Origin of the sequence: Pseudobutyrivibrio ruminis CF1b (assembly GCF_000424005.1) — a bacterium.
GTDB lineage: Bacteria > Bacillota > Clostridia > Lachnospirales > Lachnospiraceae > Pseudobutyrivibrio > Pseudobutyrivibrio ruminis_C.
Genome location: NZ_AUJB01000011.1, coordinates 1 through 57,671, shown reverse-complemented (window position 1 = coordinate 57,671; position 57,671 = coordinate 1). Strand labels below are relative to the sequence as shown.

Below are 57,671 nucleotides of genomic sequence, written 5' to 3'. Positions count from 1 at the left end.
ACGTAAAATGGTCCACTAACCCCGTCCCCCAGGTCCACTTTCGCGCACCAAAAAAGACCCGGTACATTGTACCGAGTCTTCTGAAATCTGCCATAGCAGATGATTATCTCTTTGAGAACTATTAATGAAGTGAAAGTGCCGTATTTTAGGCATTTCTCCTTCAAGTTGCTGTTTACCTGCTGCGTACGGTAGAAAGCTCAGGGCTACTGTATGCTGCTGGTGGCAACTTTATATCTGTTTTTTCCAATACCTTTCGTCTTTACAAACCGAAATTGTCGTACTCATTTATATTGCGAGTTAACTTCCGATCAGTCATTTCGACAAATATGAATTCATCTTTCTGCGTATAATCCAAAGTTGCTTTACCTATGATCTTATACAGGTTGCTTCGCCAGATACATCACACCTGTTTATTTTGGTCATTCTTGACTAGCGCTACTACCGTTGTGGCAGCCACTACCAGATTAGCAATGCCACTTACGTAGTTCAGGATTATGAAGCTGAACACGCTGTACATTACCATATTTATGGCAAAAGAGATCTTTAATGCCCGGTCATTATCTTTAAACCTGAAGATTGAAACAGAATACTCGAAATTCGCAACAATAGGGAGCCAGCCAAGGATTCCTCTGTTATTGAACACTGCTCCCAATACCACGCCAAGCAGGATCAGCCCCCATTCCACCCCCCTGCTCTTAACGTTTTTTATTCCAGCGATGTTTCTGAGAACAGCCACAACATTTTGAGCCACACTGCTGTAGCCCTTAAGAATAAATGATCCTGCCGCATAAAAGAACTGGCTTATAATCTGTATCCCCAGCATTTGTGATCTCTTTTGCCTAGTTCCGCTTATTGAATCAGAGATCATTGCAAAAACGCTGCAGACATTTCCGATAATTATCTCATTGATAGTTCCCATTCCATTCTCCCTAAATTTCAATTCGCTGCTCTAAGTTATTCTGCAAGAGTCACTGCATCTCAGCTTCTATCTTTTTTAGGGTATCATCCAAAATTTCTTTTCTCAGTACAGTAAGCCAATCTGAGAATGCAACAGTATCAAATGCATATGTTTTATTAAGCTCATACTCGTTTTCTGACCATGTATCTATAGGAGATTCATTGTGCTGTATAAGAGCTTCAAGCTTATCAAGAGACTTGTATAGCTTTGCTTCCTTAGTTTCCTGCGCATCCATCTCTTTGTATAACTCGGCGATATCTCTGGATAATTCCTCCGGCAGTGATTGCACCCATTTGTTGAGAAACGAATCCTCAACTTCTCTGTCATCATCTGTTTTGATAAAAGTTGGAATATCTCCGGTAAAGCATTCCCCCAAATCATGGATGAGACACATGTCTACAACTTTATCTATATCCAGTTCCGGAAACTCATGCCTCAAAAGAAATGCCATCAGAGAAATACGCCAACTATGTTCAGCAACACTCTCTGTTCTGCGCTTCGTTGTCGTACAATGACGAGGTGTATCTTTTAATCTCTCAGCAACGTGTAAAATATCCAGATATTCTCTAGCGTTCATACATATCCTCCCTTAGCTCCCAACAATAATTAGTACACTATTCTGCAAGATAATTGTTTTATCAAATTGCGATTTGCCTGTATAAGCCATACGCAATACCCAACATTTTAGATTATACGTGTTTTTTCTATCCTCTTCAATATTCTTACACATAGAACAAGGACGTTTTCACGCCCCTGCTCTATCTTTTGAAGATTTTATCTCTCCATTCCCAAGTCCGTTTTGTGTGGCTTTGAAATCTGCTGTTCGTTGTGCTGATCAGCTCTAACCCTAGCTTCCCTTAGCTGTTCCAGGATACTCGTTCTAGCCTTTTCGGTTACCTCAGGCTTTCTAGTTCTATCCCACCATTCCTTGAATTTCTTGAATGCTCCGGATACGAGTTTTCCAAGTGTAGTCTTAGGATTCTCAAGTGATGCATATCTCATAAATTCTTTTTTCATCTCTGAATTGACCACTGCATCAACGTATTGCTGTTCCGTTGCTTTAATATCCTGCTTAATGACTTCTGCTGTATCATCAAGAGCTTCTATTTGTTCCTCTTTGGCTTGACACTTGGTTTCAAGCTCCTCATACTCCTTTTGCTTGACCTTCAGGTAAAACTCCTTTGAGAAATCACTATTTCTTCCCTTCTCTTTAGGTTTTAGAGTCTCACCTTCAAAGATCTCAGGATGTTCACTCATCTGTTTTGATACAAATTCGTGCATCTTATCCTGAATAGCCTCAAGGCGTTCCTGATCAAAGACTTTGGTCTTGGCAACCTGTTTACTCAGACCTCTCTTGTATCCTGTAGCCACCGGAACTCCTATAACATGCATATGAGGTGAATTTTCGTCCATGTGAATTACCGCTGAAGCTATCTTGAACTCCGGAACAATCTCTTTAACAAATTCTAGCTGTTCCTTTAACAGAGGTTTCATTGCTTCCCACTGTTCTGGAGACTTATCTGACCAGAATTCCATATCTCCGGTTTGTATTATAACCTCTACTGCCACATCATTCTTTTTGCTTTCGGATACATATTCCAGGTAATTGGATATCTGCCTGTCGTTCCTTTTACCTTTATTGTATTCCTCCAGAGCCTCCGTAAATTCCTTGTCGTAAATCTCTTTTACATCATCAAGGATATTTACCTCGCTGCCCTCAACCACTTCAATCATTTCTTCGCTATATTCTGTACTCTGATATTGCCTTAGATTGTGTTTGCTGACAGAAACTACATCACGCACTTTTGCTATAGAATGCTTTTTGCATGATATGTGAAAAGTTTGTGTTATCAAAGTAAACCCTCCTTTCGCGATAAAATCAAATTAGCAAAGCCGCCGGCAGGCCCCTCGGAGAGCCCCCGGATAATGATGTGTAATGTCATTATCCATAGGGGGTTACCCATAACGACACGTTATGGGGAAGCTCGCTCCGCTCGCCGCCAAACTTTACCTTCCCTTGTCTGATATTAACTGGAGCGTGGCACGCTCCTGTCCATATCCACCAAGGAAGAAATCACCATCTGAAATCCTGATGCATGCCGACCATATCCAGGTATTCCTGACGAGCTTTTTCTTTCTCTTCTTCAGAAGAAGCTGTCTTGGATTTCGAATAGATTTCATGCCTTGCTAATCGTTCCATCTTATCCTCCAATCCTTTCTTGATAAGATCCGCATCCTCATCCATATCGAATAAATGAAATCTTATCAGTCTAATAAATAACTCTTGTGGTATTTGAATGTTCTTCATAATCGTCCTTTCTGTAAGGTTGCAACAATGCAATGTGTTTATCTTTTTACAACCTTGCAACCTTAAGGCTGTAAGTCTATAAACCTTGCATTGTTGCGTTCTTAACCTTTATTCCAAATCCGTTAATGGCCAATACCAGATATTGTTGATTCTCTTGGCTTTGATACCAAGTTCTCTCTTGGCAATTTCCATGGTTCTTTTGGAAATGTCCTCTTCCTTGGCCATCTCGAAGACTTCAGTGCTTGGAATCATGTTATGATCTTCAGCCAGCTCTTTCAGAAGAGATATTGCTTTCTCCTGCTTATTGGCTCTCGGTGCTATTCCTCCCAGAACCTCGTCCGCTGTAATCTCATAATCACCTATCCACTCAAATCCATCTTCCGTTAGGCTGAATGCCTTAGAGTGTCCAAAAGCCGCCAGGTTGTTCTTTATTTGGACAACCGCCCTTAGGTCTGGCTCTCCTTCAATTCTTCCGACTAAGAGAACACTCCTTGCTACCGCATAGAAGTCTATCGATCCCATACCTCGATATGCCGCCTTATTTCCGGCTGCTTTATTCATGTGACCGATTAGGAGAATAGCACATTTGTATTTCTCTGCCAGAGCTGCTAGTCGCTTTGTCATATCCCTTGCTTCATTCGCTCTGTTCATATCCATTCCGCCTCCAAGATATGCCTGTATGGGATCAAGGATAAGAAGCTTAGCTTTTGTCCTTATCAATGCCTGCTCTATCCTCTTATCAACCATGGATAAAGACTTATCACTCTCATCTATCACGTGGATTTTAGTGCAATCCGCTCCGGCGCTTTCAAGTCTTGGCTTTACTGTATCTGCCAATCCATCCTCAGCCGTTTGATAGATGATGTCTATTGGTTCTTCACACTGCATCCCTTCATCCATCGGAACTCCTTTTGATAACTTTGCTGCAATGTTTAGTACCAAGGTTGTCTTGCCATCGCCGGGATCTCCCTGCACAATGGTCAGCTTCCCGTATGGTATGAATGGATACCACAACCAGGAAACTTGTTCAGATTCAATGTCTGACATCTGAATAATGTTTAATTCTGCATTACATGCATCCACTGAAATCACCTCCAATTCTTAATAGTGGATTGAATTCAGCCGGAACCACTGCTATACTTAAATCAACCGAATTAACAATAGCTCCGGCTATTTGCTTACTCTCTTGTTACCAGCAAGAGAGTTTTTTTCTTACCTACACTGCTTCCGGACTGAAGTAACCAATTTCTTCCCATACCTTTCTGTCCGGACAATAGTAGTTGTACTCACTGGAATTCTCTTTCTTCATGGCATATCCAAACTTGAATATCCCCTGTTGAATCCCTATTCGTACGAACTGTGCATCCTTGTGCATAGCTTCTGCAACCTCCGATATGGGTACATTTCTACCGGTAAACCTTGGTAGTTCAACATAGAGCTTCTTGTCTTCCATACTTCTCACCTCCCTTCTGTAAAATACGAATTGCCAGTTCGTATTTTGATAATACGACATAATAATTCGTTTGTCAAACTTTATTATGTATATTTAATTCGCATTACGCTCTTGTAATTCGTATTGCCACGTGTTACAATTCAGGAAAAGGAGGTTGTCATAATGGAAGACATCGGAAATAGAATCAAGTCAGCACGAAAAGCTTTACATATGAGCCAAACCGATCTCGCCAATAAGCTTGGCAAAACCATGAGAACCGTACAAAAATACGAAAGTGGAGAGATAGAGCCTTCTATTGCCATTATCAATGAAATAGCAAGGATACTTCAGATATCACCGGCTGAGCTTATAGGCTATCAGAAGCAAAACATCAGGTTAGAAACACTATCTGATGTTCTGTACGTTTTAAACGAGATAAACAAGAAGGCAGGATTACATTTCGAAGTAGATGTGAAACGTCCGCCTAAGACAGAAGAATGGAGCTGTAGTCTCAAATTCAGTGGAAACGACAAACAGGCAGAAAATAACGCAGATATATGTCTATTCCTTGAAAGATATGCAGATGAATGGGAAAGCCTGGAACAGGGTTTTTCTAATAAAGATCGTTTTGACCACTGGTTCGAAACAGAATTGGCATACTACGCTAATGTAGCACTGCCAGATAAGACAGATGATTAAGGTCTTACCTTTAATCATAAATTTTCCTGAGCACAAAGGAGGTTTATAAAACTTGAAATTACCAAACGGATATGGAAGTGTTATGAAAATGTCCGGGAAACGCAGAAAGCCCTATATGGTAAGAGTAACCACCGGATGGACCATTGATCCGGAAAAAGGTACCAAAAAGCAGACGTACAATGTCATAGGATATGCTGAAACCAAGCAGGAAGGCTTGCAAATGCTATCAGATTATCATCAGAATCCATTTGATACAAAAGCAGCCAAAATGACATTCACAGACGTATATAATGCCTGGTCTGAAGCAAAGTATCCTACCATTTCTAAATCCAATGTGCATGGGTATACAGCCTCATATAACGTATGTGGCACCCTTTACAACAAAACTTTTAGAGATATAAGGCTGGCAGAGCTTCAGAATGTCATTGATACCTGCGGAAAAAATTATCCTACGCTCCGTAAGATCAAAGTCCTTTTCAATCAGCTCTATGATTACGCCCTTAAGAACGATATCTGTAACAAGGACTATTCCGAATTTGTAGATATCCTCAAGTATAAGGACAAAAATCCAAATAAGGTTGAGAGAGATATCTTTTCAAAAGCTGAGATTGACAGGATATGGGAACTCAAGGATAATCCGTTCTACCAGACAGTACTGATGCTGATTTACAACGGCTGTAGAATATCTGAACTACTGGATTTGGAAAAGAAAAATGTTCATCTTGAAGAACAGTATTTCGATGTGATACTAAGTAAGACTGAAAATGGTATCAGAAAGGTTCCTATAGCAGATAAGGTTCTACCATTCTACAAAGCCTGGTATGAATCCTCTGACTGTGAATACCTTCTTCACACAGATGACAACAAAAAATTCACCTACAGGAACTATAAAGACAGCTACTGGACACCACTAATAGAAAACCTTGGTATGGAGCACAATCCTCATGATACTAGGCACACCTGCATATCAATGCTGGCGGAAGCTCATGTGGATCCTACAATGATAAAGAAAATCGTAGGACACTCCGGAGCAATGTCTCTGACAGAGAAAGTGTACACACACCTTGATATCCAGTCTCTGGTAGAAGCAATTAACAAGATCTAAGGCTTGAGAATTTTGCTGTCTACCTGCTGTTTACTCGCTGTTTACGGTACAAAATTTTCTGCGTTTCACCACAACTGAATACAATTATAGATAAAAGAAAAACCCCAGAAACACTGAGTTTCTGAGGTTTGTAAGTTCTTTTGAAATCTCGAAAGATTATCTCTTTGAGAACTGAGGTGCGCGACGAGCAGCCTTTAAGCCGTACTTCTTACGCTCCTTCATACGTGGATCTCTTGTGAGGAATCCAGCAGCCTTAAGTGTAGGTCTGTACTCAGCATCTACCTCAAGGAGTGCACGTGAGATACCGTGTCTGATAGCACCAGCCTGGCCAGTGTATCCGCCACCCTTAACGTTAACGATAACGTCAAACTTCTCTACAGTACCTGTAGCTACAAGTGGCTGACGAACAACTACCTTTAATGTCTCAAGACCAAGGTACTCGTCGATATCTCTCTTATTTATAGTGATCTTACCTGTGCCAGGTACAAGATATACTCTAGCAACTGAAGACTTTCTTCTACCAGTTCCATAATACTTTGTATTAGCCATGATCTACCTCCTATTAAAATGTAAGCACTTCTGGCTTCTGTGCCTGCTGCTTGTGATCTGGTCCAGCGTAAACGAAAAGCTTTGTGTACATCTGACGACCAAGTGGTCCCTTTGGAAGCATGCCCTTAACAGCGTGCTCGATAACTCTGTCAGGGTGTGTGTTGAGCATCTCACGAAGAGTTGTCTCCTTCATACCACCAACATAGTCTGAGTGATGATAGTAGATCTTCTGATCAAGCTTCTTACCTGTAACCTTAATCTTCTCTGCATTAACTACGATAACATAGTCACCACAATCAGCGTGTGGAGTGAAGACTGGCTTATTCTTACCTCTTAAAACCTTTGCAACTTCTGCACAAAGACGACCAAGTGTCTGTCCTTCTGCATCAACTACATACCATTTTCTCTCAAGCTGAGATGGGTTTGGCATATAAGTATTCATTGAGAATTCCTCCTTAAATAAATCTGAAAAAGCTCCAAGAAAGTGATGTCCGGGCACTGTCTCGGAAAGTTATAGTAAAACCTGTCTCCGGGCTAATGGACACAAGTCTCCTTACTACATCAACTATGACATTCTACTATAGGAATCTAATGACGTCAATATAAAATTTACGTTTTGGAGTAGAAAAAATCATAAAAAACCTCTGGTTGTATTATAACAGCCAGAGGTCATATTATAAACCAAAATTATTCAATTTCAATAGTGATATTGTTAGAAACTGAGCCAGCTCCATTAAAGCCAAACTCTACACTTCCACCATTTCCAATAGATGCGTTCCATTCTACTGGTGTAATAACATAGTAATCGCCAGATTCCTTAAGATTTACATTCCAGATGGCATCAATCTTCACCTGACTCTTTTTAATCTTTGCAGTCCATCCGTTTACCTGCTGGCCTGTAGAATTAGAGATTTTAACAGATGCAGTGTAACCTGAGCCCCAGCTGTTTACTGTAGAAGTTGCCTCGAGCCCCTTTCCGCTAACAGTAGGTGAAGGTGTTGGTGTAAGCTGTGGTGCTGGTGTAGGCTGTGGTGTAGGTTGAGCTGCACCTGGCGCCTGACAAGGCTCAAATATCCACTCCTGATTTGGATTACCATAGTATAGCCACTGGCATACATTAGTACCATCAGTCTTTTTATGTTCATAAACATCTATATATTTAGTAGCTGAGGAAACCTTTGTGCCGATGGTATAAACACCAGATTTTTTTGTATTCTTAACTATAAATTTCTGGGCATCTCCTGAATATCCATGGTAAATACCGATATTTGCACCATCCACATTTTCTGCATTGGCCACATCGAGCATGAAGTTTCCAAGGCCTGACTTTAATGTGATATATCCGTCAGATGTGTTTTCAACATACCACTTCTGTCCATCCGCACCTGTTCCCCTAAAGATGCACACGTTTGTACCAGCTTCTGCCTTGTCTCCCTCAACAGCCAAATATCTCTGGGAATTTGTATTCTTCAAATAATACCAGCCATTATCAATATGAGCTGTACTGTTATTATTTACGTTCTGACCGCTTGGTTGAGGCTGAGGTGTTGGAGTTGGTGCTGGCTTATCTTCTACTGGGAAGAACTGCCAGTAATTAAAGTTCATCAGGGATCCACCATTACCCTTAAATGCGAAATACAAATCATGGCGTCCGCTCACTCCATTTACATCGCAATATTCTGTAACATATTTCTGCCAGTTGCCTGTGTTTGGAACCTTTATTGTGCCGATTGTTCTTCCAGTTAATGAATCCAGGTGAAGCTCAATAGTTCCTCCTCCAGAAGGTGATGCAACTCTTGCTGCGAAAGCCTTTGCGCCGCTACCAAAATCAACATTCTTAACCTTGATCCAATCATTATTCTCGATGAAGGCTACATTCTGTGTACCTTCGCCACAAGCCTCTGTCTTTACTCCGCTTGAGAAGCAGATTGTTTCTGCCTCCACTCTGCCGTAAGGATTTAGGTTTGCAATAGGATTTGGGCCTGAAGTAGACATCTTGATTGTAGGGAAGCTTCCATCAGGATTGTATTTAAATTCCTCAACTGCTACTGAACGAGCAAATCCGCTACCACCTGGAAGAGCTCCATTATGATAGAAGAAATATGAGTGACCCTTAAAATCAACTACACCGCAGTGATTTGTAAAGCTTCTGCCCTCTGTAGGCATGATGACACCTCGATAGGTCCAAGGGCCTGTAGGTGTTGGGCTTGTAGAATATGCGATGTGCTCTGGAATACCATTACCAGAGAAGAGCATGTAATACAGGTTGCCTCTCTTATAGAACCATGGACCCTCCTCGTATGCGCTGGCGCGTCCAGGATAAGGGCCAAAGCTTTGAGTAGTAGTGTTCACCTTGTTGATTCCACCTGAATATGAAATCATGTTTCGATTAAGTTTTACATAGCATAAATTTGGATTTCCAAAATAGAGATATGCCTGGCCGTCTGAATCCACATAAACAGTAGGGTCGATAAAACCGTAACCCTGACATAGAGGATGTCCTAGTGCATCCTTGAATGGACCTGTTGGGCTATCAGATACAGCCACACCAATAGAATTGCCGCCCTGTTTTGCAATCACAGGAACATAATAATAGAATTTGCCGCCTCGCTCTACCACCTGACCTGCCCAGGCATCAGATTTTGCCCAACTGAAGGTGTCGAGCGAGCATACTACACCATGGTCTGTCCAGTTAACCATGTCCTTTGTTGAGTAGCAGTGCCAGTCTCTCATATCGTAGTACTTGGCTCCGTCCTCATCGTGACCTGTGTACACATACACAGTATCCCCATAGACCATAGGCGCTGGATCAGTGGAATAGATTGTTTGTACGATTGGATTATCAGCCTTTGCTACAGTCGGATTCATGCCAACTAAAACAAGAGCTGCCGCAAGCAACCCAATCATCCCCCTTCTTTTTTTCATTATTACTCCCTTTCTCTCCCCTTATATTTTTATTCATAACTCCCTGTATGACGATTATACCATATCTATATAATTTTGTAGCGCAACATCGAAATTTCCACCAACATGTAAAAAAGCTTCCGAACATGGAAGCTTACATTACATTTATTATTCGTATTCAATTCCAATCATGGTAAGGCCGTGTGCTGGAGCTGTTGGGCCAGCCAGCTCGCGGTTGCGACCACGGAATATCTCAAGCATATACATTGGTTCCATCTCTCCTGCACCAACCTTAATAAGAGTACCTGCAATGATGCGAACCATGTTATAAAGGAAGCCATCTCCTGTGAGACGAATGTGTATAACATCATCTTCCTTATAAACCTTTGCGGTATAAATAGTACGTACACGGGACTTAACCTGTGCTTTTACAGATGAAAATGAAGTGAAATCATGCTGGCCAATAAGGTATGCAGCTGCCTCATTCATCTTTTCCACATCCAAGTCATAGTAGTAATGGAATGTATCCTTACGCTTTGTAGGATCTGGCATCTTGCGGTTTAAAATCTTGTATTCGTAGGTCTTGCGGCAGGCGGCATATCTAGGATGAAAATCATCCTCCACCTGGCAGGAATATTGAACCACGATGTCGTCTGGAAGACGCTGATTAAGTGCAAAGCTGATTTTGTCAGCTGGCATACGGCTAGTGGTATCAAATACCGCCACATTTCCAAGGGAATGCACACCAGCATCTGTTCTACTAGCTCCCATAATAGAGATAGGCTCTTGCAAAAGATCTGTAAGAGCCTCGTTTAATTTCTGTTCAATTGTTACTCCGTTTGGCTGAATCTGCCAACCAGAATAGTTTGACCCGTCATAGGCCACAACAATCATTACTCGCATATTATAAAATTACCTTTGCTGAATAAAAAACTATTAAATAAAGTGCTATACAAATGTAGGCACGCTGGTCTAAGGATGTGTACTTAAGAGGTCGCATCTTAGTCCTGCCCTCTCCTCCATTATAGCATCTTGCTTCCATTGCAAAAGACAAGTCATTTGCTCTTCTGAATGCAGAAACAAAAAGTGGTACAAGAAGTGGCACCATGTTCTTTGCCTTTTTGATAAGTCCGCCTGACTCGAAGTCTGCGCCTCTGGCCATCTGAGCCTTCATAATTTTATCTGTCTCCTCAATGAGGATTGGGATAAATCTGAGAGCTATAGACATCATCATGGAAATCTCATGAACAGGAACTCCTGCCTTTTTCATAAATCCAAGGGACTTCTCTAAACCATCTGTAAGCTGATTAGGAGTTGTTGTAAGTGTCATAACGGATGTACCGATAATAAGAAGTACCATGCGGCTTGTCATAAGTACTGCGTTCTTAAGACCTACATCTGAAATTGTAAAAATCCAAAATGATGCCAATGTCTTTCCAGGTGTAAGGAACAGATTGAAAAGACCTGCGATTATCAACAAAATAATAATTGAACGAAGACCCTTTACCATAAATGAAAATGGTACATGACTCATTTTGATAATACCGATAAGTGTAATAAGCACTGCACCAAAAAGTATCACATTATTAGCTGAAAACAGTGTAATTATAAAAATCAGCGTACCAAATAGCTTCACACGTGGATCTAGGGAGTGAAGCACTGATTCTGCTGGATAATATTGTCCTAAGGTTATTTCACGTAGCATAAAATTTCTTCCTTTGCCTCTTCAACAGTAGTTGCGTCAGTTCTAACGTCAAACCCTGCTGCCTTTAAATCGTTCATAACATATGTAACCTGAGGTGCTGCAAGACCCATAACCTCAAGCTCCTTGTAATGAGCGAAAACCTCCTTTGGAGTGCCATCAAATGCTGGCTTACCAGCATCCATAACGATGATACGGTCTACGTAATTGGCCACATCCTCCATTGAATGAGAAACCAAAATAACTGTATCGCCGCGTTTTTTGTGCATATCTGCAATCATTCCAAGAATGTCATCGCGGCCTTTAGGATCAAGACCTGCTGTAGGCTCATCAAGGATGATAACGTTTGGCTTCATAGCGATAACACCTGCGATAGCTGCACGGCGCTTCTGTCCACCTGAAAGCTCAAATGGAGAAGCAAGATAAAACTCCTCAGGAAGACCTACTAAGCCAAGAGCCTCATATGCTCTCTTAATCTGCTCCTTCTCATCAAGTCCCTGATTCTTAGGACCAAACTGAACATCCTTAAATACTGTAGTCTCGAAAAGCTGATGCTCAGGATACTGGAATACCATTCCTACCTGAGTGCGAAGCTCCTTGATATCATAATCCTTATCGTATATATCCTGGCCACGATAATAGATGTGACCATCTGTAGCTTTGATAAGACCATTCAGGTGCTGCACAAGTGTAGACTTGCCGCTGCCTGTGTGGCCAATGATTCCAATAAACTCACCTTCCTTTATAGAAAGGCTTACATCATCAAGAGCTGTAACCTCATAGGCTGTGCCTGGGCTGTATTTATATGAAACGTGATCTAAAATCAATTCGTTTGTAGCCGATTTAATAGCAGAAGCTCCACCCTTTGTAGCCTGAGATGCCGCAGCTGTAACTGCTGCCCCTGAATTCTTAATCTGAAGAAGGCTGTTTACAAGCTCCTCTCTTGTAAGAATACACTCAGGAAGTGGAAGTCCTGACTTTCTAAGCTCATGAGCTAAAAGTGTAACCTGAGGAACATCAAGGCTGTGCTCCTTTAAAAGGTCAACATCCTTAAAAATCTCACGAGGTGTCCCCTCCATGAAAACCTTACCCTTTTCCATTACGAAGACATAATCTGAATCAACTACCTCTTCCATGTAATGAGTGATAAGGATTACTGTGATTCCTTTTTCCTTGTTAAGTGTATGAACTGCCTGAAGCACATCCTTACGTCCATCAGGGTCAAGCATGGCTGTTGGCTCATCAAGAATAATACACTTTGGCTCCATAGCCATAACTCCAGCAATGGCAACACGCTGCTTCTGTCCACCTGAAAGCTTGTTAGGCGAATGACTCTTATATTTGTACATTCCTACCATCTTAAGAGATTTTTCAACTCTCTTTAAAATTTCATCAGTTGGAACTCCGATGTTCTCAGGACCAAAAGCCACGTCCTCATCAACTACAGATGCAATTATCTGATTGTCTGGATTTTGGAAAACCATTCCTGCAGTCTGACGAACTGCAAAAGTGAACTCATCATCTGAGACATTCATTCCATCTACGAAAAGAGTGCCCTCAGAAGGTGTAAGAAGTGCATTGATGTGCTTGGCGAAAGTGGATTTGCCAGAGCCATTATGTCCTAAAATAGAGATAAACTGGCCTGGTTCCACATTAAGATTAACGTGGTCGAGGGCAACCTGGATAGACTCCACGTTTCCCTCTTCATCACGTCTTATATATTCATGAACTAAATTCTTTGATTTGATAATTGACATTGGTACCCACTATTCCTTCCAGTTGAGTCTATGTAAATTACCCTCAGTCTCCAAACCGAGGAAGTCGTTCTGTCTCAGTGCCTCGTATAAAATGATGGCAACTGAATTTGATAAATTAAGAGAACGTATATCATGTCCCATTGGGATACGAACGCAATTCTCCTCATTGTCTACAAGGATTTCTTCAGGGATGCCTGCGCTTTCCTTGCCGAACATTATGTAGCAGTCTGGCTCGTAATTCACCTCGGTATGAGTACGTTTAGCCTTTGTGGTGGCCATGTAAATCTTTGCATCTGGGTTCTTGGCTTTGAAATCGTCCCAGTCATCATAACGGAACACCTCAAGGCGGTCCCAGTAATCCATGCCTGCACGCTTCACAGTCTTGTCTGTAAGGACAAAGCCTAAAGGCTCAATTAAGTGAAGGCGGGTGCCTGTGGCACAGCATGTACGTCCGATATTTCCAGTGTTAGCTGGAATTTCAGGCTCATGTAAAATTATATTTAACATATAGTCTTTGCTCAAAAACTTACATTAACAATGAATAGTCATTCCTCTCTCGACTAACATGTCTCGTTCAGAATGCCATTACATTGTTAATTAGTTTTTGCTCCTTAATTATTTCTCAACTCTCTAATAAATTCTTCTATACGATCCATGGCCTTCTTCAGGTTTTCAAGGGAGTAGGCGTAGGAAATACGCACATTGCCCTCTCCGCTTTCGCCGAAAGCTGTGCCCGGTACTACGGCAACTTCCTTTTCCTTAAGAAGACGTGTACAGAATTCTTCTGATGACATACCAAACTCTGCAATAGATGGAAAAATGTAGAATGCTCCGTAAGGCTCAAAGCATTTGATTCCCATTTTCTTGAAGCGGTTTACAAGGTAACGACGTCTGTCGTTGTACTCCTCGCGCATGTTGGCAACGTCCTCGTCGCAGTCTCGTATAGCAGTAACAGCTGCATACTGACTTGTTGTTGGTGCACACATAATAGCAAACTGATGGATTTTTGTCATCTGCTGAACTATTTCTGCCGGTGCACAAACATATCCTAATCGCCATCCAGTCATGGCATGGCTCTTAGAAAAACCATTGATATAGATAGTGCGCTCCTTCATTCCTGGGAAAGATGCAATAGAAACATGTCCCTCTCCAGTGTAAGTAAGCTCACCGTAAATCTCATCTGTAAGAACAAACAAATCGTATTTCTTAACAAGTTCTACGATTGGCTCTAAATCTGCCTTTTCCATAACAGCACCTGTTGGATTGTTAGGGAATGGCATGATAAGAATCTTTGTCTTGTCTGTAATGGCAGCCTCTAATTCCTCTGGCTTAAGACGGAATTCATTCTCCTCCTTAAGATTGATAGCTACTGGAACACCACCTGCAAGAATTGTACAAGGCTCGTATGAAACGTAGCTAGGCTGAGGAATAAGAACCTCATCGCCTGGATCAAGCATTGCACGAAGTGCCACGTCAATACCCTCAGAACCACCAACAGTCATAAGCATTTCTGTAAGCGGATCATAGTGAAGGTCGTAGTGACGTTTTAAGAAATCAGCAATCTCGATTCTTAGCTCCTTCAAACCTGAGTTTGAAGTATAGAAAGTACGGCCTCTCTCAAGAGAATAGATAGCCTCATCTCTAACCTTCCATGGTGTATCGAAATCAGGCTCGCCTACACCAAGTGAAATTGCATCTGGCATCTCTGCCACAATATCGAAAAACTTTCTAATGCCCGAAGGCTTGATTGAAGTAATAGTTTTATTCAGAGGGTTTCTCATAAGCTCACCTTCTCCCTCTCATCAACATGCTTTTCTGCCATGATAATACCATGATCCTTGTACTTCTTTAATACAAAGTTGGTCTGTGTAGAAAGCACTGAGTCAAGCGGAGAAAGCTTTGCAGAAACGAAGTCTGCCACCTCTCTAAGTGTATGTCCCTCGATAGAAACCATGAAATCATAGCTTCCCGAAATAAGATAAACAGCATCAACCTCTGGATAGTTGTAGATGCGCTCAGCAACCTTGTCAAAACCCATTCCTCTCTGTGGAGTAACACGAACTTCGATAAGAGCTGAAACCTTCTCTACACTAGCTTTTTCCCAGTTGATAAGTGTAGGATAACCGCAGATTACGTGCTCATTTTCCATAGCCTCAAGCTCATTCATGATAGTAGCTTCATCTGTGCCAAGCATCATAGCAAGATCTGCAAGGTCAATTCTGCTGTTATGTTCAATATAAGTTAAAATCTTCTCTCTCATAATAAAATCCCCTTTCTAATCCACCAGTTACACTAACAAGCATTAGTATTTCCCCGCTCGACTAACATGTCTCGCTTAGGAAATCTAATAGCTTGTTAGCTACTGGTTCATCCTGTTAATTTACACTGTATAATGCGTCTGATTTTGGTGGTTCTAAGAAACGGACTTCATCACCATTCAGAACACGTTTGTCGTTTGTAGAGTTGGACTTCCCGATAATGGCGGATGCTACCCCCGCGTCCGCTAATTTACGAACCAATCCATTTCCATCATTTGTAGCGATAAGCATTGCTCCAGATGATATAAGCTCGTAAGGGTTAATTCCAAAGAACTCGCATACTTCTATAGTCTCCTGTTTAACAGGGATTGCTTTCAAATCAATATCAAGACCTACTCCGGAAGCCTCTCCCATCTCCCAAAGTGCTCCAAAGATACCACCTTCTGTAACATCGTGCATAGCAGCTACACCGTGCTCCACAGCGATTCTGCTTTCTGGAAGAACACTGAGGTACTGGTCAAAGCCCTTAGCTGTATCAATAAGGGACTGTGGCAATCTTGTAAGAAGCTCCTCTTCGTGGTCCTTTGCGATGATAGATGTGCCTTCAAGGCCAATCCACTTTGTAAGTACGATATCCATGTCAGGCTTGGCTCCGCCTGTAGAAACCATCTGGCCTTTCTTTACCTTACCTACAGCTGTAACAGAAATAAGTGGCTGATTAACTGCCTCTGTAACTTCTGTGTGACCTCCGATAACCTGAACATTGTAACGCTTACATGCAGCGTCCACCTGTTCCATGATGTGCTTAAGCTTAGCTTCGCGCATACGAGGTGTAAGAAGAACTGTAAGAAGAATACCGATAGGCTCTGCTCCGGCGCTGGCCAAATCGTTGACAGAAATAGTCACTGCCAGCTCTCCAATATCAGAAGCTGTGCCAGTAATAGGATCTGTAGATAAAACCATCTCCTCATCTGGACCAATCTGAACTGTAGCGCAGTCTTCACCGATAGATGGGCCATTTCCCACCTCAGGTCTTTTTACATGCAATTGTTTAATAACAGAGCGTTTTAACACACTCTCTGGTAACTTTCCAATTTCCATAAGTAAGTCCTAAATTTGTGCTAGTTTGCAGGTGCTGCAGCTGGTGCTGTATTAGCGTCTGGGGCTGCAGTTGTATCAGTGGCTGGTGCTGCAGCATCAGCAGCTGGCTGTGCATTTGTCACCTGATACTTTGGTGTAATAATAAATGGTGTGGAATTTGCAACACCTGGTGCGTAAGTCGCAATGGCGTTTGCAATTATATTTACATCCTGTGTGGCAATTGCCTGAAGCATTGCATATGAAAGGTTTGGATCCTCTGATGCAAGACCTACAGTAACTGTTCTGTTTGAAGGATTGTATTTACTGTTATTGTATACGTCGCGGCTAACTTCCTGGCCGTTCTCATAAACAATCTTCCAAAGGCGTGCTGTGTAACCTGTGTGGCCGCCAACTGTAGTAGTCATCTTGCCAAGTGGTACATTAGGGTCGCCTACCCATGTAGTGTTCTGAACATTTACACCTGTAACTTCTGTCTCATAGGCAACTGAGTGACCTGGGTCATCCTCTTCCTTGCCGTAGATATTGAAGTAGGCATTGCTGCCATCACAGTAACCTTCTATATATATAGGATAGTTTTTGTTGTTTACAATCTGGAAATCCTTACCACCAGACTCTGAAATAGCTGCATCCTGAGAAGGCTTTACATAAGTAACAATCATTGAATGTGAGCTTCTTGTAACGATTCCAAGCTCAGCCTCACGAACTGCTCCGTAAAGAGTGGTAGATACCTGGCAGATACCACCGCCGTATGTCTCTACTGTAGTGCCGTTCTCATAAGAACCTGCAAGCATATATCCATTTTCAGCTGTGAATGGTGTGATGCAGTTAAGTACTGAGAACTCGTCTCCCGGGTAAAGAATGGTTCCATCTATAAAACCAACACCGTTGGCCACGTTATTTTTTCTGGCCTTGGATGATGAGCTGTAGTCTGTAGTGAATGAGCCAAGTAAATCCTTAATCTCAGCAAGCTCTTCCTTGCTTCCCCTAGGCTCCTTAACCTCAGTGACAAGTTCAACTGTGGCATCACTGCCATCCCAGTCGTTCTCGATATAATTCTCTAAAAGCGCCGCTGACTCAGGAATCTGAACAACAACACCAGCCTTACCTTCATGGAAAACAAACTGACCATTCTCACGTGTAAGATAATCGTCGCTGGCGACATCATTAACCTGAGCTGATGCTCCATTTAAATAGAACTCTATGCCCTTTTCATCTGCTCCTAAAGAGAGAGGGAAATCCTTTCCTCTGCCATCCTCTAAATCCTTGCTGGCTTTAAATCTCTCTGCGAAATTTCCTGTAGAACCGTAAGTAGCTGCCTTTTCAACAACCTCTGGATTCTTTGCTCCAATGCAAAGGTCCTTTCCTGTAGCTGTGAAAGTCTGGCCATTGGCTGAAAGTGTAAAGACTTTGCTGTCGTAATCTGCAAAATAATTATTAACTACATCCTCAGCTTCTGTAACAGTCTTACCTGATACGTCTGTACCGCCGATACTGATACCATTTGGGATGATTCTGTTGTCTGTGACTACCTCTTCTTCAATAGCTTCTGCCTCTTCGTTTGCAAGCTCTTCGTCGGACACCTCATCAGCGTAGGCTGTGACAGGGGATACCGCAATAATTGAAGATGCCAGTAGTAATGATATTAACTTTTTTTTCATAACAATAACGCCTCGTAATTGACTTTATATTTTACAAAAACTAGAATTAAATTATAAATGCAGCTGCGATTGTGGTGATAAGCATACTAAGCACTACTACCACTAATACGATGCTTGCTATAATCTGATGTTTTTTACTGCGTTTCATATTCGTACCTCGTTAACTTCTATAAGCAAAGGAGTGACCGCTATGGGCTTTCCTCTTTTACCGTTTATCCTTTTATTTTTAGTTCTTTTATCTATCCGCCTGCATCATTTGAATGCTAAACGTGAGCAGGAGGAAGCTGAATTCTGGGAAAAAGAACGTCAGGCAAATATAACCCCTGCAAAAGATATATCTAATCTAAGATATATTACCATTCCAATAGAGAAATTTCCATTAAATTTTAGTAATGACGAGGAAGTTATTGCCATAGAAAATGAATTAAAAGAATTGTCTACTCATAAGCTTCTTAACCTTACAAGAGTCACAAATACAGACCTGAAGCTTACCTATGGAGGGCCAAATTATGAAACTATGAGTAAAATCGGCGATGACTACGACAGAGCTACTGTTCTCCTTAACAAATATGCTGAGGCACTTTTTGAGGCAGACAGAATCGATGATGTTATCACAGTTTTAGAATTTGCTGTAGGAACTGGCACTGATATAAGCGAATCCTACACATTGCTTGCAAAGTGCTATAAGCAAAAAGAAATGGATGCAAAGCTTGATTTACTGAAGAATCAGGTGGAGCAAAGCTCTTTATACTTTAAGAATTCAATATTAGAAAAGATTTCATAGAAAATGACCAGCCCCTTAGATTATCAATCCTGGGAGCTGGTCATATTATTTTATCTACTTATATTAGTTTTCATTTCTCTTTACTTTTGTGATACCGATAAATCCAGCTATAGCGCCAAGTAATGGAAGTGTAGAGCCATTCCAGACAGCCATATGTCTTGTATTTTCTCCTGCCATTGCTACTTCCTGTTCCTGGATTGTAACAGTCTCTACTACATCATCCTCCATCTCAACATCCACTACTGCAAGTGGAACCTGAACTTCCTGTATAGACTGAATAGGCTGGATTGTCTGAACAGGTTGGATAGCCTGAACAGGCTGGATTGTCTGAACATATGCTGGAACTGCAGCCTCCTCAATAGTTCTTGTAGCTGCCACTGGTGTTGTCACATCGTTCTTTACCTGCTGAGCCTGCTGTCCTGCCATAATCTCCTGGATTCTGTCACCAAGAGCATCCACCTTGTCCTTTAAATACTTTATTTTATTATCATATTCCTGGATTTCGACCTGAATATCTTCAATATCTTCACAAAGGTAATTGATTTGATTTGTAATATTAGAAAGTGTAGCTGTAAGCTCTGCAATTTTCTCATCAAGAGTGGAAATTGTAGTTGTAGCTGTTTCCACAAAATCTTTATATTCATTACGATTAGCTGCATCCTGCTGATACTGCTTCTGAGTGTACCATTCAACTCCCTTTGCCTGCTGGCCTTCCTCAGCGTACCATCCTGCCTGCTCATCGCGCTGTGCTGCATGGAAAGTGTATCCAAATACTTTCTGGTTCTTAATCATTCCAGTCACATTTTTGTCGTAAGTAGAAACCTTATGTGAATCCTCTTTCCATACCTTATATGTAGGAGTCTTTTCAACTACGTTAATTCCTGCAACAATTGATGAATCATTTTCATTCTCAACAAGTCCCTGATATAAAGAATTTCCTTCCTCATCGCAGGTTACATAATCGAAATATCTCTCGATATATACTGGCTCGCCATCAATTATTTTTACATACTTAACACAGTAGTGCTTTCCTACGTAGTCGTGATTGAAGTTCTCACCGAAAACAACCTTGTCTGCATCCTCTGCGCTAACTTCCCCTGTGAGAATCAGCTTGTAAAGAATCATGTCTTTTGCTAACACACGGCCCTGATTCTTATAGTAATTATCCACTGTAAGATCCTTGTTTGCCTCATCAAGCTGAGTTCTTACAGCTGTTTCTTCTATTATTTTCTCATCTACAACTACCTGCTGCTCATCAAGTCCTGCAGTTGCATATCCTGCTTCCTCGTACGCCTCTTTTCTGTCAGCCATCTCCTGCTGAAGAGTAGCCTTTTCATTTACAGCTGTGTCAAGCTGGCTCTGAACTGATGCCTGCTCTTCAACTGATAAATCGATTTCCTGCTGTACAGATTCCATCTCAGCCACTGCTTCTGCTTTTTCAGCCTCTGTCTCTGTAATCTGAACCTCAGCCTCAGCGATTGCTTCCTCAGCACTCTCAACAGTTTCATAAGTGTATGTGTTGAACTGATTAAGTTCTGTCTGAACTTCCAAAGTTGTTTCAACAACTGTTTCTTCTAATGTCTGCTCTACAACATTTTCTTCCAGGCTCTGAGCATATGCCAAATTTGCATCTCCTAAAACTGATACCCCTGCGGCTGCTGAGCCTGTAATCGCAACACCTTTTAACACCTTAATAACTTTCTTACCCATGTACTAATCTCCTACCGAATAACCTCACTACAATTTCGTTATCATGATTATCGGTAGTTATAAATAAAACTTTAGTACAAATTTTCATCAATTAAATAACCGTGTAGAGTAAATCTCATTTCCTGGGCAGAACAGGTAGAAAGGGTAATAACTTTGTCTGCAGAAGTAACGTTTTCAGCAATTGAAAGCTTCCTATAAGAATGCTTATTTAAATTGTTAATATACTCCTGAAACTCTGGATTATCATAATACGGAACGGTGTAAACCCATGAAGCTGGTTCTGTATCAAAATAAGAAAAGATTTCATATCTCATCTTTCCAGTTGGAGTGATAATCTGGAAATATTTGTGCTCGTCATAGAAATTTTCCTCTGACTTGTAGTATCTCAATTTTCCAAACATGGAAAGATTTCTCATGTTGTGACCGTATATTATATTGTGACTGTCACTAAAATCTTTCAGATTATATCCCTCTAAAAAAATACTGCCAGCTGTAGCGTATTCTTTATCTATAGTGGTGCGAAGATATTTTTCGTCATCACCAGAAAACATTATTGGATAACTGATGTCTGTTCCTTCTATATAAATCCAGCCAGCCACATCAGGATTAATGTTCTGCAAAGCAGCAATGTCCACATCTATCATCTCCTGCCATGGCACCTGCTGCACCTGATTGTCAGCTTTTGTAACGTAGGTCTGCTCTAACGAATCATATAAATCGTTGGACTTCTGGTATCCCATGTAAATATAGATAAATCCACCTACAGAGCCAAACACAATTACAAGACCTGTGATAAGTATTATTGTAGGATTAATGCCCTTTTTGATTTCTTCATCATCAGTCTTTTTCTTCTTCTCACCAATATTTGAAAGAAGCACACCAACAATAAGGACGATAAAGGCCCCTATCTTACCTGTAGTCTCTGAAATAATTGCAGCCACATTTCCTATAAAAGGATAATGGGCAACAACTTTTCCTCTGACATTAGTATATGACACAGGCATGAAATCGTTAGCCGGATTTGCATCTCCCTTTGTAGTCAGTGTATTTTTTTCAGCGTCTACCTCAACTATTCTATGGGTAACCACACTTGCTCCCACATCAAAGGCAATAATATCCCCCACTGACAGCGAATTAAAATCAACAGGCTTAACGTACACTATAGACCCTATTGGTATTTCAGGAGTCATTGACCCTGTAATGACGTTATATTCCTGCATTCCCATTGCCCTTGGAATAGCCAGTGGCAGACATGCTGCAATAACCAAAATGATTATACAATTCCCCAATACTCTAAGTAATTTTCCCATAATTAAATTCTACCACACTTTAAAAGGGACGACTATTAAGTCGCCCCTAATTAGTGTTTTGTGTTAATTTCTGTGGTTCTTATCGTAATTAACCTTGATTGTTCCAATAATTGTTATAAATGCAATCAACAGGCCGATTACAGCAATGATAATAAGATAACGGATATACATTGTGAATAATGCCTGTTCATCCTTTCCCTTTGGATTTTCAGGTTCTGGGATATTTGTAGGAGCAGTATCTCCTCCTAATGGAACATCCGCCTCACCAATTGTAGTAGTGTCATCTGCTCCACCGGCTTCTCCTGCTGCCTCTCCACCTGCTGCATTACCTCCACCAGCTGGTGCTCTGTTATCTGTTATGCCAACTTCTTCTACAGGCATTCCAGGGATGGTCTGATATGTATATGTCGGATCACCTACAACAGTTGAATAGGTTACAGAATCTGCACCATATGAGGTTGAGTATGTATCACCTGGGCGATTCGTATATACGAATCTAATAACTTCCCCGGCTTCTGAAAGAGTAACTGCTTTATATCGCTCCCCGTTAATAGGATAATATCCTTCAATTTCCTTATATGGAACATAGAACTGGGTATGGTCAATACCGTAATATGTTTCATCAGTAGCAGGATTACCATTTGCATCGACTATGGCATTACCATTCTCATCCACAAACACTGCTGTATAAGGAATAGTTTTATAAACACCATAGGCGATAACATATGTCTCATCCTGTGTAACTGCTGCAATATCTATAGTGCTTTCACACTTGTTATCACCACTTTTTCTAGCACCAATAACCTTATATTTGGCATCTGTTGAAGAAATAATAACTCCTTCATGAGGGTCAAATTCGAATCGCTCACCAGCCTCTTTTTTGAAATCAATATAGCTGGCACTGCTATCTTTAAATGATGCTCCCTCATCCCCCATACCACCTAAATAAACTCTGATGGTATAAAGATATTCTGCATGTGCTACTGTCGATAGAGACATTACACCAGTAAGCACTATAAGCGTTGCTAAAAGCAGGCTTGTAAGTTTATTGATCCTTTTCATATCAGACTACCTCCTGCTTCTTTGCTTGAAAACTATAGAAAAATAAATGGCAATTATAAGAAATCCCAATATCAGTCCTGTTGTACATACTAAGATAGGAGCAATCATATCTCCTGTCTGTGGATTATTTCTAACCACTGCAAGTGGTGTGTCAGGATCTGTGATTGACACAATTTCCGTTCCACCAGGTACAGTATAAACAACTTTCCTTGAAGCTCCAGGCTTGTGATTAACAACGTTTTTAGGGGCTGCCTGTGCGCCAATCTTAATATCGAGAGTGGCCAGTTTGTACATATATGAATTGTCCTGAGAGTTTCCATCGAGAGTAATTGAAATAGTTACTTTTCCACTTCCACCTGCTGGAAGACGTCCAAGTTCGAAAAACTTATCCCCACCGTCCACCTGCTTAAGACCTTTAATAAGATCCGCTTCGTCAGAAACACCGATTAATTCACTGTCACAGATAACCTGATCACCATTTTTAATGATATAAGTATAAGCACCTTCTGTAGCCTCGTATGACTCGTTATCATTTGCATCTCTTTCCTCAAGAGAATTAATAATATCTGCATTGAGATAGAAATCCGCATCAACTGATGTGCTGTAATCAATCTCATAAATGACTGTATCACCAGGCATTACTGCAGACATGGTTGCATTAGTCACATTTTCAGAAAACTTTGATGTAACTTTATTTCCGTCGTATGTGACTGGCCAACTGGTTGTATGTGTCTTTGCCTCTGTTGTAATATTTTGTCCTGCCAGTCCTACTACTGTCAGAGCCAGAGCAAGGACTAAATTCATTATTCTCTTTTTCATCGCTTGCCCCTTTCTTATTCGTCTTCAATAACAAAGTTGACTGTTGATTTGTTTCCTGTTGATACGTCTATACCTGCAAATGAATCTTTAATACCCCAGGCAGCGCTTATAGCATCTCTTCCACTGTTTGTCTGAACTGCATCTGCCTGAATAGAAATATCCATACATGCGCCATTATAAGAATATTCATTGGTGATTGTTGTAGATGTTCCACCATGCTGAACTTCCCTTATAACTTTATCATTTACCCTAATTCCTGAAATAAAAGGAACCTCTTCATTCTGAGCTACTGGTGTAAGTCTGTAGTACACTGTCTGTTCGTCAGTTGATTCATCATCATTAATGTACCAGCCTGGTTCAACCTCAATTTCAATAAGTGCAGGAGTTAGTGAAAGATTCTTTCTGTATTCACCATCCTCTGACTCACTCTTCCAGCTCTTTCGTACAACCACTCTAATATATTCATCGTAGTTTCCGCCAGAAGTATTTTTCACCGAAATATTTTCTTTATAAAGCTTTCCAATTTTTATTGACTCGTCTTCATCAATCTCTTTGAATTGAATCTGACCATTATCAACATCTCCTGTAATTTCCACGTCAAAGGTAGCTGTTTTAAAATTTACTCTGTCAGCTTCTGACTGGGAAATCATTGCGGCTCTCGTGGCTCCCACTGTGCTGGCTCCAATTACCAGCAATCCCAATGTTAAAAGCACCAGAGGGTTCTTATAAAATTTTTTCATATTATTCCCTCCTATCTTCCAACATTGATACTATTGCTAATTGCGTTTGCCCAATCATCAGGAATAGGATTGCCTGCATCGTCGTAAATAACCTTTGTTGCTTCCTGAACAATTACTACGTTAAAGCTGTCTGGAACATCGTATTCCTGATCCACCTGCTTTGGAACAATATCCAATTTCAACTGTGTTGCAGTTGACTCTTCAGGAGCAAGTGGCTTTGTGTAGTAATAATAATCACCTTCCTGTATCCATCCATCTTCTGGATTGAAATTCACCTGCCAATTGTCTGGAGAAATGGCCATCGCTCTTACAAAAATTGGATAATGACCATTGTTGGTGATTGTAATCATCTTTGTCATTTCCACAACATCTTCATCCAGTTCCGGTGGAACATCGCCAATCTCTAATGCTTTGGTGGTTCCCTCTACAGTCCTTGTTGCTGTGAAGTATGCTAAAGCAGGCTTTACTGCAGATATACTAATTACTAATGCTACTGCAGCAACTAAATATAACCATTTTGTTTTCATAGTTAGTTACCTCGCTCTCTCAATACTATTGTGGAATATCATCCATACCCACATGCACATATTCACCGTCTCGTTTCACAAATGTATTCACAGCACTTATACCGCCTGAAATCATTTTTTCTTCATCGTATCTGTTTTCGAATCTCGCTGTAGACTCGCCACCAGCTTCGATTACTAAATCATTCACTACCTTATTTGATGCTAATTCGTAACTTGCACCTGTATATACCTCTTCTACAGTAACTGTGGCTGTTGCTGGTATTTCAAGCTCTATCTGTTGTGTCCCAGCACTTTCAAACTCTATAGTAACAACATCATCAAATACTACTTTTTCATCAATCTGAGCTTTTACCTTATATACAAATGATGCTGCTGCTAAACTTTCGTTGTAATCATCCAACTTCTTTTCAATAATCAGTGTTCCCAGCTTTGGCACCTGATTTGACTTAAGTCCAAATTTAACATCATATTTCCATTCATCTAAAGGCATTCCCTCATCTGCTTCATAATTATCTCTTGGTGTGATGTACTGGCTTGTAGGAGCAAAGAGTACATATGATGTAAATTCATATAAGTATCTTCTGTCCTCAGCTGATGGTACATATAAGTAAAGGCCTGCACCCTTAGGAATAGAAACATATCCACTACTTTGACCTGTTCTTCTGTCAATTGTGATTGTTGCTGTTGGAGTAACTCCATCCACAACGGCTAATGCCTTGTTTACGATTGATTCTTCAACAGTGGCAACGGTAGGATTATCTTTAAGAATTGAAAGATTAATTCCTGAGTTTTTAAATCCATCCTCCAAAGTCTTAACATCACCAGTGACATCCATGCTGGCTATCTTATACAAATCAATAGTAATTTTGCCTGTATAATTCATGGCCAATGCAGAAGTAGTATCAACCTCAGCAGTAATAGTTACATTGGCATCTGTATCCACTGCTGAAGCAGCTCTAATGGTATGCACTCCCACTCCCAGAATACATAACACTAGCGCCATGCTTATTCCTATTAGACCTTTTCTTCTTAAACTAACTTTAATCACTGGCGACTCCCTTCCAAGCCACTAGGCCTTAACATTATTACTATCCTCCGATTTACATCACCTGGAACAAGATACTGAATCAATATCCTCTTCCTGATAATGTAGTGGGTGCCCCGACACACTTCATTTGTGACGGGGGCCCACACTATTCTACTTACTTAACTGATTTATTTTTCTTGTTTGCATAATACAAACCTGCTGCAACGCTCATTAAAAGTACACCGAAGCCTGTGAAAGCTGCTGTACCCTTACCACCAGTGTAAGGAAGTGTTGAAAGTGTTGTATTACCCATTGTTGCTGTTCCTAATAATGCATCATCTTCGCCACTCCATGTAACATCTTCATCTGTTGTGTTAAGTGAATATCCATCTGGAGCTGTTACTTCGTGGAATGAATAAATAACATCCTTGTCAAATCCAACTGCTGAATCTACACCTTCATCATTTGTTAAAAGCTTTGTAGCATCATCAATATTTGTTGTCCAGTCTGCAAGTTGCTTTACACCATCAACTGTTTCGAGAATTGCGTACTTACTGCCATTTACAATTACGAATTCTGCACCATCTAATTTTTCCTCTGTAGTAGCGTCTATCTTTGTAATCTGAAGTGTTCCTGTATATGACTTAACTTTTGTTGTCTCTGGATTATTATTTACAGTAGCTTCATTCTCAATTGCAGTACCAGTAACAACTGCCTTATATGTGATAACTACTTCTTTATTTGCGTTTTCGTTAGCTACAGTAACATCATTAATTAATACCTCTGTAAGAACGATTTCCATTTCTGTTTTGTCGTCACTTATAGTAATGCTATCAGGTGTTATAATGTCTTCACCAATCTTTACTTCAATTGTAGATTCTACAAACTCTCCACCTGTTAGCTTATCTGTAACAACGAGCTCTGCTGAGCCACCTGCTGGCTTATATGGAACTGTGGCTTTAATTGTATATCCTACCTGATCACCAATTGCTACATATTTATTGCCTTCGCCATATGTCTTATCAACTTTATAAGGTGTTTTCTTTATTACTGCTTTTACCTCTTTACCTTCTTTTGCATCAGCAAGGCTGACATAAACAAGTACTGTGCTATATGTATGCTTAATTGTTGCGTTCTCTGAATCCTGTGCCTTGATTACGTATAAACCTGCTTGTGCATTAGTAATAGAAGTTCCAGTAATCACTGTAGTTGTTCCTACAGAACCAAGATTTTCCAGTCTCGAATTCTCATTTCCACCATTCTCGTCTGAGGCTGCAATCCAACCCTTAATCATTTCCTGTTCCCCTGTCTTTCCAGCAGGAAGAAATCCAGCAAATAAGCTTTCGTATCCAGATACGATTGTCCATCCTGTTTCCTTTGTAGGATCTGCCTTAATTACCTGAGCATATGCTAATTCTGCACCATCAGCGCCTTCAATTATGATAGTTGCTCCTGGTGGAGTGGTATCGCCCTCAGCTGATACTGTTAATGTCATTCCTAGCACCATTACTAATGACATAAGCAATACTAAAAACCTTTTTACGTTACTCATAGATTTACCTCCTTCTGTGATGAACCACCCTATTTACATGTAACCTTTGTTTTTCTTTTGTTTTTATAGAAAAGGAATACTGAAGCCAGCATTAATACAATTCCATATAATGTCGTTCTGTAAATTCCGTTTCCACCAGTTTCTGGTAAATTGTAGGTTTGAATATTCTTGAAGTAGAACTCATAGGTAACAATATTTCCTACTCTGTTAGGTGTCACCTTATACTCTGCTTCTTCTACCAATTCCCCTTCTGCATTGTATGTGCAAGGAATAACAGTTGGCTTATTATCCCCATCCAATGTTATTTTCCATTTCACATCACTCTTTGCATAACCAAATGGAGCAGTTTTCTCTGTAAGAATATATGTTTTTCCTGCTACAACCTCTCCATCCCATTCAATCAGTCCTTGCTTATCGTCCTCTGTTTTGCTTTTACCTGTAATGGCATTACGTCCATCTTCCTGTATAGTAAATTCGGCATCTGCAAGTCGTTTTCCTGTTTCACCATCACCGTCTGTTTTATATACCTTCCAAACTGTCTTTAAGTGAACTTGTATTACAGGATGAGGGAAGTCATCATCCATATGATTTCCACAGAACTCATATGAAGCCTTGGCATCTCCATTTGAATAGAATCCCTCTTTCAAAGATGATGTCCACTGTTCCTCCGGTATAGTTAAATTATCAGTGAATGGATCTCCCACCTTGTTATATAACGGTCTATTATTTTGGAGGTTGTCGAAGTATTCCGCATAAGCAGTTTCACTTGGAACAACCTTAAAGGACACTGTAAATGAATAGTTAGGCGGAAGTTCATATCCATCTGGATAAGTCATTTTGATACTTCTGGAATCCTTGTCGTAATATGCTGATACTGTGTATGTATGACTTACGCCATTATCATCTGTTTCATATATATCGTATTCAGCAATATTTATAGATGTATCATCATGATTATTTGTGATTCCACTATTCTTATCAACTATTCCGTTTCTCCATGTGCCCCTTCCAAGAGTTTTAAGCTCGTTCGCATTTGGATCCTCTTCCGTTACTGCTACATTCTCATCTCGAATACCAATAGCAATTTTAGTTCCATCCTCAATGTCAACATAATCACTAAGCGGATCTGTAATCAATACATCTTCTGCGTGATAAGCAACAACTGTCTCTATTTCATCTCCTGTTTCATCTGTAGAAATCACACCTGCCATATTTCTGAACAAATCAACTAATTTATCACCTCTAACCGTAGATGTCTTTTTAACGGTTGCGTTTGTAGTATTAGTCATATTTGTCAGAAACCATTCGGCACTTCTAGGAGTTCCATTGTATCTATATGTTGTTGTGCTAAAATCTAATCCTATTGAATAGAAAGCATCACCACCGACTTTTTCTGCCGCTTCAAGTGCTCTTTCATATGCATATGAATAAAACTCTCCACTCTGGCCACCACCTCTATAAGCTGTTGGTAATCCATCAGTTAAGAAAATCACAATCTTTTGAGCGTCACTGGTATCATTTGCTATTATTGTCTGTATTGAATCCAATGCTTCCTCGTAATTTGTTCTTCCTGAATGATTTACACTATCATTTGATGGATATGACCAATTAAATGCATTAGGACCGGAATCAACCTTAACTATGTTATAAAACTGGTCAGTTGATAGCCATGAATCGGAACTTGTTACTATTCCTCCAAAATCAACTATTTTCCATTGAGCATTTACGTTATTCTTAGTTTTAATGATTTCTGCCATTATCTTAGATGCCTGCTGCATGTGATCTGCACGATTGTTATCAGCCATAGATGCTGAACGATCCACAGCAAATATTACGTGAACATCTTTGGCTTTTATAGAATTCTGACTCTCCTTTTCGTAGCTTGTTTCCTTTTTTACTAATTCAGGTCCCTTAAACTTCAGTTGAACTTGATAATCATCAGTATTTTGATAATATGTAACGAATTTTGAAGCAATTGCTTCTTTTTGGGACTCTGTTATTTTTGTATAGTAATAATTCTTAATCTTTATATCTGTAAGCTTAGGTTCCTCTACTGAGAAATTCGCTTCCCTCGTAGCAATACTCTCAGGAGCATATTCGGCTGCCTGCTCACTACCAATAAAGATTTTTGTTTTAAAATCGTTTATCTTATAGCCATCCTCGCCAGTTCCTATAACTCTAAGCTCGGTAATTTTATAATCACCATCTGGGAATGTAGAGAAGTCTGCTGTTTCTCCTGCCTTAAGTGAAAACTTTCCTTCGCTATCAAGTCTTCTGGTACTGTTTCCATTTTTATAAGATATATCTGTTACTGGTTGTCCATTTTGGTCAGTAATTCCAAACTCATATAGAGTTTCTGTATCAGATGCAGGTGGACCTGTTGCTATTTTTGAAATACTTAAGGTCACATCCTTCTCGTAAAACATGTACACAATTATTTGTTGGTTTGTAAACTTAATCCAATCAACTACTTTCTCATCACCCTTATATAATGCTACATATGGATAATAGTACCTTCTTGTGCTAAACCAACCGGATTGAACTTCTTCATCAAATCGATATCTGAAGTTATCAAACTCTATCATTTCACCATCTACCATATATCCGGCAGATACAAACCTATAGCCATCCAGATTGTCTTTAAACTGGTCAACATTATCTATCCTGCCATTTTCTCTGGTGATTTCGAAATTATTTGAGTCTTCCTGTAAAGTGACAAGGTTATCACCATCTTTATTAATACTATTAAAATAAATATTTATCTTTTCTGAATTATATGTTCCTGTAAACACAAAAACATAAGGTGAAAATGAGTCATTTGTAAATTCTGCTTTCTTAATATTTTTGTCACTGTCCAATTCAAGGACTGCTTTGTCTTCTTCAGAAATGTTCTCAATCGCTGCATCTTCCTGCTTAATATGAACCAGAGAGACATCCACATTTTTAATTTTTTCTCTATTCTCATCTCCTAAAGGATTTACTTGCTTTTTATATTCCATCGATACGGTTACATCACCACTAGGTTCAACCTCCTGATTAGTTTCCATATCTATAAAGCAAATATCATATGCTAAAAATCCAATAGAACCAAAGGTATCAATTTCAGTGTTTGCAAAAATCTTATTAGCTACCTGATCATATGCTTCCTTAGTCTCTTCAACCTCCTTCTTAATTGGAGTAACCTTAAGGTCAGCATTATCAGGAACGGCGCCTCTTACTGTTACGATTACTTCTTCATCTTCGTAAGTAAGAATTGGATCTGGAAGCCTTTGGAATCCGCAGTGGATACATTTTCCACTCTCATCAAACTCACATGACTCTATGTACTCTTCCATATCGCATTCGCTGCACTTTACTGTATGAGTACCATCACCGTTTGGAGTGTAGATTAGGTCATGTTCAGGTTCTTCCTTGGCATCCTTATCCTTCTCTTCATCCTCGTCTTCCTCATCTTCTGACTTTTCATCATCCTTATCCTTTTTGTCTTCGTCAGCAGATTTGTCATCTGGATCTTCAGGATTTTTAGAATCACCTGTTATGGCATCCACAACCTTGTCCACCACCTCTCCAATCTTCTCTCCGATTGAAGTAGGAGTACCTTCATCTGGTATTGTGGTCACCTCTGGTGTTTCAGCCCCCTCCGGTGTCACCGCTTCCTTGTTCTCTACAGAAGCTGGTGTCTCTTCAGCAGCTGGTACATCAGAAATAGCAGCCTCTCCTGATGTCTCCACAGTTTCTTCAACTGCTGGAGCCCCCTCTCCCTCAACGTCTGCAAAAGCAGATGCTGAAGAAGTCAGAAACAGAACTGCTACGATGCTTAATGAGATAATTCTATTGAATAAAGCTTTTCTTTTCATATAATTCTTCCTCACTAAAACCAAACCACTGAACCAACACATTTGAAAAATTGTTTCGTACGGTATGTCATGTAATTGTGTTATACGAAATAATTTATGTAATGGTAGAATACCACTTGTTATGTGACAAATCTGTGAACTGGCATGAGTTTTCTGAAAGTGGCAAGAAGTTTTCAGATTCAATATACAATTTGTGAAGAGAATGTGAATAAAAAGAGCAGATAATTTTATAGGCATTTGCGCCACAGGTGTGTATTATAATCCAGCAAACACAGCAAAATAAAAGACCGGTCATATTGACCGGTCCTATATCTCTATTCTTCTACTACTTTTTTATTTCCAGCTACAAGGCTAAAATACCAAGCGATTAATCCTAATCCAAATAAAAGTGCTAATCCACAAAGAATCATTGGAATGAGTGAATCTCCTGTCTTTGGTCCTGCCAATGGCACAAGAGGCGACTCCATCTCGATAATCTCCTCGCCCCACTCTACTATTTCATCTTCGTGAGGTGTTGTTGGATCATGAGGAGGCTGCTCCACTATTATCGGTGTCTCCTGTGGCTTAATAATAAAGCTAACATCGTATTTCCATGTCTCATCTGCGCCTGCAACACCGCTAACAACATAATCACTTGTTGGGGCAAAGATAATATATGGCACAAAATTATACTTATATTTCTCATCTGAAACAGGCTGTGGAATGTAAAGGTAAACACCTGCTCCACTGGCTATAGAAACCTTGCCTGAAATAGAACCATCTTTTCTTGATGCTGTAATAACTGCATCAGGCTGCTTACCGTTTACTGCCTGAACAGCTGGCTCTACTATATTCTTTTCGATATCAGCAACCTTTGGGCTGTTATTAAGGACTGTAATATCAATTCCGCAATTCTGATATGAATCTGAAAGCTGTGGCTTACCTGTCTCATCAATGACTGCTATCTTATACAAATTAATATCAACTGTTCCGGTATAGCTTTTTGCAAAGACAGATGCATCATCCTTACCAACCTGAGCGGTAATGTTAACTGTTGCATTTGTGTTAACAGGCTCTGCAGCATGAACGTCAATTGCATCAGCACAACCTACAGCCACAACTGCTGCAAGGGCAAAAGCCACCATATTCTTCTTAATATCAAAAAACTTCATGATATTATTGCTCCCTTATTGTTTCCTTTTAAAAATATTTCTAATAATTGCAATGATTATAATGGCAATAACAAATCCTGCTATACCAAAAATCAAATAATAATCCTTTACTGTCTCCACAACAGCCTCCGCACCTGTAGGCACTGCGTCCTCACCAAGGTATTCAACCCTGGTTCCTCGCACAAGAAGTCTGTGTGTGTTTACACCATAAGGTGTACATGTAAATAAAGTGACATGATCTTTTCCTGGCTCCACCTTCATGGCTTCTGCAAGAGTATCTATGTCTTCCGCCTCAATCATTGGATATATTTCATCCACTTCATAGGCTAAAGTTTCATCCAAAACATGGATGTAAAATTTATCTCCAGCTTCAAGCTGGTCTATATTGGTAAAGAGCTCTGCATTTGGCAAACCTCTGTGACCTACAATAACTGAATGGGTTCCAGGACCGCCTATAGGAAGTGCTGTACCATTAAGATGACCTAATGCCTTCTGTATGTACTCATCAAAAGTACCATGCATGATAGGTAATTTCAGATTTATCTTTGGAATGGACAGATAGCCCATTATTCCGTCACCATTTAAATTTAATACAGAATAGTATTCTGAATCCTTAAATGCTTCTGTAGCAGTGGCGTCATTTCCATCTGCACCTGTCTTAAATGCATCTGTACCTATGGCATTTTCTACAATACCTTCATTGAAAGCTCTGGCTGCTGCCCATTGAGCTGAATAATCCTCCTGAGTCATCTCTGTGATAGAGTTCTCATAATTATTTATGAGTCGACTTTGGACATAGTTGTTCCATTCATTGGAAATGGTAGGATATGCTAATAATCCAAATCCCACAACAAACAATATGAATATTAATCCTTTAAATATCCTTTGTTTCAACTTCTTCAGCCCTCTTATTACTGTGCTTATCGTAAAGGTACAATATCAAAATAAAAGCTGCTACTGTTAATAATCCCAAGATTACCCAAAGGAGGTAATTGGTATGGAGACTAACTGCTCCAAATGCTGGCGTTCTGGCATCTTCCAAAAGCTCAGGTGTGTACTCAACCCTGTGTCCTCTGACCATCAGACGCTGAGTGTTAACACCATAAGGCGTACAGGTAATAAGTGTACATAAATCCTGTCCATCCTCCACTGCTAAAAGTGAAGTGTCATCTGGCTCAACAACATTAATAGAATCTACTTCATAGGCATAATATTCATCCATGATAATCAGGAAGAAATCATCTCCTATCTGAAGCTTATCCAAATCAGTGAAAAGTGTGGCACTTGGCAAACCTCTGTGAGCGGATAGTACAGAATGTGTACTAGGTCCACCAACTGGAAGGGACGAACCTTCAAGATGTCCAACACCTATCTGTAATACATCCTCGTTTGTAGTATGGAATACTGGAAGCTTAATATTTATAGCAGGGACCTGAATATATCCCATTATTCCATCTCCATTTGCATTAAGGATGCTCATATATCTTTCATCCGTACCATTAGCCTCTGCTTCTGCAAAGGAATCCGGCAGGATACTTGGAAGCAGGTCCTCATTATACTGATATGCTTTTTCAAGCTCTCCCTCAGTATTAATGGCTCCTGATTCAATCGCTGTAGATACTGCCTCTGTGTAATTATTTACCAGTGTGGCCTGCACATGATTATTCCATATGTTTGCCACCAGAGGATAAAACAGCAAGGACAAGCCAGCTATCATTAAAGCTCCAATACAGATTAATTTGAAATACTTAGCAAAAAAAGTCTTCATCTTCACCTGACCTCTCCTTGATATTTTAGTTAACTGAATTATTCACCAAATAAATTTTATTAGAAAAGTGAATGCAAGCATTCATTTCCTATATAAAATTTACTTGGTTCTGAATAATTCATCATATCACACAATTGTGTCCATTTAGTTTACTGAAGCCTTTTTCTTTGTTGCAAAGTAAAGAGCTGATGCAAGTACCATAATAGCTACACCAAGAACTGTGAAGATTGTAGTACCCATACCACCAGTGAATGGGAGGCTTGAAAGCTTTGTATCAACCATCCAGCCTTCCTTCTGTAAATCCTTCTTCTGCTGCTCGTTAAGCTCTTTTACTGCGATAAGTGCCTTGCTGTACTTGTTGTCCTTATCGATTGTAACATCTACACCAGCTGTGTTGATTGAGTATCCCTCTGGAGCCTTTGTCTCTGTGAAGTGATATGTTCCCTCATCAAGGCCAAGAAGAAGTACCTTACCATAAGGAGCCTTAAGTGTCTTTGTAGCACCTGCTACAGAAGAGTTTGCAAGGTGATAGATTCCATCATTTGAAGTTACAACGAAGTAAAGTGTCTCTCCGTTCTTGCTTACTTCAAACTCAGCGCCGTTAAGGATAGTTGTTCCATCCTCTGCATACTTAATGAATGTGATGCATGCTGGGTGACCATAAACTGTTGGAGGGTTGATTGGATCACCGTTTTCATCAAAATCAAATGTGCTGTCATAAGCAAGGTTTACATAACCTTCTACACCAACAACAGTTGCCTCGTATGTAATAACAACAGTCTTACCAGCATTTCTGTCATCTGCTGTGATAAGATTTGAAAGGTTCATTGAATAAAGTGCTGTGTTCTCGTTCTCTGATACAAGCTCAAAAGAAGCGTTAACTGGAGCTGCGTTACCAACTGTAAGCTTTACATTTGTAGGAGCTGAAAGATTTGTCTCCTTATCGAATACCTTGTACTCTCTGTTCTGCTTGTTAGCCATGTAAGGAACAGTAGATGTAATTGTAAACTCAACTGTCTGTCCTGCTCTAACAAGACCATCGTTTGAATCCTTTGTAACGATGTTTGTAGAACCCTTAGCCTTAAGCTCGATAACGTTTGTGTTTACAATGTAGTTACCGTTTGCATCTGTCTTGTATGTAACTGCTACCATTGGGCTGTACTTAACTACGCTACCAATAGCCTTGATGTAATATACACCAGCCTTAAGGCCTGTGATTGTAACATCTGCACCGTTGTTTGAAACAACAGTCTTATCAGCTGTAAGGTTAGATGCAACAGCCTCGAAAGCATTCTTAAGCTCTGTTGCGTCGAAGTTTGGCTCAAGGCTCTCATCATAAGCATCCTTTGCCCAATCAGCGATTACGATTTCATTTGTAGCCTTGTTTACTGAAGCAATCTGATATAAATCAAACTTTGTCTCAGCATCTCTCTCTGAAATGTTTGTGATCTTGATAGTTGCTGTGCTATCTGCTGCAAAAGCTGTTACGCTCATTGCCATCATCATTACCGCTGCTAAAACAAAAGCGATAACCTTCTTGAAATTCTTCATCTCAATTTCTCCTTATAAATATAATTTCTTTTTCTCTTTGTATAACAACAGCGCTGCTACAAGTAAAAGTAGTACTCCGCCGATTGTATAAAGTAGGAATCCACTACCTCCAGTCTTAGGAAGAGTGTATGAAACTTCATTCTCAAAACTAAATTTGACAGTCTTGAGAACTGCTCCGTTTGCCAAGTTCTGCTCCTCTGAAACAGTATTCTCAGCTAAGTCGCCTGGGTTATTGATGTATGCCTGTACACCGTTTTCTCTGTCGATGATTATCTGCCATACATCCATGCTCATGGCATAACCGCCAGGAGCTTTGGTTTCTGAAAGAATATATCTTCCTACTGAAACCTCAATAGGATTCATGTTATTGTCTCTATCACTAACAGATCTGTACCAGAGAACAACACCGTTGGCATCGCTCTTTCCATAGTAAGTATCTGTAGAACCCTGTTCTGTGGAAGCGAGAGTAAATTCTGCTCCCATTAATGTTGACTTGCTTGTTTTGCTAATCTTGATCAGCTGCCAGTCAAATACTTTTACCAAATTATTTTCAAACTCAGCGGCCTTTTCGTTTGCTACTGATTTAGTGTTATTTTCTCCGATGTACTCAAAATCGATGAGAGCATATCTGTCAGCAGAATTATCATGCTTGTAAAGAACTGCTCCATTCTCATCGCCATCAATAATGATTCTGGTGTCATAGTTTCCTAATGTGTATCCATTATTGGAAATCATGCCAACCTCAGTAACCATGTACTGAGTCTCCATAAGGCCTTCAAATACAGCTGTCTCGTCAGCTTTTAATACAAACTGACCATCTCTGTCTGTTCTTAATTCCTTATCACCAATCTTGTATGGCTGGTTTTCAAATGGACTGTAAACTCCATTTACACCCTGCGCAATTTTGAAAATGTACTGAGCTTCCTTATCAAGATGCTTATCCATGCCATAAGTCACCTTTTTGCTTACAGAAAGCTTTTTAGCGAACTTAATAGGATTATTCTTAATCTTCACTACATTAGCAGAAGACTTGTAAACGCTATTGTTGTTTTTATCAAATGACAATGCCTCTGCTTCTGCATTGAGAGCATAAAGTTTTTGACTATAATCTTTGTCTGGATCTGAATATGCTGTAAGCTCAAGCTTCCAAAGAGCACCTTCAGGAGTCTTATATTCGTCAGCAGCCTGAGTCTCTTTCAGATAGTAAGTCTTTGTTATAGAGTCACTGCCTCTTGGAATAACACCAGCAGAAAGACCTGTAAACTTAATTGTTCCATTCTCATCTGATGTAGCTACTGCTGGGACACCGATGCCCATAGTTGCCACATTTGTGCATTCCTCATCTGTATATAAAGTAAACTGAGCATTTGCCAGCCCTCTCATATTTTCATCTACCTTGAGACCTTCAAAATCCGCTGTTCTTGTCTCTGTCTTAGTGAAGTTGTAGCTGATTTTACAGTTTGATTCATGAGCACCACGCTCGAAGTAAACAACTGTAAGAACGTGCTCCTTCTTACTAAGTGCAGTAACATCATTTTCAGGAATAAGATCATATAAATTAGTAGTTCCAATTCCCTTTGCGATAGAACCATCATTTAAAGTTACGTAGCATGAATCATCACCAGCAAGTGACGAAGTAAGCTGATTTTCTCTGTCACCCTGGATGATAATCTCACCAGTTTTAAAATTAATCTGACCTCTGACAGCATTGTGAATACCACCAAGGTCAAGAACTAAATGACCATCTACATATACAAAAACGTCGTCATCACCGAAGAATTTAAAGATAGTATCCTTACCTTCGTCAGTTAATCCATCCTCTGCAACGCAGAAGTTGATAGGAAGCATCATTCCGAAGTGGTTTTCTTCATGAAGTGATTCTTCTCCCTTGCTGTTCTTATATGGTCTTGCATTAAATGGTCTAAACTGAGAGCCATAAGTAGGCTTCAACTTATATTTGTGATAGTAATAATCGTATTCAGTTACATATTTGTACTGACTACTATCAAGAGTCCAATACCCTTCAGTATCAAGACCGAACTGAACAAGGGCATCGTTATAGTATTCATCTATATAGTAGTTATACTGCCACCACTTACTAAGGTAATTATCATATGAAGGAAATACCTCCAAACCATTACTGTTAGCAAGTGTAAACTTGCCGTCTTTCAACTCATTTGAAGCAAGGCCCTGATAAACCTGGCCGTAGCTACAGTGGTTGCTTTCAGCACCAGTCTGTCCACTGCCAAACATAAACTGATTGCCAAAGAAGCGATTTTCTTTTCCTTCTGCCTTTCCGTAAAAGTTTCCGTTTACGAAGTTGACAAAAGTAGCCCCCTGGACATACTGAGTCTTATCAGTATAGAAAGATGGCATTGGCTCTAAGTCTACAACAACAGCATTTACGAATTTGTTAGTGCCGTCCATGCCTCTTAAAGAAAGAGTCACCTGGCAATCTGCCTGGAATCCGTCCACATTAACAGTCTGTAATGGAGAATTCTTATAAAAATCAGAACCATTGTCCTCATATAATGTAACCTTGGCAACATAATAGTTCTCTGGTGCCTGGAATCTAAATGTGAAATTTCCCGCTTTATTTGAACCATACTGGAAACATCTTCCATCATCATGTGGAGCAATTTCGAAAGGTGCATATTTATCATTGTTCTGCTGATAAACTCTAAAGGCGATTCGGCCCTTGTTTGCGCCGTTTTCCTCGTTTGTTCCTTTAATGAAGTTGTATTCCTTGTCGATTACTTCTGCAGAACCATATAAGGAATTGCTGTAAAGAGTCTTTCCATCGTTAAGCTTTTCGATGAACTCTGTAACAACATAAGTAGAGAAGCTGTCTGACTCAAATGTGATTGTGTCTTCATTGATTTCAGAACTAACTTCCTCTGCTGTGTCACCATCTTTAATATGCACAACCGCATTTGCATTTATTGAAGATGACTCAATGGAAATCTTTACGTTTGAACCCTCCCTTGGCTCAATCTCTTCGCCATCCGCTTCAAAGCGAAGATCGAACGCATAATAGTTTTCCACCTCTTCAGAAGAAACTGCTTCATCTACAAGCTCCTGCTCAGAAGTAGAAAGGCTGATTATTTCTGCCTTGAACTCAACATCCACATCAAATGTTCCTGCTGGAACAAAAGCTGTTATATAAAAATCTCCCTTTTTTACATTGAATGTTTTGTCCTGTGAAACTTCCGCTATAGTTTCTTCTGGCTTCTCAGACTCAGTTTCTACTTCTTTTTCATCAGGAACTTCCTGACTATCTTCTTCCAAATTTTCTGTCTTAGAATCGTTTTCAATGGAATTATTGTTTTTTGAACTAACTTCTTCAGAATTACTTTGAGTATTGCTTAGATTAGTTGATATATCTTCAGAATTGGTATTGCTCGTTTGTGTATTACTAAATTCGGTGTTGCTTAAAATCTCCGGCCCCTGGGCCCCTCCATCTATTTCGGCGGCGTATACCGCTACCTGGGTGGAGAACAGCATCGCTACCGAAAGACTACAACATAGTAATCTCCTTAGGATAGGATACTTTTTCATTAATTTCAAAACTCCTTAATATAACTTGCGAACTGAAGGATTCAAAATGTGAATAAATGGTATCAATTTTGTGTCCTTTTTGTGTCCGAGATGTATAATATGCTTTTTAATTCATAAATGAAAGCTTGTGGCAACATCTATTATTTTTTGGCAAAAAATAACCTAGCCCCATGTGGACTAGGTTATTAAAATCATGCAATTTTCAATTTATAACTATTTATAATTTCTTCTACGCACTATGTAAGTGACAATCGTAATTATTACAAGTGTTATCAGTGTAATAACTGTAACCGTAACAACTACTCTGCTGATAAGGGATATTCCGCCCTTTTTATTAGGGTCAACTCGCTTTGGAGGTTCTGGGTCTGGAATAGATGTACCAGTTTCACCTTCTCCAGCAAGTGGTGTTTCTCCATCACCAATTGTGGTTATATCAGCGTCACCACCACCTTCACCATTTGTCGCACCACCTGCTGCACCGCCAGCTTCGCCAGTTCCATTTCCTACAGTGCCTGCAATGGTAGTCTGACCGCCTTCTCTACGGTTACTTACAACAGTACGACCTGGTGTAGTACTTTCTCTCACAGTAGTTCCATCATCTACATAATCATATGTATATGTATAGGTAGGATTTCCATAAATATACTTGGTGTTAGTAATCTCCTGATATGTAATCTTCTCTTCAAGTCGAGAATAAGTGAAAATTACTTTATTATCTGTATCAGAATCTGCCAAAACAAAATACTTGGAATTAGCATCTGGAACATATCCTTCTATCTCCTGAGCAGGAACGGTTACCTTTTCATTAACTGCGCCGTACAAAGTATCAGAAGCTTTTGCTCCGGCCACTTCCTTATCCATTGTGTTACCAGTTGAAGTCTTTAATCTGTACTCAACGGTATATGGAACTATTTTACATATCTTATATGCAACCACATATGTCTGGTCGCAGTCCACAGGAATGGTAGTGCCAGTATACTTATCATCGTTGCCACTAACCCTGAGACCATCAAAAACATATTTCTCTTCATTATTATGTGAAGGATCAGGCTTAATAGTAATAGCCGATTCTATCTCAGATACAGTTGCTGCATTTTTCAGTGTGAGCTTACGTCCATCAGCTGAAACATTACCAATGGATGCAGCAGATGAGTTAAACTCGGCAAACTGGTTATTTCCCAATGAAATGTTAACCACATACCCAGATGCATTTACCACCGTATAGCTGGCAAATGATAATGGTATCACAAGGAAAATTGTCAGGCAGAAGCCTAATAATCTTTTTGTTACTTTCATCTTAGGCTTCCCTCCTTTTCTTATTAATACTGATTGCAACAGAATAGAAGATCAGACACATACCAAGGGCAAACATCACGCTGCAGATTGCTGAAGGTAAAATAGAATCTCCTGTAGCTGGACCAGCAAGAGGCACATTGTCATCGTCAATCTCAACTATCTCTGTGCCGTTATCCAGTGTCTTTACTATCTGCTTAACTATTGACTTCTGTTGGCTAACTGAAACCTCCTTTGACATTTCTTGTTGCTTAACAATTGTGGTAGTTCTCTTCTCTACAGCTGAAGATGTAGGTTCAGCCTTAAAGAAGAATTCAAGTGACGCATCCTTGTTTCCATAGCTGTTAAGCTGTGAATCACCATCTAACTGAATTAAGACCTTAACTTTTCCGGAATGAGTTGTTGCAGATTTCTTTCCAACTGTTCCAAGTGAAAAATACAATCCACTATTTCCACTAACCTGCTTAAGACCAACAACTGCTGCACCATCTCCACCTACAGTATTGCTATTGAATAAATCCTTATCATTATTAGTGATTCTATAAGAATATGCTCCGCCGCTGTTACTATCTTCTAATGAATCAAGTACATTGGCATTCATGTAAAAGTCTGCCTCTTCATCAGTGGCATTTACATAAGTGATGGTGTATTCAATCGTATCACCAGGCATAGCATTATCTATCTCCCTATAATCTGAGCTATAGGTAGAAGTAAATACAGGATTCTTATCTTCATCCATTCCTGTATAAGTAACTGTCCATCCCCTTGGAATAGTCTCTGCATTTGCATTAAGTTTCAGACCTGAGATTCCTGCGGTTACAAGAGTAAGAGCAAGAACTATATTAAATATTGTTTTTTTCATATTCTGCTCTCCTCCTATAAGGTCTCCCCATCAATAGATTTAAGGATGTCTCCTTCGAACTTGGCATTGACACCCCAGGCTCCAAGCATTGCCTGTTCTGCTCCGTGAGCCTGAACGGCATCTACTTTCATTTCAACAACAAACTTCTGACCGCCATAGGTTCTGAAGCTTTCGATGATAATACCCTCTTCTGTATCAGTCCTTGTGGTTGTCTGTGTTGCCTTCATTAAATACAAATATTTCTCAATATCTTTTTCAAATGAAACTGACTCTATTACCTGACTGCTTTCACCTTTGTTAATAGGTTTCTTGCAATAGTAAATAACTTCTTCTCCTGATGGCGATGCTACCGCACCCCAATCATCTGTAGCCAGCAATTGAATAACTGATGGATCTATTCGTGTGTCTTTGTTTCCCGAATCATCTATCCAGTACTTTCTTACTACCACTCGAACATACTCTGGAGCTTCTCCTTCAGTAGGTGAGTTATTAAGTACACGAACTCGCTCTGGATATTGATTGCCAGGCTCCATAATCTCTGAACCATCTTTAACTGCATCCAGGGACTTCAGCGCCAGCGCTCCATCTCCATCTACTTTCACGTAATTAGATTCTTCTGAATCAGTGCTTATATCCTCTTGTAGTTCAACCCCAATCTGAACTGTCTTAAACTCAACCTTTTCCCTTGTTGGAGTACCTGCTGCATTTGTAGCACCAAGGAAACTACCTGCCACAAGCAGTGCACCTACACCAAATATGAATAAAGGATTCTTTAAATTAATCTTCATAATTAATTACCTCCTTCATTCTGTGCTGGATCATATGTATTAGTTTCCTGAGCTATCTTGCCTTCCCAATCTCCAGCGCTTCCGTCAGATAAAGGTCTGGCTGCTTCAGCAACTACTATTACATTAAACTTTTCTTCTGCTGAATTACCTGGAGCTATCTTTACATATAAATCCTTTGAGGTTTTCTCAACTTCCAAAATATCGCTGTAATAGTAATAGCCATCATCTTCGTTATAGCTCCATCCGGAATCTGACTTCTCAGTATCAAGTTCCAAAAGATGTGTTCTTCCAGCAATTACTTTTACTCTTACAAACACTGGAAGATCACCAGTATTTTCAACTGAGATAACTTTAGTATTCTCTTCAATACGCTCCTTTGGAATAATCTCTATTCTTCTGTCCTCAAGATAAACTGCGGCTCCACCATTTGTAGAATGTGTATCTGTCAAATAGGCCATCGCTGGCTTTACTGCCACTACGCTCAGCATCAGAAGTGCAGCGGCAATTAATAATGTTTTCTTCTTACTCATTATCGCTGTACCTCCTCTACTACTTCAATCAATCGGTCCAGAATTTTGGTAACCTTATCAAATACATTTGTGATACTTATGCTTCCATAAATATCTTTATAATTATATTTGTTGGTAAACTTAACTTCTGCTGTTTTATCTTCCTCTATAGTTAACAGTACTGATTTATCTTCTCTAACAGTTCCTTCACCATTTAACTCGGCTCTTACAAGATCATAGCCACCACCAGTATGGTTTTCGATAACCTCTACTTCAACTCCTGCTGGAATAACTATCTCATCCACAACCACCTTTGTTCCTGGGTTATCAAATGATATAGGATATACATCGCTGTATTCCTTGTCACCAATCTTGTAATAAACCTCAAAGGTAAATGTAGCTGTGCCGCCTGTCTTATAGTAGCTTGACAACTTCTTAGAGATTTTCAGCTTTCCAGGTTTGAGATTCTTAATGGCTTTTACGTTTTGGCTGTCAGAACTTGTTTTTACTGAAACCTTCTTTGCGTCATCTGTAACTGCCTTAAGAGTCTTATTAGTGGTGCCATCTGCCTTTGCTATTACTTTAAGTTCCCAGACAGCATTCTCTGGCAATATGTATCCATCTGGTGCCTTTGTCTCCTTCAAATAGAAGTACTTTGGAGGCAACTCATGCACGCTACTTGTAAATACTCCAAGTGATAAGCCTTTAAACTTGATGGTACCGTTTGAATCAGAAGTAGCCACCTTACCCTCAACAGGCTTTTCACACTTTTCATCCTTGTAAAGTCTAAACTCTGCTCCTGCAAGTGGAGACATGTCCGACTTAACCTTTAAACCTTCAAACTCGATATCTACTGGCTCATCCTTATTGAAGTTGTAACTAATTCTGCAATTCGAAAGAAACGCACCTCTTTCAAAATAAACAACTGTAAGTACGTGCTCACCAGTGCTCAAATTCCTGATACCAGTTCTAACGTCACTGTCATATAGAGTTTTGTAAATATTTTGATCACCTAAGCTAATGTTCTGATAAACAGTTCCATTTATAGATGATGATAATTTACTAGCACAATCACCCTGAATGAGGATTTCACCTGTTGTAAAATTAATCTGTCCCTTAATAGCATCATGGATACCACCCAAATCTAAAACAAGGGTGTCATCGATGTAAACGAATACATCATCATCACCTGAGAACTTGAAAATAGTATCCTTTCCATTTGAAAGACCGTCACTATTAATTGAGAAATTAATAGGCAACATCATACCAAAATGATCGTCCTGACCAAATGGTCTAAACTGCTTTTCACCGCCAACAGGAACTAATTCATTTTCACTATTTAATTCATATCGATCTAGGCTACTGTCCATAGTCCAATAGCCATCGGTGTCCTTTTTAAACTTTACCTTTGCGTCAGGTATATATTCACTTATATAACTGTATTTAGAATCATCCTTATCGTATTCAGATGCTTTAGGGAATGGCACATTTCCATTTCCATTCTTAACAGAGAACACACCATCAACTAGTTTTTCGTTGGCTAATCCCTGATAAACCTGTACTGGATAGCATTCATTGCTGCCACCGCCGTGTCCACCATTAAAGATAAAGTTGCTTCCTAAGTTATCCGCAAAATTTCTATAATTTACAAATGTAGCCCCTGCTACTGTGGTGGTGCTTTCATCTTCAGCCCACTCAACAGGAATAGCCGTGATTGAAACTACAATATCATTTACTACAGGCTTTTCACCTTCTCCCATTCTATTTAATTCAAGAGATAATGATACTTTCTGCTGATACTTTTCTGTTGCAGGGAAAGTTTTATATACTTCCTGTGTTTCAGCATTAGCCTGGTAAACAGCTGCTATATAGTAATTTTCCGGAGCTTCAAATTCAAAATCAAAATTCGGGCTATTTTCTCCACCATAAACAAAGAATCTGTTCTCAGTTTTAGGCGCAATTAGAGCAATACCATTACCCGAATTATAGTTATAAAGTCTTACAGCGTATCTGTCAGGACTAAATAATTCAGTGGCTGTACGTTCTCCAGTAAAATGCTTATTGTTTGGTGTAGTGCCCTTACCATATTCATCATCATAAAGCACGTTATCTGTTGGTTCCAATTCTTCACTTAAAACAGTAAAGAACATATATGGAGAAAACTCAGATGAACTAAAATAAATGATTCCGTCTTCTGTTATTCCAAAGGAAACATCAGAAGCGTTATTATTCTCATCGAAATGAGCTATCTTCTCTGGAGCAAATTCCAAATCAGCTATACCAATCTTTACAGCTTTGTTTGGTTTGATAACAGTGCCTTCATATGTAAACTCTAAATCAAGTACTACATATTTATCTACGCCACTGATACCATAGGCTGATTTGACAGCATCTTCAGCACCATCAAGTGTGATGATCTTTGCTGAAAACTTTACTTTTGAAACGTCTATACCTTCACCAAAAGCATCCTCTGGAACCTGAGCTGAAGCCAAAAAACCCTCACAGTCAGCCTGTATATCTACAGTCTTTGTTTCTTCTTCAAGGTTTTCAAGTTCTCTTTTATAGCCACAGTCAAGACATACTATTCCAGATTCATCGAAATTAGTACATTTTACAGGGGCCTGTCCTAAATCATAGTGATACTCCTTGTTATCGTTTTTATAGATAACTCTATAATGAGTACCATCCCAGTTAGACATCCAACCTTCATAAAATCCATCTCTTAATGTTATTCCATCTTCCTCATAAGGACTTTCTAAATCCTTATTATGTTCTTCAGGATCTCTTTCAGGCTTCTCTGTAGGTGTGTCGCCACTTGTTGGCACACCTTCGTCCTCTATTTTCTTGCCGGTCTCATCTCCCGGATCCTGTCCGTCAGAACTTCCACCAGTTCCTTCTGCAGGCTGCCCGGCATCATTTCCACCAGAATTTCCATCAGCCCCTTCTCCTGCAGGCTGATCGTCTTTCTTTCCGTCATTTTCATTATTCTGCTGACCATCATCTGATTGACCATCAATTTTCTGTCCTACGCCAGGTTCCCCTTGCGTAGGATTATCATTCTGTGGAGCATTTTCATTCTCCTCAGTAATTACTGGTGGCAAATCAGTACCATCACCATCAGCGTACACGCCAATAGAAGATGCCATAACCAGCATAAAAACTAACACCAGGGATAATAGTCTACCTTTGTAAAAATTCCTCATTGCCTCACTCCCTCTAACGTAAAACCCCTCACAATAAATGTGAATTACAATAAAAAACGAAAGACATATGCATGCCCCCAAATGTTATGCTAAATCACTTATGAATCGAAAGATAGAGGTATGGCAAATAAAACTATTTTTTGGCAAAAAATAATACCCAGAGCAGTTGTCTGAGTATTACAAGTTATCCGATATATTATTATGACTATTTTTATATAACCATGGAATCGAATTGTCCTAATGGTTAATTAAATCCTACTACACGCTGTGCAATCTTGTATGCTGTGATGGAAATGGCTCTTCCACCATGGCCTGGCAAGTTAGTAGTAGCACACATAAAACCATAGCGAAGCTTACGATAGAGATAATAATCGTAAGACTTAATGTATTTCCATAAATCATGTCTCTTCTGCTGATGTTCCTTTGTGCCACTCTTCATAAGAAGTACTGTGGAAATAACAGTAATCATCTCCAGATAATTGAACATGTACTTTTTAACATGTGAATTATTAATATTCTTGTAATCATAAGCCTCAAGCATAAGCTTGTTAACTCTGATCTGCTGATCGATACGGGAAATCATAACCTTTTCATTTACTGACTGGTCATCTCTTCCAATGAAGTAACGATAGAAATCTACATCAAGGTAGTACATTGTCTTTACATATGGAAGTGGATAATAAACATAGAGATTATCCACATAGAATGTGTGCTTTGGAAGCTCCATTCCACAATCTCTCAAAAGCTTTGTACGGTAAATAACTGAATGCATGAGAATATACTGGCCCTTTCTGAAGTGACCTGTCTCGTCCCATGTAAAATACTTATTCTTAGGAAGGTTCGAATAAGACATAACCTTCTTGTGGCTGGCGCCTTCTTTGTCATATACAAAATTAGAAATAAGCATGTCCAGGTTCTTGCCATTTTCAATTGACTGTCTAAGGACCTTTAACACCTTATCATAAGCTTCTAAATCAACCCAATCATCAGAATCTACTACCTTAAAGAAAAGACCTGTAGCATTCTTAAGACCAGTGTTTACAGCCTGACCATGGCCACCATTTTCCTGATGAACAGCCTTTACGATAGTAGGATGCTCTGCCGCAAGACGGTCTGCTATCTCTCCGGTATTATCCTTCTGGCTGCCGTCATCTACAATTATAATCTCTACATCTTCTCCACCATGAAGAAGTGTCTGAACACAATGTTCCATATATGCTGCCGAATTATAGCAAGGTACAGCAAATGATAGTAATTTCATAATTATTTATCTCCTATTGGCATAAAAATAAAACCAATTTATTTTAACAAAATATATATTTATATTCAACATTGCGCCCCTCTTTTTGTTATATTATAGATTGCAATTTCAATTATATCTGTGTATAATAACTTTTCGTGCATGATAAATGAAATATCAGGGGAAATGAGAATGACAAAAGAAATCTATGGATATATCTATGATCTTCCAATGGGATGTATCACAGAATCAGACATATATACAAGTACAGGGGCGCTCTTATGCCCTAAAATGACAATAATGGATAAGGGGATGATTGAATCCCTTTCTCACTATCGCGGCAAAATTCACGCCGTTGTTTCCTTTGAAGGTTTTGATGAAGAAGAATATGAAGAGGAAGTGGATGATGAATTCCTTCCTGAGGAGGATGCATCACTTGTGTTTGAAGAAACATTCAAACAGTTCGTAGCTGAATCCCTTCACACCCTCTACTCTAACCTTGAGGATACAGACAGCCTTATTTCAGGTGTTTCTGAAATTGGCCACAAGGTATGTGAAATAATAGATGATGCCAAGGAATTAAGTATAAATCTTTCAAAGCTTAAGGTTTGTGATGAATATACTTACAAACACTCAGTAGATGTAGGTACTATGGCAGCCATCGTAGCCAAAGCATTAGGTGAATCAAAGGAGTTTGTAAGAGATATTGCAGTGGCTGGTCTTCTTCACGATATAGGCAAGGAAAGAATACCCACTGAGATAATCAATAAGCCTGCAAAACTTACTTCTGAAGAATTCATGACCATGAAAAAGCATCCGGTACATGGTTATCATATACTCATGGATTCAAAGAATATTACAGAAGAAATGCGAAAGGGTATCCTCAATCATCACGAGAATATAGATGGCTCAGGTTATCCAAGAGGGCTTAAGGGTGATGAAATTGGCAAAATGGCCCAGATTATCTCTATAGTGGACGTGTACGATGCACTTGTTACAGAGCGTTCTTATAAAGCAGCTAAAACACCTGCACAGGCCATTGAAATTATGTTCACCATGAGCAACAAATTCAATATGGAATATTTCAAGGCGTTTTTATCTGTTGTAAATGTATATCCAAACGGTTCCACAGTTAATCTGAGCACCGGTGATAAGGCCATTGTATTAAGCCAAAACCGAGCTTATCCACTGAGACCTATTGTTAAAACTCTCATAGAGAAAAAAATAATCGATTTGGCTACAAATCATTCATATCTTGCAACAGTTATTACTGCATAAAAAATGAGGACGGGAAATCAATTCCCGTCCTCTTGTTATTTCTATTCAGTCTCTACAGTTGGTTCTACTTCCTTCTTTTTCTTGAGGTAAGTCTTGATAGCCTTGAACTCAAGGAATGCAAGGAGGAGGATAAGAACTGCATCTACTGCGTAGAGAATCTTAACCCATGTAGGTGCACCAGTGCTAACCTCTGTATCGTATGCGCGGCTGTTTACAACTGTGTAAAGAATGTTCTTTGAAGCCTGTCTCATAGCGATTAATGAAGTTGCAGATTCCTGATCAGTAACTGTAGACTGTGGAGTCTCATAAGTTGCAAGCATAAGGTCGCAACCGTTTCTAATCATTCTGTCTGAATCCTGGTAACCATAGCCACCGAAGTAATCTGTTTCAGCAAGACCTCTGAATCCCCACTCGTCACGAAGTACTGTGTTAAGAAGTGGTGAGCAAGCCTCTGCTGGAATTGTACCAATGTTGTTGAATGCAACCATTGTTGCAGCTGGGTTAGAGTTCTTAAATGTAATCTCAAATGACTTTAAGTAAATCTCACGGAGAGACTGCTCATTAAGCCATGTGCAAAGGAATCCTGTACGGTTTGTCTCCTGATCATTTGTAGCAAAGTGCTTTACGTAAGAGTATACACCGTGCTCTCTAGCTCCCTGTACAGCGTTTGCACACATCCAACCTGCAAGAACACCATCCTCTGAGTAGTACTCAAAGTTACGTCCTGCAAATGCGCTTCTGTGTGTGTTTGTAGCTGGAGCATACCAACCAGATACATCCATTTCATCAGCCATCTTACCGATTGAATCACCAAATGCGTGAGCTAAATCCTTGTTCCATGTGCAAGCAATCATAACTGCTGCTGGGAAACCGATAGAACCCTGACCTGTAAAGTTGTTGTTGATTGAAGCAGGACCATCACAATCGTATGTCATAACCTTGCCGATCGAATCAACTGCTGAAGTCTCATATCCACCAAGTGCGATAAGAGTGTTCATATCTGCAGCTGTAAGCTCGTCAAGAAGCTCATCCCACTTAGCATCGTCATAATCTACACCACGAAGGTCTGCAAGCTGAACGCCATTGTCAGCACCTGTTGTAGGCATAGCATCTGAATCATTGTTGTAATCTGTTGGATTGTAATTTGTCTCGTTGAAATATGTAGCCTTAAGCTCATCTCCCATCTCAAATGATGTAGGAGCTGCTGTTGCTACGTCGTAGTTAGCAAATCCATCTGCTCTTGAAAGGTACTCGAAGTTCTCGCCCTTTGCAAAATCAAACTGATTTGTTGCTACAACCTGGTCAGACTCTCTCTTGTTTGACTCATCATAAACAACCTTTGAAGCGATTGTCACATCATCAGTTGCAATCTTGTTGTGTGAATCTGTGTTGATAGAGATTTCGTAAGAACCTGCATCAAGTACGTAGCAACCCTCACCATCAACATCGTAAGAAGCCATATCTTCTACTGCAAAAGAGATTGAAACTGTCTCAGAAGCACCTGCCTCAAGAAGTGAAGTCTTCTCAAATGCAATAAGGTTTGCTGCTGACTTCTCAATTCCGCCGTTCTCGTAAGGTGGGTTGTAGTAAACCTGAACTACATCCTTACCAGCAACATCGCCTGTGTTTGTAACTGTAACATCAAATGTAACTGTCTTGCCATCTGATGTAACATCACCCATTTCCTGAGTGAATGTTGTGTAAGAAAGTCCATAACCAAATGGATATACAACTGTGCTGTCATAGTCGAATTCCATGTTGCCAGCCTCTGCCTCAGCGAAAGCTGTCTCATAGAATCTGTAACCAACATAGATGCCCTCTACATAGTTAACGAATGTTGGATAAGACTTGCCGCCCTCAGCGAACATATTCTCATATCCAAACTCAGACATATTTGTGTAATCGAAATCACCAAAGTTGTTTGCTGTTGGTGTTGAAAAAAGGTCAGCTACAAATGTATCTGCAGTCTTTCCTGAAGGATTTACCTTACCCGCAATAATCTCGCCAAGTCCCTCAAAACCTGTCTGACCTGTGCCTGGGCAGTAAAGAACTGACTTAATCTGTGAGTAATCGTTTACAAAGCCAAGCTCCATAGCGTTAGCTGAGTTTACAACTACGATAACCTTATCAAAGTTTGATGTAACTTCATCAAGAAGTGCCTGCTCTCTGTTTGAAAGCTCAAGGTATGACTTAGAAGCATCTAAATCATCTGCATACTCAGAATAGCGAACACCAGTGATACCAAACATTCCTGAACCATCATCATGGAATGTATCCTCACCGTCATATGACATAGGAAGATCAGCACCTTCTCCACCTGAACGAGCGATGAAGAAAATAGCTGTGTCAGAGTAATTCTTAGCATCTGAAATGAGGCTGCCGTACTCTGAAACCTGTGGTTCTGGAATAGTCCAGTCCTGACCCATCATACTAACTGCAGGTCTTGTATCTCTCCAGCCAGTGTAGAAATCTACTAAATCCTGGTTGTACTCGATACCTGCATCAGTAAGACCCTTAAGGAAATCTACTGTAGGATATGCTGTTGAAAGGGCACCTGAACCAGTACCACCATAGATTGGGTTTGTTGAAGACCAACCAAATACATTAACCTTAGTACCTTCTGCAAGTGGAAGTGCCTTGTCATCATTCTTAAGAAGAACTACACCTTCCTCTGCGATTTCTGTACAAAGTTCCTTTGCTTCATTGATTGAAGCCTCTGTAATCTTTCCACCACCCATGGCCATGTTTACCATTGAGTAAAGTGGCGAAAGTAAAATGTTTGAAACTACAAGTACAAGTGTAAGTGCAAAAGCAATCCATGAGCTCTTTCTGATAAGTCCACGAAGTGGCTTCTTCACTTTGAGCACAGCGATAGTAAGAATAATCGCAAGTGCAAGAACTACGCCCAAAATAATGAGCTGAGGCTGGATCTGTTGGAGGACCGCCTTCACGTCCTCTGGATTAATACCTAACATTCTCTCTTCTCCTTCCTTAAATCCGCCTGTTACGGTTACAAGCCTAATGATTTCTACGCTCAGCCGAAGAAGGCTTCGCTTAAGAAATATTAGAGCTTGATACCTACAGGCTCATCTATAAACCAAAAGTTTTTAATACTTTGGATTATCTAGAATTATTCGTGTTTTGGTGTCTCTGGGAAGATGATCTTGTTTACGAAGAAGAAGACCACCATAGAAACGCCTCCGTTAAGTACTGTAGTTCCAATGTTGTATACGAATGGAGCTACAAACTTTCCTGCTACAGCAACCCAGATACAGTTGATTGAGTTAACAATGCAGGTGATTACGATAAAGGCTAAAATGTACCATGCAATCTGTTTACCTGGCTTATCGTGATTTCTGAAAACCACAAGTTTCTGGATTGGGAAGTTGATTACTTCTCCAATAACCATTGCAATCATATAAGCTGTAAAATATGCAAGGCCACCGTGTGCCTGATCGTATCCTAAAATGTTCCACTGGAAGGTCTCACCTGCGATGGTAAGAGGAATTCCAGGCCAGCCGAAAGTCTTGTCTCCCATAAAGGCGAAAGCTGCTGGCAAAAATGTAAGTAGTAAATACTTAAAAACAGTAATCAAATTACTTACGATTACGAATAAGCCACCCTCGCGTACCCACTTTGCGATAGCAGGATGCTTATCTGCAAAATTATTCCAAAAATTCATTTAGCTTCTCCTTAATCTCTCTTCATATTTCTTATTTTCACGGCGGTTTCTAAAGAAGCCTCCGATGACTCCACCAAGTCCGCGGAAGAAATGTCCATTAAATATGGTTACAATGGATTCTGTCATCTCACGAGATACCATTCCGGCAGTCATCTTACTCATTGCTCTAAATGGCATATTGTAGATGAACATGATGTTCAAATCAGGAATTCCCTTCTCATATGACTGGTCAAGCTTCTTCTTGAGAATTCGGTAAACTAAACGCCCAATTCCACTCTTTGCATCCTCCATCTGGCAAAAAGCATCGTTGATATCAAGTGGTCCCACCTTTTCCTCTGGAAGTGGCTGTGCATAAAGCTTCTCGAACTCCTCATAATGAACATTTCTTACTTTTCCTGACTTGTAGCTAGGAAGTGTCTCAATGTCATAAGGCAATTCTGTAATTGTGCCAGCCTGTGTAATAGAACCTGTAAGCTTAATGTCAGCTACGCTTGCACCAACGTAGATCTGATATTCGCCACCCTCGATTTCCCACTTGTTAGAAACAGTTGAGAAATAGCGGAATGTCTTGTCATCAAATGGAATCGCCACTTCTGCTGTTCCACCAGCACTGATCCATACCTTCTTGAAGCCCTTAAGCTCCTTCTTAGGACGGATAAGTCCTGACTCTACCTTACCAATGTAAAGCTGTGCAATTTCTGCACCATCGCGCTTACCTGTGTTTGTAATTGTGAATTTTACACCGTTTTCTGAAACTGTAAGTGCGCTGTATTCGAATGTGGTGTAGCTAAGTCCATATCCAAATGGGAACTGAACTGCAACCTCTGCTGTATCGTAATAACGATATCCGATGAATGGGCCCTCACGGTACTGAAGATTTCTCTTCTCTGTACCTGCATAATTAACTATTGAACAATCCGCATATGCGAATGGATATGACTCGGAAAGCTTTCCTGTTGGAATCTCCTTACCAGTGATGATATCAAGGATGGCGCTTGCCCCAGCCTGTCCTGTAAGATATCCGTGAAGTAGTCCCTGTAATTTGTCGAGCCAAGGCATCTTCACAGATGAACCTGCACTCATAACACCTACGATATGCTTGTTGGCAACTGCAAGGCTTTCAAGCTCCTTTATCTGATACTCAGGAACATCAATTGACATTCTGTCGCCACCCTCTGACTCTGCAATCTCATCAAGTCCGAAGAAGAATAAAACAACATCTGCATCCTGAGGATTCTCAACTACTGTAAGGTCGTAGTTCTTAATCTGCTCTGCGATTGTCTCAACCTTTGTTGAATTAACCTGTGAGCTACCAGAACCCTGATAACGTGGCTTCTCAACAAATGGTCCCTTAAGGCATACTTTTGTACCACCTGCAAGAGGAAGAATATCCTCATCGTTCTTAAGAAGAACTGCTGAATTAACAGTTGCTTTCTTTGCGATAGCGTGATGAGCTTCCTTATCAAATCCCTTTGTGTGGTCGTTATCCTGGAAGTAAAGAGCTGCCTCTACAACAGGAAGAATAGCCTTATCGATTTCTTCCTCTGTGATACGTCCGTCTTCAACAGCAGCTAAAAGCTCTCTTGCTGAATCAAGACCAGGATTTGGCATCTCCACATTTGACTGGCACTTAACACCTGCAACGTGATCGTTACTTGCGCCCCAGTCTGTAACTACGATGCCATCGAAGCCCCACTCATTTCTAAGGATATCCACAAGAAGATGCTCGTTTTCGTTTGCATACTTTCCGTTAACCTCGTTGTAGGCTGACATGATTGCCTTTGCCTTGCCTTCCTTAACAGCAATCTCGAAAGCTGTAAGATAAATCTCACGAAGTGTACGCTCATCAACAACAGCGTTCATTGCCATTCTGCGGTACTCACGAGAATTTACAGCAAAGTGCTTTGGGCAGGAATAAACATGCTGACTCTGAATACCTCTCACGTAAGAAGCTGCCATCTTTCCAGCTAAGATTGGATCCTCACTAAAGTACTCAAAATTACGTCCACATAAAGGAGAGCGCTTCATGTTAAGTCCAGGTCCAAGAAGAACATCTACGTTCTGAGCTACTGCTTCCTCACCAAGAGCTGCTCCGATTTCTTCACCAAGCTGTGGATCCCAGCTGTTTGCTACTGTAGCTGCTGTTGGGAAACATGTAGCTGGAAGTGATGCATTAAGACCAAGGTGATCTCCTGCACCTTCCTGACGTCTCAAACCATGAGGGCCATCAGAAAAAGTAATTGACTGAACCCCTACACGTGGAATATCACGTGACTCCCACTCATTTTTACCGCTAAGTAATGCGGCCTTCTCCATCAATGTAAGCTTTGAAATTATTTCTTTAGCGTCCATAATCTTCCTCCATAAATCGATATCATATATATATCACGGTATATAAAAAACAAGTTGCCCCGAAGGACAACTTGTCAAAAATCACGGACGATTTGCATTTTTAATTTTTATTGGCCAAAAGCACCTTTACCTTGAACCACCCATTTTCGTAGGAACAATTCATTGCTCCGCCGTATTTCTCGGCAACCTGGGAAATAGACTTAAGTCCGAAACCATGCTTAACGTTATCCCCCTTGGTGGTTTTAGGTAGGGAATTACGGCCAAAACGGCGGCGTCTCTTGTTACTTCTAAGCTTTACATTTGAACTATCGGAGATGTTTTCACACTCCACAATAGTAAACTGATTCCTCTTTCTAACTGAAAGAGTGATTAATCTCTTCTCCATATCCTCCACCTGCTGGGTAGCCTCGATGGCATTATCTAGGATATTACCAAAAAGAGAACAAATATCTTTTACGTGAATATCTGCCAGCAAATCACCATCAACCATGGCATTTAAAGTGATATTCTTCTTCTGGCACTGGAGACTCTTGGTAGTAAGAATAACATCCAGTACCTTGTTTCCTGTGTTCATAAAGGATTCCTGAATGGCAATGGCCTGCTCCATATCCTCAAGCACCTCAGCTCTACGGTCAGGGTCATCCTCATTTTTAAGAGCCATAACATAGTGCTTCATGTCATGCATTTCCTTGCGAAGAGCCTCTGAATTATCCACCGCCAGCTTGTACTGCTCATACTGTCTCTGGAAAAGCTGATTGATAGCATTACTTTCATTCTTTAGGGCAAGCTCATTTCGACGACCCATTTCTGTCATCAACATGAGCATGCCACCGAAATCAACAAGTGTTCTTACATAAAGCATGTTTTCAGTAGCTGAAAAGGGTGTCCTTGATGTTACGAAGCTTATGTTTGAAATAATAAAAGCACCAACACCTGTGATAACAACACTGACAAGCTCCTTAGTACTAACATTTAAATTGCGATTTGGTGCAATGTTTCCACGTTCTACATTGAAATAGATGATAAATGTGCACAGATAAACAATAATCATCATGCAAACAGATGCCAATTGGGAATCATTATCTCCTAATTTTACCAGCCATACGTATAGCTGCTTATAAAGACTGGCTGCAAACTCGGCTAATACAAATGCATGAGTTGTAATGACGCCACAATCCTTTGGCTTGATATCTAGAACCAAATATAGTGACAAGTACATCATTCCTACAGCACCAACCATGGAAATAATCCAAAAAGAAAGTGGCAAAATCCCTGCTATAAACTGGAAGAGCACCTGCATTCCCAGTGTACAAACGCACTGTAAAATGAATGTTTTGTCATTATATCTTTTCTTATAGATATTAAAATACACAAAAACCGCCAGCCATTCGGCAATAGCGGTAAATAATCTTGGTGTGTCCTGAATATTTACAGGATTTAGAAATGCTGAAAAGTTCATATTTTATAAAATATCCTCCGTTAAAGCAGCCATAAATTCTTTCTTTTTGGCACGGCTTATTGGCAATGTCTCTCCACTTGTAAGTAAAACTTCCTCTTTTTGAACTGCCTCCACTGAAGAAAGATTTACTACATAGGCATTATGGCACTTGCTAAATCCATGATCAGAAAGCATCTCCTCAAAACGCTTTAAAGGACCTGCTGTAACATAATCCTGATCATTGCAATGAAGAATAACATTATTTCTCTGGCTTTCGATATAGTTGATGCTTTCACAGTCAAGCTTAAGCTGCTTGTCTTCCACAGAAACCTTTATATACACATGCTTTTGCTTTGCCTGTACACGCTGGGTAGCCTTCACAAAAAGCTGCTCAAACTGAGTGTATGGCACCGGCTTTAAAACATATCCCAAAGCATCAACAGCATATCCCTGAACAGCATACTGAACTGTAGATGTAATAAAAATAATGATTACATCTGGATCTATCTGGCGAATCTTCTCTGCAGCTACCATTCCATCCATGTGCCTCATCTGAATATCCAAAAGAATGATATCAAACTGGCCATTGTAGTCATCTACCAAATCAATACCATCTGGAAGATAGGCAATAGAAAACTGCTCGCCATGATCATTTCCATATTTGCTTATGTAATTTTTTAATAGTTTTGCCTGCTCAGCTTCGTCTTCGACAATACATACGTTAATCATGTAATTAAAATAACATAAATATTATTTTTTAATCAAGAATTTCTATACTAGTACATTAAAGATTAGTTTAACCCAGAGGTCTAGTCAGTGAAGGCTAGGCCTCTTTTTATTTGAGCTTTGTTCATTCTATCTGCCAAGAGTCCCAGGCAAGTGCAAGGCCTGGCAGCTCGGCTTCGCCGCCTCTTGACAGCGCCTCTTTTGGCAGATACTAGGCAAACAAGCTCAAAAAAATAGGACTGTGGCGAAGCCCTTTGTCAAAAAGAAAACGAGAATATGCAATTTATAAGAATGGCTCTGACAAAAATTTGCCTGCAAGTTCCTTATTTTGTCACTGGACAACGAAGGTATGCGACTTACAGAACGCTTCCTGACAAAAAATGACTATTATTAAAGTTTTTTGTCAAAGGCTAACGAAAGAATAAGCTTTATCAATTGTTTTATGACAAAATG

At 40.0% G+C, this 57,671-nt stretch carries 46 protein-coding genes; 4 read left to right on the top strand and 42 right to left on the bottom strand.

Going from position 1 to position 57,671, the window contains the following annotated elements; translation table 11 throughout:
- Positions 1 to 400: 400 nt before the first annotated feature.
- The 6 genes from G592_RS0110015 to G592_RS0109990 form a co-directional block, all read right to left on the bottom strand.
- A complete protein-coding gene (locus G592_RS0110015; RefSeq protein ID WP_028247706.1) occupies positions 401 to 919 on the bottom strand; it encodes a YgjV family protein in 519 nt (172 codons plus the stop codon).
- 49 nt (positions 920 to 968) lie between these two features.
- A complete protein-coding gene (locus tag G592_RS0110010) occupies positions 969 to 1,535 on the bottom strand; it encodes an HD domain-containing protein (protein ID WP_028247705.1) in 567 nt (188 codons plus the stop codon).
- Between the two features lie 197 nt (positions 1,536 to 1,732).
- Positions 1,733 to 2,812, bottom strand: coding sequence for a plasmid recombination protein (locus G592_RS0110005; RefSeq protein WP_028247704.1), 1,080 nt, complete (start codon positions 2,810 to 2,812; stop codon positions 1,733 to 1,735).
- Positions 2,813 to 3,032: 220 nt separating this feature from the next.
- Complete coding sequence (locus tag G592_RS0110000) at positions 3,033 to 3,266, bottom strand: hypothetical protein (protein WP_028247703.1); 234 nt, start codon at positions 3,264 to 3,266, stop codon at positions 3,033 to 3,035.
- Between the two features lie 108 nt (positions 3,267 to 3,374).
- Positions 3,375 to 4,313, bottom strand: coding sequence for an AAA family ATPase (locus tag G592_RS0109995; RefSeq protein ID WP_051194880.1), 939 nt, complete (start codon positions 4,311 to 4,313; stop codon positions 3,375 to 3,377).
- A gap of 169 nt (positions 4,314 to 4,482) precedes the next feature.
- Positions 4,483 to 4,719, bottom strand: a complete 237-nt coding sequence (locus tag G592_RS0109990) for a hypothetical protein (protein WP_028247701.1) — start codon at positions 4,717 to 4,719, stop codon at positions 4,483 to 4,485.
- 162 nt (positions 4,720 to 4,881) lie between these two features.
- Here G592_RS0109990 and G592_RS16210 point away from each other — a divergent pair, with 162 nt between their 5' ends.
- Both G592_RS16210 and G592_RS0109980 read left to right on the top strand, forming a co-directional pair.
- Complete coding sequence (locus tag G592_RS16210; protein WP_051194864.1) at positions 4,882 to 5,397, top strand: helix-turn-helix domain-containing protein; 516 nt, start codon at positions 4,882 to 4,884, stop codon at positions 5,395 to 5,397.
- 52 nt (positions 5,398 to 5,449) lie between these two features.
- Positions 5,450 to 6,502, top strand: coding sequence for a tyrosine-type recombinase/integrase (locus G592_RS0109980; RefSeq protein WP_028247700.1), 1,053 nt, complete (start codon positions 5,450 to 5,452; stop codon positions 6,500 to 6,502).
- Between the two features lie 156 nt (positions 6,503 to 6,658).
- Here G592_RS0109980 and rpsI read toward each other — a convergent pair whose 3' ends face one another.
- The 11 genes from rpsI to G592_RS16200 form a co-directional block, all read right to left on the bottom strand.
- Entirely contained in the window at positions 6,659 to 7,051 is a 393-nt protein-coding gene (rpsI, locus tag G592_RS0109975) for a 30S ribosomal protein S9 (RefSeq protein WP_028247699.1), read from the bottom strand.
- Between the two features lie 13 nt (positions 7,052 to 7,064).
- Complete coding sequence (gene rplM, locus G592_RS0109970) at positions 7,065 to 7,493, bottom strand: 50S ribosomal protein L13 (RefSeq protein ID WP_015550823.1); 429 nt, start codon at positions 7,491 to 7,493, stop codon at positions 7,065 to 7,067.
- 245 nt (positions 7,494 to 7,738) lie between these two features.
- On the bottom strand, positions 7,739 to 9,976 hold the full coding sequence (locus G592_RS17375; RefSeq protein ID WP_081660386.1) for a family 43 glycosylhydrolase: 2,238 nt from the start codon (positions 9,974 to 9,976) through the stop codon (positions 7,739 to 7,741).
- Positions 9,977 to 10,123: 147 nt separating this feature from the next.
- Positions 10,124 to 10,858 (bottom strand): tRNA pseudouridine(38-40) synthase TruA, encoded by a 735-nt coding sequence (gene truA / locus G592_RS0109960; protein ID WP_028247698.1) that lies wholly within the window; start codon positions 10,856 to 10,858, stop codon positions 10,124 to 10,126.
- 1 nt (position 10,859) lies between these two features.
- Positions 10,860 to 11,660 carry an energy-coupling factor transporter transmembrane component T family protein gene (locus G592_RS0109955; RefSeq protein ID WP_028247697.1) on the bottom strand — a complete coding sequence of 267 codons (801 nt, stop codon included), beginning with the start codon at positions 11,658 to 11,660 and terminating at the stop codon, positions 10,860 to 10,862.
- A complete protein-coding gene (locus tag G592_RS0109950; protein WP_028247696.1) occupies positions 11,645 to 13,414 on the bottom strand; it encodes an energy-coupling factor transporter ATPase in 1,770 nt (589 codons plus the stop codon). The genes G592_RS0109955 and G592_RS0109950 overlap by 16 nt, the downstream gene beginning before the upstream one ends.
- 9 nt (positions 13,415 to 13,423) lie before the next feature.
- Positions 13,424 to 13,921, bottom strand: a complete 498-nt coding sequence (gene trmL / locus G592_RS0109945) for a tRNA (uridine(34)/cytosine(34)/5-carboxymethylaminomethyluridine(34)-2'-O)-methyltransferase TrmL (protein WP_028247695.1) — start codon at positions 13,919 to 13,921, stop codon at positions 13,424 to 13,426.
- A gap of 104 nt (positions 13,922 to 14,025) precedes the next feature.
- Positions 14,026 to 15,195, bottom strand: coding sequence for a pyridoxal phosphate-dependent aminotransferase (locus tag G592_RS0109940; protein WP_028247694.1), 1,170 nt, complete (start codon positions 15,193 to 15,195; stop codon positions 14,026 to 14,028).
- The gene (locus G592_RS0109935) at positions 15,192 to 15,674 is read right to left on the bottom strand and encodes an Lrp/AsnC family transcriptional regulator (protein ID WP_028247693.1); all 483 of its coding nucleotides are present in this window, start codon (positions 15,672 to 15,674) and stop codon (positions 15,192 to 15,194) included. Before G592_RS0109935 ends, G592_RS0109940 begins: the two co-directional genes overlap by 4 nt.
- A gap of 115 nt (positions 15,675 to 15,789) precedes the next feature.
- On the bottom strand, positions 15,790 to 16,773 hold the full coding sequence (locus G592_RS0109930) for an AIR synthase family protein (RefSeq protein ID WP_028247692.1): 984 nt from the start codon (positions 16,771 to 16,773) through the stop codon (positions 15,790 to 15,792).
- A 20-nt stretch (positions 16,774 to 16,793) separates the two neighbouring features.
- Positions 16,794 to 18,431: a VanW family protein gene (locus G592_RS16200; protein ID WP_051194863.1), complete on the bottom strand. Its 1,638-nt coding sequence runs from the start codon at positions 18,429 to 18,431 to the stop codon at positions 16,794 to 16,796.
- A gap of 190 nt (positions 18,432 to 18,621) precedes the next feature.
- Here G592_RS16200 and G592_RS0109920 point away from each other — a divergent pair, with 190 nt between their 5' ends.
- A complete protein-coding gene (locus G592_RS0109920) occupies positions 18,622 to 19,215 on the top strand; it encodes a hypothetical protein (protein ID WP_028247691.1) in 594 nt (197 codons plus the stop codon).
- A gap of 63 nt (positions 19,216 to 19,278) precedes the next feature.
- Here G592_RS0109920 and G592_RS0109915 read toward each other — a convergent pair whose 3' ends face one another.
- The 20 genes from G592_RS0109915 to G592_RS0109820 form a co-directional block, all read right to left on the bottom strand.
- Positions 19,279 to 20,925, bottom strand: a complete 1,647-nt coding sequence (locus G592_RS0109915; protein ID WP_028247690.1) for a hypothetical protein — start codon at positions 20,923 to 20,925, stop codon at positions 19,279 to 19,281.
- Positions 20,926 to 20,996: 71 nt separating this feature from the next.
- A complete protein-coding gene (gene srtB / locus G592_RS17065) occupies positions 20,997 to 22,235 on the bottom strand; it encodes a class B sortase (protein WP_051194862.1) in 1,239 nt (412 codons plus the stop codon).
- A 63-nt stretch (positions 22,236 to 22,298) separates the two neighbouring features.
- Complete coding sequence (locus tag G592_RS0109905; RefSeq protein WP_028247688.1) at positions 22,299 to 23,297, bottom strand: hypothetical protein; 999 nt, start codon at positions 23,295 to 23,297, stop codon at positions 22,299 to 22,301.
- A gap of 6 nt (positions 23,298 to 23,303) precedes the next feature.
- Positions 23,304 to 24,116 carry a hypothetical protein gene (locus G592_RS0109900; protein WP_028247687.1) on the bottom strand — a complete coding sequence of 271 codons (813 nt, stop codon included), beginning with the start codon at positions 24,114 to 24,116 and terminating at the stop codon, positions 23,304 to 23,306.
- Positions 24,117 to 24,130: 14 nt separating this feature from the next.
- Positions 24,131 to 24,856 (bottom strand): hypothetical protein, encoded by a 726-nt coding sequence (locus G592_RS0109895; protein ID WP_028247686.1) that lies wholly within the window; start codon positions 24,854 to 24,856, stop codon positions 24,131 to 24,133.
- An 11-nt stretch (positions 24,857 to 24,867) separates the two neighbouring features.
- The gene (locus tag G592_RS0109890) at positions 24,868 to 25,383 is read right to left on the bottom strand and encodes a hypothetical protein (protein WP_028247685.1); all 516 of its coding nucleotides are present in this window, start codon (positions 25,381 to 25,383) and stop codon (positions 24,868 to 24,870) included.
- 25 nt (positions 25,384 to 25,408) lie between these two features.
- Positions 25,409 to 26,431 carry a hypothetical protein gene (locus tag G592_RS0109885; protein WP_155942190.1) on the bottom strand — a complete coding sequence of 341 codons (1,023 nt, stop codon included), beginning with the start codon at positions 26,429 to 26,431 and terminating at the stop codon, positions 25,409 to 25,411.
- A 154-nt stretch (positions 26,432 to 26,585) separates the two neighbouring features.
- Positions 26,586 to 27,962 carry a SpaA isopeptide-forming pilin-related protein gene (locus tag G592_RS0109880; RefSeq protein ID WP_028247683.1) on the bottom strand — a complete coding sequence of 459 codons (1,377 nt, stop codon included), beginning with the start codon at positions 27,960 to 27,962 and terminating at the stop codon, positions 26,586 to 26,588.
- Positions 27,963 to 27,991: 29 nt separating this feature from the next.
- The gene (locus G592_RS0109875; protein ID WP_028247682.1) at positions 27,992 to 31,819 is read right to left on the bottom strand and encodes a DUF7604 domain-containing protein; all 3,828 of its coding nucleotides are present in this window, start codon (positions 31,817 to 31,819) and stop codon (positions 27,992 to 27,994) included.
- 314 nt (positions 31,820 to 32,133) lie between these two features.
- On the bottom strand, positions 32,134 to 32,970 hold the full coding sequence (locus G592_RS0109870) for a hypothetical protein (protein ID WP_028247681.1): 837 nt from the start codon (positions 32,968 to 32,970) through the stop codon (positions 32,134 to 32,136).
- A gap of 15 nt (positions 32,971 to 32,985) precedes the next feature.
- Positions 32,986 to 33,864, bottom strand: coding sequence for a class C sortase (locus G592_RS0109865; protein WP_028247680.1), 879 nt, complete (start codon positions 33,862 to 33,864; stop codon positions 32,986 to 32,988).
- Positions 33,845 to 34,738 (bottom strand): class C sortase, encoded by an 894-nt coding sequence (locus G592_RS0109860; RefSeq protein WP_028247679.1) that lies wholly within the window; start codon positions 34,736 to 34,738, stop codon positions 33,845 to 33,847. The genes G592_RS0109865 and G592_RS0109860 overlap by 20 nt, the downstream gene beginning before the upstream one ends.
- A 144-nt stretch (positions 34,739 to 34,882) precedes the next feature.
- Entirely contained in the window at positions 34,883 to 36,289 is a 1,407-nt protein-coding gene (locus G592_RS0109855) for a SpaA isopeptide-forming pilin-related protein (protein ID WP_028247678.1), read from the bottom strand.
- Between the two features lie 12 nt (positions 36,290 to 36,301).
- On the bottom strand, positions 36,302 to 39,847 hold the full coding sequence (locus tag G592_RS0109850) for a SpaA isopeptide-forming pilin-related protein (protein WP_081660384.1): 3,546 nt from the start codon (positions 39,845 to 39,847) through the stop codon (positions 36,302 to 36,304).
- A 213-nt stretch (positions 39,848 to 40,060) separates the two neighbouring features.
- On the bottom strand, positions 40,061 to 41,143 hold the full coding sequence (locus G592_RS0109845; protein ID WP_028247676.1) for a hypothetical protein: 1,083 nt from the start codon (positions 41,141 to 41,143) through the stop codon (positions 40,061 to 40,063).
- A 1-nt stretch (position 41,144) separates the two neighbouring features.
- Entirely contained in the window at positions 41,145 to 42,002 is an 858-nt protein-coding gene (locus G592_RS0109840) for a hypothetical protein (RefSeq protein ID WP_028247675.1), read from the bottom strand.
- A 14-nt stretch (positions 42,003 to 42,016) separates the two neighbouring features.
- Positions 42,017 to 42,790, bottom strand: coding sequence for a hypothetical protein (locus G592_RS0109835; RefSeq protein ID WP_028247674.1), 774 nt, complete (start codon positions 42,788 to 42,790; stop codon positions 42,017 to 42,019).
- A 2-nt stretch (positions 42,791 to 42,792) separates the two neighbouring features.
- Positions 42,793 to 43,320 (bottom strand): hypothetical protein, encoded by a 528-nt coding sequence (locus G592_RS16195; protein WP_051194861.1) that lies wholly within the window; start codon positions 43,318 to 43,320, stop codon positions 42,793 to 42,795.
- Positions 43,320 to 46,502: a SpaA isopeptide-forming pilin-related protein gene (locus tag G592_RS0109825; RefSeq protein ID WP_155942189.1), complete on the bottom strand. Its 3,183-nt coding sequence runs from the start codon at positions 46,500 to 46,502 to the stop codon at positions 43,320 to 43,322. The genes G592_RS16195 and G592_RS0109825 overlap by 1 nt, the downstream gene beginning before the upstream one ends.
- Before the next feature lie 244 nt (positions 46,503 to 46,746).
- The gene (locus G592_RS0109820) at positions 46,747 to 47,763 is read right to left on the bottom strand and encodes a glycosyltransferase family 2 protein (protein ID WP_028247672.1); all 1,017 of its coding nucleotides are present in this window, start codon (positions 47,761 to 47,763) and stop codon (positions 46,747 to 46,749) included.
- 171 nt (positions 47,764 to 47,934) lie between these two features.
- Between G592_RS0109820 and G592_RS16190 the strand changes: the two genes are divergently transcribed.
- Entirely contained in the window at positions 47,935 to 49,020 is a 1,086-nt protein-coding gene (locus tag G592_RS16190) for an HD-GYP domain-containing protein (protein WP_051194860.1), read from the top strand.
- Positions 49,021 to 49,061: 41 nt separating this feature from the next.
- Here G592_RS16190 and G592_RS0109810 read toward each other — a convergent pair whose 3' ends face one another.
- From G592_RS0109810 to G592_RS0109790, 5 genes are all read right to left on the bottom strand, one after another.
- The gene (locus tag G592_RS0109810) at positions 49,062 to 51,995 is read right to left on the bottom strand and encodes a glycoside hydrolase family 3 protein (protein WP_028247671.1); all 2,934 of its coding nucleotides are present in this window, start codon (positions 51,993 to 51,995) and stop codon (positions 49,062 to 49,064) included.
- A 155-nt stretch (positions 51,996 to 52,150) separates the two neighbouring features.
- Complete coding sequence (locus G592_RS0109805; protein ID WP_028247670.1) at positions 52,151 to 52,702, bottom strand: GtrA family protein; 552 nt, start codon at positions 52,700 to 52,702, stop codon at positions 52,151 to 52,153.
- Positions 52,703 to 55,054, bottom strand: a complete 2,352-nt coding sequence (locus G592_RS0109800) for a glycoside hydrolase family 3 C-terminal domain-containing protein (RefSeq protein WP_028247669.1) — start codon at positions 55,052 to 55,054, stop codon at positions 52,703 to 52,705.
- A 100-nt stretch (positions 55,055 to 55,154) separates the two neighbouring features.
- Positions 55,155 to 56,513 (bottom strand): ATP-binding protein, encoded by a 1,359-nt coding sequence (locus G592_RS0109795; RefSeq protein WP_028247668.1) that lies wholly within the window; start codon positions 56,511 to 56,513, stop codon positions 55,155 to 55,157.
- A 3-nt stretch (positions 56,514 to 56,516) separates the two neighbouring features.
- A complete protein-coding gene (locus G592_RS0109790) occupies positions 56,517 to 57,221 on the bottom strand; it encodes a LytR/AlgR family response regulator transcription factor (protein WP_028247667.1) in 705 nt (234 codons plus the stop codon).
- Positions 57,222 to 57,671: the final 450 nt, after the last annotated feature.

Excerpts from the sequence above, each read along its gene's own strand:
- G592_RS0110015 (WP_028247706.1), bottom strand. The coding sequence starts at position 919 with ATGGGAACTATCAATGAGATAATTATCGGAAATGTCTGCAGCGTTTTT.
- G592_RS0110010 (WP_028247705.1), bottom strand. The coding sequence starts at position 1,535 with ATGAACGCTAGAGAATATCTGGATATTTTACACGTTGCTGAGAGATTA.
- G592_RS0110000 (WP_028247703.1), bottom strand. The coding sequence starts at position 3,266 with ATGAAGAACATTCAAATACCACAAGAGTTATTTATTAGACTGATAAGA.
- G592_RS0109995 (WP_051194880.1), bottom strand. The coding sequence starts at position 4,313 with ATGTCAGACATTGAATCTGAACAAGTTTCCTGGTTGTGGTATCCATTC.
- G592_RS0109990 (WP_028247701.1), bottom strand. The coding sequence starts at position 4,719 with ATGGAAGACAAGAAGCTCTATGTTGAACTACCAAGGTTTACCGGTAGA.
- G592_RS16210 (WP_051194864.1), top strand. The coding sequence starts at position 4,882 with ATGGAAGACATCGGAAATAGAATCAAGTCAGCACGAAAAGCTTTACAT.
- rpsI (WP_028247699.1), bottom strand. The coding sequence starts at position 7,051 with ATGGCTAATACAAAGTATTATGGAACTGGTAGAAGAAAGTCTTCAGTT.
- rplM (WP_015550823.1), bottom strand. The coding sequence starts at position 7,493 with ATGAATACTTATATGCCAAACCCATCTCAGCTTGAGAGAAAATGGTAT.
- G592_RS17375 (WP_081660386.1), bottom strand. The coding sequence starts at position 9,976 with ATGAAAAAAAGAAGGGGGATGATTGGGTTGCTTGCGGCAGCTCTTGTT.
- truA (WP_028247698.1), bottom strand. The coding sequence starts at position 10,858 with ATGCGAGTAATGATTGTTGTGGCCTATGACGGGTCAAACTATTCTGGT.
- G592_RS0109955 (WP_028247697.1), bottom strand. The coding sequence starts at position 11,660 with ATGCTACGTGAAATAACCTTAGGACAATATTATCCAGCAGAATCAGTG.
- G592_RS0109950 (WP_028247696.1), bottom strand. The coding sequence starts at position 13,414 with ATGTCAATTATCAAATCAAAGAATTTAGTTCATGAATATATAAGACGT.
- trmL (WP_028247695.1), bottom strand. The coding sequence starts at position 13,921 with ATGTTAAATATAATTTTACATGAGCCTGAAATTCCAGCTAACACTGGA.
- G592_RS0109940 (WP_028247694.1), bottom strand. The coding sequence starts at position 15,195 with ATGAGAAACCCTCTGAATAAAACTATTACTTCAATCAAGCCTTCGGGC.
- G592_RS0109935 (WP_028247693.1), bottom strand. The coding sequence starts at position 15,674 with ATGAGAGAGAAGATTTTAACTTATATTGAACATAACAGCAGAATTGAC.
- G592_RS0109930 (WP_028247692.1), bottom strand. The coding sequence starts at position 16,773 with ATGGAAATTGGAAAGTTACCAGAGAGTGTGTTAAAACGCTCTGTTATT.
- G592_RS16200 (WP_051194863.1), bottom strand. The coding sequence starts at position 18,431 with ATGAAAAAAAAGTTAATATCATTACTACTGGCATCTTCAATTATTGCG.
- G592_RS0109920 (WP_028247691.1), top strand. The coding sequence starts at position 18,622 with ATGGGCTTTCCTCTTTTACCGTTTATCCTTTTATTTTTAGTTCTTTTA.
- G592_RS0109915 (WP_028247690.1), bottom strand. The coding sequence starts at position 20,925 with ATGGGTAAGAAAGTTATTAAGGTGTTAAAAGGTGTTGCGATTACAGGC.
- srtB (WP_051194862.1), bottom strand. The coding sequence starts at position 22,235 with ATGGGAAAATTACTTAGAGTATTGGGGAATTGTATAATCATTTTGGTT.
- G592_RS0109905 (WP_028247688.1), bottom strand. The coding sequence starts at position 23,297 with ATGAAAAGGATCAATAAACTTACAAGCCTGCTTTTAGCAACGCTTATA.
- G592_RS0109900 (WP_028247687.1), bottom strand. The coding sequence starts at position 24,116 with ATGAAAAAGAGAATAATGAATTTAGTCCTTGCTCTGGCTCTGACAGTA.
- G592_RS0109895 (WP_028247686.1), bottom strand. The coding sequence starts at position 24,856 with ATGAAAAAATTTTATAAGAACCCTCTGGTGCTTTTAACATTGGGATTG.
- G592_RS0109890 (WP_028247685.1), bottom strand. The coding sequence starts at position 25,383 with ATGAAAACAAAATGGTTATATTTAGTTGCTGCAGTAGCATTAGTAATT.
- G592_RS0109880 (WP_028247683.1), bottom strand. The coding sequence starts at position 27,962 with ATGAGTAACGTAAAAAGGTTTTTAGTATTGCTTATGTCATTAGTAATG.
- G592_RS0109875 (WP_028247682.1), bottom strand. The coding sequence starts at position 31,819 with ATGAAAAGAAAAGCTTTATTCAATAGAATTATCTCATTAAGCATCGTA.
- G592_RS0109870 (WP_028247681.1), bottom strand. The coding sequence starts at position 32,970 with ATGAAGTTTTTTGATATTAAGAAGAATATGGTGGCTTTTGCCCTTGCA.
- G592_RS0109860 (WP_028247679.1), bottom strand. The coding sequence starts at position 34,738 with ATGAAGACTTTTTTTGCTAAGTATTTCAAATTAATCTGTATTGGAGCT.
- G592_RS0109855 (WP_028247678.1), bottom strand. The coding sequence starts at position 36,289 with ATGAAGAATTTCAAGAAGGTTATCGCTTTTGTTTTAGCAGCGGTAATG.
- G592_RS0109850 (WP_081660384.1), bottom strand. The coding sequence starts at position 39,847 with ATGAAAAAGTATCCTATCCTAAGGAGATTACTATGTTGTAGTCTTTCG.
- G592_RS0109845 (WP_028247676.1), bottom strand. The coding sequence starts at position 41,143 with ATGAAAGTAACAAAAAGATTATTAGGCTTCTGCCTGACAATTTTCCTT.
- G592_RS0109840 (WP_028247675.1), bottom strand. The coding sequence starts at position 42,002 with ATGAAAAAAACAATATTTAATATAGTTCTTGCTCTTACTCTTGTAACC.
- G592_RS0109835 (WP_028247674.1), bottom strand. The coding sequence starts at position 42,790 with ATGAAGATTAATTTAAAGAATCCTTTATTCATATTTGGTGTAGGTGCA.
- G592_RS16195 (WP_051194861.1), bottom strand. The coding sequence starts at position 43,320 with ATGAGTAAGAAGAAAACATTATTAATTGCCGCTGCACTTCTGATGCTG.
- G592_RS0109825 (WP_155942189.1), bottom strand. The coding sequence starts at position 46,502 with ATGAGGAATTTTTACAAAGGTAGACTATTATCCCTGGTGTTAGTTTTT.
- G592_RS0109820 (WP_028247672.1), bottom strand. The coding sequence starts at position 47,763 with ATGAAATTACTATCATTTGCTGTACCTTGCTATAATTCGGCAGCATAT.
- G592_RS16190 (WP_051194860.1), top strand. The coding sequence starts at position 47,935 with ATGACAAAAGAAATCTATGGATATATCTATGATCTTCCAATGGGATGT.
- G592_RS0109810 (WP_028247671.1), bottom strand. The coding sequence starts at position 51,995 with ATGTTAGGTATTAATCCAGAGGACGTGAAGGCGGTCCTCCAACAGATC.
- G592_RS0109805 (WP_028247670.1), bottom strand. The coding sequence starts at position 52,702 with ATGAATTTTTGGAATAATTTTGCAGATAAGCATCCTGCTATCGCAAAG.
- G592_RS0109800 (WP_028247669.1), bottom strand. The coding sequence starts at position 55,054 with ATGGACGCTAAAGAAATAATTTCAAAGCTTACATTGATGGAGAAGGCC.
- G592_RS0109795 (WP_028247668.1), bottom strand. The coding sequence starts at position 56,513 with ATGAACTTTTCAGCATTTCTAAATCCTGTAAATATTCAGGACACACCA.
- G592_RS0109790 (WP_028247667.1), bottom strand. The coding sequence starts at position 57,221 with ATGATTAACGTATGTATTGTCGAAGACGAAGCTGAGCAGGCAAAACTA.